Raw genomic sequence first — 48,054 nt, 5'->3', positions numbered from 1 at the left:
AATATCGATTCGTTTATATTTTCTAAAGGTGGATTTTGGCTTAAGAAATCTATATTATAAATTTCATATAAGTGTTATAAATTAACAAGAAATGAGTCAATAGAGTTTATATGTAGATATTAAAGAGAGACTGGATTGTTCCTAGTATCATAGATTATTAAGATAGGCTAATATTAATTCGAACTATAAAAATTAAACTGATTGATCTAAAAACGGTGAATAGGTAGAAGTAGTTAGATGCTAATGATGTATCTACTTCGAAATATTACATATTCAAAAAGGGGTAAATTATTAAAAGGAGGCCCATCATGAGTGAAGAAAAACATGTATCTGAACAATTGGACTTAAATGATCAAATGTTGGTACGCCGTGATAAGTTGGCACAGTATGAGGCTGATGGCATTTATCCGTTTGGACAACGATTTGTTGTGCAACATAAGGCACGTCAAATTCGAGAAGAGTTTCGAGATTTTGATGGTCAACCAGTAGTTTTAGCTGGTAGGCTAATGACTATTCGTTATCACGGTAAAACGGCATTTGCCAACTTGCGAGATTTGTCTGGTGATATTCAAGTATATTTCCGGCAAGATGCAATGGGTGCAAATGATTATAAGTATGTGAGAATGCTTGATATGGGGGATATTGTTGGCATTGAAGGGCATGTATTTAAAACTCAAAAAGGAGAAGTTACAGTAAAAGTAGAAAAGTTAACATTACTTTCTAAATCTCTTCGCCCACTTCCTGAGAAATGGCATGGTTTAAAAGATACAGAGCTTCGTTATCGTCAACGCTATGTAGACTTAATTGTAAATCCATGTGTACGAGAGACCTTTGCAAAGCGTACACAAATTGTTGCAAAAATTAGGGAATATTTGAATCGTAATCAGTTCATGGAAGTAGAAACTCCTATGATGCATGCTATCCCTGGTGGTGCAGCAGCACGTCCTTTCATTACCCATCATAATGCATTGGACATCGATATCTATATGCGTATTTCTCCAGAGTTATATTTAAAACGTTTGATCGTAGGCGGCTTAGAACGTGTATACGAAATCAACCGTTCTTTCCGTAATGAAGGTGTATCTATCCGTCATAATCCAGAATTTACTATGATGGAATCCTACCAAGCCTATGGCAACTTTGAAGATGCTATTGCCTTAACAGAAGGTATCGTATCCTACTGTGCGAAAGAAGTACTAGGTACGACAAAAATTAATTACCAAGGTATGGATATTGATTTAACTCCTCCTTGGAATCGTATCACAATGCAAGAAGGTATAAAAAAATATACTGGTGAAGACTTTGATGCAGTGGAAACATTGAGCGAAGCTCGTGCGATTGCAGATCGTCTAAATGTTGAATATGGTGATGCAGATGGTATTGGTAAAATCATGAACCTTTGCTTTGAAGAATATGTAGAAGAAAACTTGATGCAACCAACAGTTGTATATGGCCATCCAGTTGAGATTTCTCCATTAGCAAAACAAAATCGTGAGAAACCATTAACAACAGAACGTTTTGAAATCTTCATTTATGGTCGTGAAGTAGCTAATGGCTACTCCGAGTTAAATGACCCAATTGATCAAAAACAACGTTTTGAGTCTCAATTAAAAGAACGTGAAGCTGGTGATGATGAAGCGCATCGTATGGATGAAGACTTTGTCACAGCTTTAGAATATGGTTTACCACCAACAGCTGGTTTGGGTATTGGTATTGACCGTCTGGTTATGTTTTTAACTGATTCTGCATCTATCCGTGATGTATTATTGTTCCCATTAATGAAACCAGAACCGGTGAAGTTAGAATCAGAGGAAATTGAAAAATAGTAGAACTAGAGAAGGTTCTTCTAAATCATAATATTAAGTCCTTTCTATATCAGATAACGGATGTATATATGAAATTAAAAGCACTAGCTATTGATTAGCTAGTGCTTTTTTGTGTAATAGAAGGTACAAATATTAAAATAACTTAACTAAGAAGTAAGTAGGCTAAAAATTTATGTAGAAGTGAAAACTACGATATTTATAGATGCAAAAAAGTACTTATGAATATATATACACCTATCATTATAACAATTTTGCATAATGAAAATGTTTTTTTGTAATTTTTATTGACGTATAGCTAATTTTACGATATAACTAAATTAAATAGTATTAGTACTCATGATAATCAAGTGAGAACTTATAAAAATGTAAGAGATATATTTGATGAGTTTCAAATTATTTACTCTTTAAGGTTATTATTGGTTTATCAATAATATATTTTTATTTGTTTCGCTATAAAAGCCGGGCTTTTATAGTAAAAATGAAACAATGTAACTTATTTTTATTATTGGGAGGAAAACAGAATGAAGGTACTTAAGATTCTCTCTAGCAAAGAGGCAATGCGCCATTTTGATGTGTTATCTACTCGAAAACGTGAGGTACTTGAAGAGGTAATTCGGTCTTTTGAAGTTGACCTTACAGCTACAGGAGTAGTGGTAGTAACAGAAAATGAGTTGGAGGCATTAAATCCAATTATGGATTCTTTGCTAGGGATTCCTATCTTTGTTATCCGTACGTCGCCAGAAAAAGAGATTCCAGTTAATTTATTAGCCGCTGGTGTGCGAGTAATGGATGTAAACGAGTTTGATCGGGAATTGTTTAGTCGCCAAATTGAAGATGCGGCAACTAAATATGAAAAAGAGATGGTACCACCTTTCTTTGGAAATTTAATTGATTATGTTGACTCTGGTTATACAACTTTATCTACTCCAGGTCATCATGGTGGACAATTTTTTAGGAAGCATCCAGCAGGACGTGTAATGTATGATTGGTTTGGAGAAAATATTTTCCGATCTGATATGAGTTGTTCTGATGTATTCATGGGAGACTTACTTCTTCATGAGGGTGCTCCATATGATGCAGAAAAACATGCTTCGGAAGTATTTAATGCTGATTATACCTATTTTGTATTGAATGGTACATCATCTGCGAATAAAGTAGTTACTAATGCTTTATTACATCCAGGTGACGTAATTCTTTTTGATAGAAATAACCATAAATCGCTTCATCATGGCGCTTTAATTCAAAGTGGTGCCACTCCAATTTATTTGGAAACTGGGCGGAATCCATATGGATTTATTGGGGGCATTGATGATAAATGTTTTGATGAAGAATATTTAAGAAGAAGATTGAAAGAAGTAGCACCTCACAAAGCTGATGCTAAAAGACCTTTCCGTGTAGCACTAATTCAGTTAGGTACCTATGATGGGTCTATTTACAATGCACGTCAGGTAGTTGATCGTATTGGACATCTTTGTGAATATATTTTATTTGACTCTGCATGGGTTGGATATGAACAATTTATTCCAATGTTAAAAGATTGTAGCCCACTTCTTTTAGAGTTAGGGCCTGAAGATCCAGGTATTCTTGTAACTCAGTCTGTTCATAAACAGCTTGCGGGTTTTTCTCAAGCATCTCAAATCCATAAAAAAGATAGCCATATTAAAGATAAACCATATTATTGTAATGATGATGTATTTAATAATGCGTTTATGTTACATGCCTCGACATCACCATTCTATCCAATCTTTGCATCACTAGATGTTAATGCTAAGATTCATGAGGGGCCGGCTGGTAGAAAACTATGGGCGGACACAGTAAAGCTAGGCATTGAAATACGTAAATCTATACTTGAAAACTGTAAATATCTAAAACCATTTATTCCTAGAGAAATTGATGGAAAGCCTTGGGAAAGTTATTCAACTGAAGAAATTGCAACAAACAATAAATTTTTCAGTATTCAACCAGGAGCAGGATGGCACCAATTTAAGGATTATGCAGAAAATCAATACTTACTAGATCCATGTAAAATAACTATTTCTACACCTGGGATTGATATCAAAACAGGTGAATATGAAGATTTTGGTATTCCGGCAGGACTGTTGTGTAACTTTATTAGGGAACATGGTTTAACTCCTGAAAAATCTGACTTGAATTCAATATTATTTTTGCTAACACCAGCAGAAAGTAAAACTAGAATGCAAAACTTGGTATCTTTATTAGTTCGATTTGAACAACTAATTGAAGAAGATGCACCAATGCAAGATGTATTGCCAAAAATTTATGCAAATAATATTGAAAAATATAGAGGATATACGATTCGTCAATTATGTCAAGAAATGCATGATTTCTATAAACAACGTAATGTAAATGAGCTGCAACGAAGATTATTTAGAGAAGAATATCTTCCAAAAGTTGCAATGAACCCAATGCATGCTAATCATGAGTTTATTGCTGGTAACTATGAGAAAGTAACTTTAGATAAGGTTTTAGGTCGTGTAGCATTGGAAGGTGCACTTCCTTATCCTCCAGGAATTATTGTTATTGATCCGGGTGAAAGATGGTCTGAAACTGTTAAAGAATACTTCCAAGCTCTTGAAGACACAATTAATTACTTACCAGGATTTGCTGGTGAAATTCAAGGGGTGCATTTTGAAGAAATTGATGGAAAGACCCGTGCTGTTGCATATGTATTGAAAGATGAATCTGTAATTGAAAAGTACAACAAATAGGAAAATTTTAAAACTAGAATTTTAAGATTATTTTTCACTCAAATGATGTGTTACATGGGGGTATTCCCCCATGTGCATATCGATATTTCTGAGAGGATGTGAATGTTGTGAGTGAAGGTTCCAAAAAAATGGGAGTAGTGCAGTTAACTATTATTACTGCAGTTAATATGATGGGGTCTGGTATTATTATGTTACCAGCAAAATTAGCATCTGTTGGTACAATATCGGTTTTATCCTGGTTGGTAACCGCATTAGGTTCAATGTGTTTGGCGTATTGTTTTGCTCAATGTGGTATGTATAGTCGTTTAAAAGGCGGAATGGGTGGATATTGCCAAAATACATTTGGAGTTGGCGGGAATTTTATGTGTAATTACACATATGCATTCTCTTTAATAGTAGCCAATGTTGCGATTGGGCTTTCAGCGGTAGGCTATGGAGCAGTATTTTTAGATGTTAATTTAAATGGTTTTATGACCGGTTTAGCAACAATTGGATTGTTGTGGATTACTAGCGTAGCAAACTTTGGAGGACCAAAAATAACAGGGCGAATTGGATCTGTTACTGTATGGGGTGTAATTATTCCTGTAGTATCTATTTCGATATTAGGTTGGATATGGTTTAGTCCGTCATTATATGTAAGCCAATGGAATGTTAATAATCTTCCATTTGGAGAGGCGGTAACAAGTTCTATTACATTAACCTTATGGTCATTCTTAGGTTTAGAGTCTGCATGTGCTAATACTGATGCGGTAGAAAATCCAGAAAAAAATGTTCCAATTGCTGTATTAGGAGGAACATTAGGTGCAGCAGTGATATATATCGCGTCTACAAATGTTATGGCGGGGATAATTCCAGCGTTTGAAATCGCAAACTCAAATGCGCCTTTTGGATTAGTTTTTGCTAGATGTTTCGCCCCTTGGGTGGGTAAAGCTGTTGAAGGATTGATGGCATTAGCTTGTATTGGTTCCTTGTTAGGATGGCAGTTTACTACTGCACAAGTATTGAAAGCATCTGCGGATGTTGGATACTTTCCAAAAGTATTTTCAAAGGTTACATCTACAGATGCCCCTATTATCGGTATGATTATTATGACATGTATAGAAACGGTTATTTCTTTTGCAACCATGAGTGATCAGCTGATGGAACAATTCGAAGCAATTACAAACCTTGCAGTTATAACTAATTTAGTTCCATATATCTTATGTATGGCGGCATTACCATTCATTATTTCTGGAGTGAAGATGTCTGGGAATAAGAGATTTTGGATTACGGTGGTAAATTTAATCGCTACAGCATATAGCTTCTATGCATGTTACGGATCAGGGCTAGAAGCGATGGCGTATGGCAGCTTAGTAACATTCTTTGGTTGGACTATTTATGGATATGTTGCTTATAAATTTGAAAAAGCACCAGAGGCAGCTTAATGATATAAGTTGGTTATATGAGATTAGTAGTCTACTCTAATTATATTAATACAAGACGCTAAAAATTTAAATCCTCAACAGAAAATAATATAAAGCGTCAGTATTTACTTTTTAAATATATTTAGGGGGAGATCAAATAGCGACTCCCCTTAAATATATTTTTTTATGAATAACAGAAATATAGCAATACATAACATTAAAAATTAAGCTCGTTTTTTGGTGAGATGTTGATATTGTTTTGTATTCCTTTCTTTTCACTAGTATGGAACTCTTCTACATGTTACAATAGATATAATCATTAAGTAATTAATAAAGTGATTTAGGAATGTTTGTGAAAGATGGATGCTTTCGCAAGGATGATACGCACATGAGACATGTGGGAGGTACTATGTTAAAGGTCATGACTATATTTGGGACTCGTCCTGAAGCGATTAAAATGGCACCTGTTGTTAAGGCCTTAGAGGCTGCTGATGATATGGAGTCTATTGTTACGGTAACGGCACAGCATAGAGAGATGTTAGATCAAGTGTTGCATTTGTTTTCCATAACACCTGATTATGATTTAAATATTATGAGTCAAGGGCAAACGTTATATGATGTGACATGCAAGGCCTTGCTTGGGTTACAAGGGGTATTGAAAGAAGCTAAACCTGATGTGGTATTAGTGCATGGAGATACGACGACAACCTTTGTAGGAGCGCTAGCTGCTTTTTATGAAGGGATACCAGTAGGTCATGTGGAAGCAGGTCTTAGAACGGGAAATATCTATTCTCCATTCCCAGAAGAGATGAATCGTAAATTGACGGGAGCTATAGGAAGCTATCATTTTGCACCAACTAGTACTTCGGAATCTAACTTGCTGAAAGAAAATATTAACCCAGCCCACTTGTATGTGACTGGAAATACAGTCATTGATGCACTGCAAACAACAGTGCAAACAGACTATACTTTCAAAGAAGAGCTATTGAATCAAATTGATTATATAAACAACAAAGTCATTCTTGTGACGACTCATAGACGTGAAAATTTGGGCGATCCTATGCGCAATGTATACGAAGCGATTCGTGATATTATCAATGAGCAGGCAGATGTAGAAGTGATTTTCCCTATGCATCGGAATCCAAAGGTGCGCAGCATTGTGCAAGAGGTGTTAGGTGACATGCCACGAGTGCACTTAATAGAACCTTTAGAGTACGAGCCATTCGCTAATTTGATGGCCCGTATGTATTTAATCATGACGGACTCTGGTGGTATTCAAGAAGAGGCGCCATCCCTAGGCAAACCTGTACTCGTATTACGAGATACTACGGAACGTCCTGAAGCAGTTGAGGCAGGTACCGTAAAGTTAGTGGGAACCGATAAAGAGAGTGTGTATCGTACGGCTACGGAGTTACTCGTGAATGAAACAGCCTATTTAGCTATGTCCAATGCAGTGAATCCTTATGGCGATGGACTTGCTTCGGACCGAATCGTGCAAGCCTTACGTCATGAATTTTTCGAAGGCCAAGATAAACCAATAACTTTCGGAAAAAGTTATTAGAAGAATGCGTTAAAGTCATAATATAGTTGATATCTACTTTCAATGGGGAATAAAAGGCTTAAAAGAATTAATTTACAATTCATTTAAAGGTTTAGAACTCCCATGTATTAAATTTATGAATTATAAAAATACAACTATCAATGGTATAATTTACCATGTTAGATGAGGTGAATGTATGGAGCAAAAGCGATCAGAACTATGGACGGCAGTGTCAAAAGCGTCGACAATAGGGGTAAGTCTATTTTGCTCCATTGGTCTGTGCGTAGGAATTGGATATACCTTAGATGTATATAGTGGTACAAGGCCATGGGGAATTCTTGTAGGTGGTCTATTGGGAGGCTTTTTGGGCCTGTATAGTGCCATTCGTCAATTGTTATAAGGAGTATTCATGAAAGAATATAGGGGCTATGTAAAAAATCATTGCCTGTGGATTCTGTTAGTAGCTATACTAGGTAGTATAGGATTATGGCTACTCGATTGGTCTAGTCACATTACTGGTTGGTTATGGGGGATGATGACTCACGGTGTATACTTTCTTTTTTTAGCATTTCAGACGCGTAAGATACAGCAAGAGTCATTGGAAACAGTGAAACGTAGAGTTCGCATAGCTGCCATGAGCCGGTTTAGTCTTATTGTAGTGTTAGTGGCAATAGGAACACAGATTCCATCTCTATCAATGAAAGGTGTATTAGGGGGAGTTGCTATCTTTACTCCTCTTCAATATATTGAGTATGCATTGTATGCTCGTAAACAATAGTTATTAATTTTATAGGAAAGGAGGTGTGTGTATGGAGTTACATGCAGGGCATCATCATGTAGTCCAATGGATGGGCTTGTCCTTTAATATGGATACCTTATATATGACGTGGCTAGTCATGGGATTTATTATTATAGTCACATTATTAGCCACACGAGGACGATCAATGGTGCCTAAAGGAGTCCAAAATGTGGTGGAAAGCCTATTGGAAACCTTAACGGGTCAGTTGCAACCGAGCTTAGGGAAACATTGGGGGTTAGTGAGTTCCGTATTATTCACGTATTTCTTATTCATTTTAATTAGCAATGAATTGGGATTACTTCCAAGTCCGCATATTTTAGCATCTCCAACGAACGATATCAATACGACATTGGGGTTAGCCTTGGCAAGCTCTATCATTGTTTGGTTTGTGGGGGTAAAAGTTAAGGGCCCTGGCTATTTTAAACATTATTTAAAACCATTTGCTCCATTTATTGTAATTAATATAATGGAGGAAGTGGCGAAACCAGTTACCTTAGCATTTCGTTTGTTTGGTAATATTTTAGCAGGGGAGATATTGCTAGAATTATTATATAATTTAGCCCCATATGGTGTACCATTAATTTGGTTAGGTTTTAGTTTAGTTGTTGGCATTATTCAAGCCTTTATATTTGCTACATTGGTAACATCTTATTTAGGAATGACTGTAGCAGAAGAACATTAATCTAGGAGGATTTTATTATGGAATTATTAATGGCAAAAGCGTACGTATTAGTAGCATCTGTAATTGCGGCAGGTTTAGCAATTGGTTTGGCAGCGATTGGCGCTAGTTTGAGTGATGGTATGGTATCTTCAAAAGCATTAGAAGGTATGACTCGTCAACCAGAACAATCTGGTAAATTATTAACTAATATGTTGATCTCTGTTGGTTTGATCGAATCTATTCCTATCATTGCAGCAGTTATCGCTATTGTATTAGTCTTTGCAAACCCATTGGTAGATCTACTTAAATAATCACATTAGCCAAGAGGAGGTATGACCGTTGGTAGAAGTAAACGGCACACTCATAGCTCAGATTTTAAACTTTTTTGTGCTGGTGTTGATTTTAGCTAAGTTTGCCTATAAGCCTTTAGTACAAATCATGGAAGAGCGGAAACAACGCATTGAAAATGACTTGTTACAAGCGCAACGTGCAAAAGAAGAAGCAGAAACATTACAAGCTGACTATGCAGCACAATTGCAATTAGCTCGCAAAGAAGCACAAGCGATTGTGGAAGCTGCTCAAAAACAAGCAGAAGCAGAGTCACAAGCACAAATCAAAGAGTTACGAGCTCAATTAGTCAAAGAAAAAGAAGTGGCCCGTCAAGAAATTGAACGGGAACGTGAAAAAGCAATGCAACAAATCCGTGCAGAAGTGATTACCTTATCTGTACAAGTAGCAGAAAAATTAGTGAAAAAAGATTTCTCTAGTGCTGATAATGTAGCGTTTGTAGAGGATACCATTGCAAAACTTGATAGTACAACGTTAAGGTCGTGATACGATGAGTGTAGAAAAAATTGCAGATACATATAGCTCTGCTATATTTGAATTAGGACAAGAATCAGGTTTGTTAGATCAATTCGATACAGACCTTTCCTATGTGCAAGATATATTTTCCACTCACGAAGAGTTACGTCAAATCTTAATCAATCCTATGTTAGAGGTATGTGGTAAAAAGAAGATTTTAGAACAAATCTTCAGTAGTGAATTACATCCTCTCATTATGAACTTTCTCTATGTTATGGTAGAACGTCTCCGTAGTGCATATATTATGGAAACGGCTCGCGCATATATTAAGAAATCTCGTGAAAGTCGAGGTATTCTAGAAGCGATCGTGACCGTAGTAGAGCCGCTTTCAGAGGCAACACGTCAACAAGTATTGGACAAATTAAAAGCCATTACTGGTAAATACTGCGTTATTGAAGAGCGAGTAGATGCATCTATCTTAGGTGGTATGATTATCCAGGTAGGGGATACTCGGATTGATGGAAGTATGACTAGACGATTAGAAGAGTTGAAAAAATCATTGCTCATAGCAAGTACCAATAAGATTGGGGTGAATGGTTAATTATGAAAATGACGCCTGAAGAAATTACTGCCATTATTAAACAGCAGATTCAGGACTATAATGTGGAATTAAACGTAGATGACGTAGGGACTGTTCTCGAAGTAGGGGATGGCATTGCGCATATCTACGGTCTTGAAAAAGCCATGGCTGGCGAATTATTAGAGTTACCTCATGGCGTATATGGTATGGTGCTCAACTTAGAACAAGATAATGTAGGGGCCGTGCTATTAGGTAATGACTTCTTAATTAAAGAAGGCGATGAAGTGCGCCGTACAGGTCGTATCATGCAGGTTCCTGTAGGACAAGGCTTGATTGGGCGTGTTGTGAATGCCCTTGGCCAACCAATTGATGGAAAAGGCGAAATCGTGGCAGAAACACATCGACCTGTTGAATATCCAGCACCGGGGATTGCAGATCGTAAATCTGTATTTGAACCAATGCAAACTGGTTTGAAAGCCATTGATGCGATGGTGCCAATCGGTCGTGGTCAACGGGAGTTGATCATCGGTGACCGTGGTACTGGTAAAACAGCGATTGCTATCGATACCATTTTGAACCAAAAAGGGCAAGATGTAATTTGTATTTACGTAGCCATCGGTCAAAAAGAATCTACAGTAGCTCGTGTAGTGCAAAAATTAGAAGAAGCAGGAGCTATGGAATACACAATCGTCGTATCTGCGGGTGCTTCTGAAGGGGCTCCTATGCAGTACTTAGCACCATATTCTGGGGTTGCTATGGGCGAGCATTTTATGTACCAAGGTAAACATGTACTTTGCGTATATGATGATTTAACGAAACAAGCCGCTGCATACCGTGCTATGAGTTTGTTATTGCGTCGCCCTCCAGGACGTGAAGCATATCCTGGTGACGTGTTCTACTTACATTCTCGTTTATTGGAACGTTCTGCGAAAGTATCGGATGAATTAGGTGGTGGTTCTATTACGGCCTTACCAATCATTGAAACACAAGCAGGTGACGTATCCGCATACATCCCAACGAACGTAATCTCCATCACAGATGGACAAATTTTCTTGGGTACAGATATGTTCTACTCTGGCGTGCGTCCAGCAGTTGATGTAGGTTTATCCGTATCTCGTGTAGGTGGTAGCGCACAAATTAAGGCTATGAAGCAAGTAGCCGGCAAATTGCGTTTAGAATTGGCACAATATCGTGAATTAGCGGCCTTTGCGCAATTTGGTTCCGATTTAGATGCATCTACAAAGGCACAATTGGATCGTGGTGAACGTTTAACAGAAATGTTGAAACAACCACAATATTCTCCATTGAAAGTAGAAGAACAAGTGGTATGTTTATATGCAGGTATCAATGGCTACTTTAAACGCTTGGCTGTGCATGATGTAACAGCATTCCAAGATGCCTTATTACAATATGTACATGGAAATTATGCCAATATATTAGCATCTATTAGAGACACTAAGAAATTAGAAGAAGATACAGAACAAACATTGAAAACAGCGATTTTAGAATGTATCGATCTCTTTGGTGCTACTCACGATTTATTACCAGAGGAGGCGTAATCTATGAGTAGTGCACAAGACTTACGGAAGCGTATAAAAAGTGTCACTAATACGCAACAAATTACAAAAGCTATGAAAATGGTAGCGTCTGCTCGTCTACGTCGTGCACAACAAAAAGCTAAAGGTACAGAACCTTATACAGAACGCCTTCGTCATATGCTCGATCAGAGTATCACCTCCTTGCAAGAGTTAGGGGGGATGCCATTATTGGAGGTTCGTCCTGTCAATAAGGTAGCCTATGTAGTGGTAGGTGCCGATAAAGGCCTAGCTGGTGCGTATACTAGTAATATCATTAAATATGTACAAACTCTGGTACAAGATCAGTCATCGGAATCCTATGGTCTATTCACGGTAGGTCGAAAACCAACGGAATATTTCACAGGCCATGAGTATCCAATCTTGTCTCATATGCAAGGTTTTTCTGATAAGCCAGGCTTTCACCATGCTCAAGAGATTGTAGAACAGGCACAAGCAATGTTCTTGTCTGGAGAGGTGGACGAAGTGGTATTGGTATACACTAAGTTTGTGAACTCCTTATTGCAAGAAGTGACTCATGAGCGATTGTTGCCTCTTTCACTAGCATCAAATACAGAAGAGCCGAGTGAAAGCTTGTTCTACCCAGATCAAGCATCTGTGTTAGAACAGCTATTGCCAGCCTATGTGGAAAGTACTGTGTATACGGCATTGCTACATGGTGCTGCTAGTGAGTTAGGTGCTCGTATGACGGCCATGACATCTGCAACAGATAATGCAGGTGAACTGATTGGTACCTTGCACTTAGAATACAATAAGTTGCGTCAAGCAAGTATTACTAATGAAATTTCTGAGATCGTAGGCGGTGCAAATGCATTGCAATAATAGATAAAGGAGTATCTCGTATATGAGTACAAATACAGGTAAAGTAGTTCAGGTTATTGGACCGGTGGTAGACGTTGTCTTTCCCAAAGGTGAATTGCCTGCTATTTACAATGCAATTAGTATAAACAAAAGCGACGACCAAGAAGCATCAAAGATTGTTGTAGAAGTCATGCAACATTTAGGTGATGATACTGTTCGTTGCGTAGCCATGAGTTCTACAGATGGCTTAACTCGTGGCATGGAAGCTGTGGACACGGGTGCTGCTATTTCCGTTCCTGTTGGCGATGGTGTATTAGGTCGTATTTTTAACGTCCTTGGTGAAACAGTAGACCATGATCCAGCAGAGGTGAAAGCCACAGAACATTGGCCAATTCACCGTCCAGCTCCTAAATTTGATGAATTAGCACCAGAAACTAATATTTTAGAAACTGGTATTAAAGTTGTAGACTTAATTGCACCATACGTAAAAGGTGGTAAAATTGGTCTATTTGGTGGTGCCGGTGTAGGCAAAACCGTTTTGATCATGGAATTGATTCATAACATTGCTACAGAACATGGCGGTTACTCCGTATTCGCAGGTGTTGGTGAACGTACCCGTGAAGGTAATGACCTTTGGAATGAAATGAAAGAGTCTGGAGTATTGTCTAAAACAGCGCTTGTGTATGGACAGATGAATGAGCCGCCTGGAGCACGTATGCGCGTAGCTTTAACAGGTTTGACAATGGCGGAATATTTCCGTGATGTGCAGCAACAAGACGTGTTGCTATTCGTAGATAATATTTTCCGTTTCATCCAAGCTGGTTCCGAAGTATCTGCCTTGTTAGGTCGTATGCCATCTGCCGTTGGTTACCAACCGACTTTAGCGAATGACGTAGGGGCGTTACAAGAACGTATTACATCTACAAAAGAAGGTTCCATTACGTCTGTACAAGCCGTCTATGTACCAGCCGATGACTTGACTGACCCAGCACCAGCGGCGACATTTGCTCACTTGGATGCTACTACAGTATTGTCTCGTTCCATTGCAGAACTTGGTATTTACCCAGCTGTAGATCCATTGGATTCTACTAGCCGTATCTTGGACCCATTAGTATTAGGGGAAGAACATTATTCCGTAGCTCGTGGCGTACAAGAAGTGCTTCAAAAATACAAAGATTTACAAGATATCATTGCTATCTTAGGTATGGAAGAATTGTCTGAAGCGGATAAATTAACTGTAGCTCGTGCTCGTAAGATTCAACGTTTCTTGAGTCAACCATTCTTCGTAGCTGAAGTATTTACAGGCAGTCCTGGTAAATATGTACCATTGCAAGAAACATTGCGTGGTTTCCGTGAAATTCTAGAAGGTAAACATGATGATTTACCGGAAAGTGCTTTCTACATGGTGGGAACTATCGATGAAGCTGTTGCTAAAGGAAGGGACATGTTAGGGAAAGGAGAATAATCTATGAGTACCATGCATGTAACAATTATTACTCCTGATACGACTGCTTTTTCTGGAGAAGCGACGATGGTAGTGGGCCGTGCTCTTGATGGAGAGTTTGGTATCCTGCCGCACCATGCACCGCTAGTGAGTGCTTTAGCTTCTGGAACCATTCGCATTAATCACAATGGTACCAGTGAAGAGTTTGTGCTTCCAGGGGGATTCCTAGAAGTAGAACATAATTCTGTGTATATTACGACCACATCCTGTGAACGTATAGAATAGAATATTGGAGATATATTAAAAGGGTTGTACCGAACTGCCGTAGAGGCAGTGTTGGTACAACCCTTTTATATTTGTATATTTGCGTATAAGCCGATTCATACAAAACTAGAGGTAACTGAGTTGTATATTGGCAATATGATAAACAGTATAGGAGTTATATTAGTAGCTTATATAGTATGTTATTTTTGTAAATCGGTTAAGAAAATCTTGATTCTCTGTAATGCCTCTTGGATGGTTTCTTTAGAAGATGCATAGGAGCAACGGATGCGGTTAGCACCGCAAGTGCCGAAAGCAGAGCCCGGTACAACGGCCACATGTTGTTGCTCTAGTAATTGTTCGCAGAAGCTTTCATCAGAGAGACCAGTTTGAGAAATGTCGGGGAACACATAGAAAGCACCTTCTGGAACGGCGATAGGTAAGCCCATGTCTTGGAATCCTTTGACAATCATGTCGCGACGTTCTAAATAGTCTTGGCGCATGGCTACAACAGAGTCATCACATTCATTGAGCGCTACGATGGCAGCCTGTTGCACTGGTGTAGCAGGTGCGACGATGCTGTATTGATGTAGTTTAATGCAAGCTGTAATGAATGGAGCCGGAGCGCAGAGGAACCCAATGCGAAGACCTGTCATGGCATAGGACTTGGAGAAACCGTTTAAGATGATAGTGCGTTCTTTCATGCCTGGCAAGGATGCCATAGATATATGGTCTTTGTGGTAAGTGAGTTCCGAATAAATTTCATCAGAGATGATGATCAGGTCATGGGCTTTGGCAAATTCTGCGATAGGCAATAGATCTTCATAGGTCATGATGGCACCCGTAGGATTGCTTGGGTAGCACATTAATATTGCTTTCGTTTTGTGTGTCACTAGTTTCTCTAATTCTTCTACACGAAGTTTAAAACCATCTTCTAAATGTGTCGGTACAGGTACTGCTTTGCCACCGCACATGTGGACTTCTGCTTGGTGTGCTACATAGGATGGATTCGGGATTAAGACTTCATCTCCTTCGTTGATCAAGGCCCTAAGGGATAAGTCGATGGCTTCACTAGCGCCGATGGTGAGTATAATTTCATCGGTACCATAGGATACGTGGTAACGACGGTTATACCAATCACTGATAGCCTCTCGTAATGGTAGGATACCTGCATTAGGGGAGTAGTTTGTTTCTCCTCGCTGTACGCTGGCTATTAGTGCATCTAGAACAGGTTGAGGGGGAATGTAATCTGGCTCGCCTACGCAAAGAGAAATCACATCGTCCATAGCCATTGCTTTTTCCCAAAATTTACGAATCCCTGAAGGGGGAAGTGTTTGTGTCATATTTGAAAGATAAGTATTCCAGTTCATAGATAATCCTTTCTGATACATGATGCATGTGTCTCTATGTCAAATGTCAGGATGTTGTGTCAACTGATATGGATAGCCACTCAGAAGTGTGCATACAGATGGTAACAACACCTAATAGAATGATAGTGTTAATAATAGTAACAGTGTACCATATTATAAGAAAAGAACCTAGTCAATGAGAGGTTCTTTTTTATTGCATATAGTGTATAATTGTAGGTATGGCATAGCATTTCATAAGAACTTATGTCATACTATAAGAGTAGAGAAACTTCATATTAGATTTTTCAAGGCTTGTCGCAATATAATCGATTGTGACAAACTTTTATATAAGCAATCACAAAATATAATATATTCAGCTATAATGAAGGGAAAGGAGTTACTGATGGAAACGTTTTCTGTGACCTATGCGTTGTATGTGCCTACCTATGAAGAGGCAAAGCAAGTGGCTTGGTCCATACAGGTGGAACAAACGATTGAATTTCCTTACGAATTGTTAGGTGAAAGTGACCCTCGCCGTCATATGGTGGGACAATTACTTTCGTTAATAGAAAAAGAAGATTGTTTTTTGGCGAAAATTGCCTATCCAGTGGACACATCAGGGTTTGAAGCGACACAGTTTTTAAATGTAGTCTTTGGTAACTCTTCGTTGCAACCGCATATTTGGGTCGTAGATATTGAGTTCAGTCCTAGTTTGTTAGATGTGTTTAAGGGTCCCAAATTCGGTATGTCCGGACTTAGACAATTATGTCATACACCACATCGCCCTATGATTCAAGCCGTGGTGAAGCCGATGGGAACGCCGAATGAGGAGTTAGCTCGTATGTGCTATGCCTATACGATGGGGGGAGCTGATGTCATTAAAGATGACCATGGATTGACGAATCAACCCTTTTCCCCCTTTAAAGATCGTGTATCCCGTTGTGCCCATGCAGTGCAAGAAGCAAACGCCAAGAGTGGGCATCATACACTGTATGCAGCTAATGTATCAGGGGATGGCACTGATGTACTAGAGCGAGCGCACTATGCAAAGGAAGCAGGCGCTACAGCACTGATGGTGGCACCTGCATTGATTGGCTTTGGATGGCTGCATCGATTGGCTACCGAGGATTCTTTGAATTTGCCATTAATTGTTCATCCTGCTATGATGGGGGGCTTCGTATTGCCAGGGACGTCTGGTATTTCACCAACATTGTGGATGGGACTATTGCCACGAGTATTCGGCGGTGATATGAATATTTTCGTATCCTATGGGGGACGATTTACCTTTGAACCAGATGTGTGCCGTCATATTTGTGAAGTGAATCGACGACCTTTAGGAAATATACTGCCGTCTTGTCCGTCACCAGGCGGTGGAGTGACAGAAGCACGGTTACCAGAATTAATCGATCTATATGGAAAGGATACGATGTTCCTCGTAGGAGGAGATATGTTCCGCCGTGGACCTAATTTAATAGATAATATGAAAGCATTTATTGATGTATTGGAAAGAAACTAGGAGAAGTATGAGCTTGGACCAAGAATCATTAGAAGTGCATGCTGTTGCTAGTGGAAGTAAAGGAAACTGCACGATTATACGAAGTGCTAAGAGCGCTTTCATTATCGATGCAGGTATTAGTTGTCGCAGAATTACAAAAGCATTGCAAGCCTTAGACATTCCCATGCATATGGTAGAAGGCATTGTGGTGACTCATGAACATTCTGATCATATTGCGGGTATACCACAGATGATTAAGCAATGGGGATTACCAATTTTTACAAAAGCAGATACGGCGAGACGAATAGGGGATAAACAAAATTTGCCCATGTCTTGTTTTACCTGCTTGGATGGGGGAGAAATCTCATTAGGAGATATAATGGTACAGCCATTTTCTACTAGTCATGATGCGGTAGACCCCATCGGAATCACCTGTTACTCAGGACGTACAAAGGCGGCTTTGATGACAGATACGGGGATGGTTAGTGAGACGATGCATGAGCATCTACAGGACTCTAATTTGCTAGTCTTAGAGGCAAACTATGATGAGCAAATGTTGAAATATGGCCCGTACCCATTTGATTTGAAACGCCGTGTCGGCGGTCGTCAAGGCCATTTATGTAATGAAGAGGCTATGAAAACTTTGGAATCCTTGCGACGACCGAAGGGGATGAAAGTTATTTTTGCCCATCGTTCTGAAAATAATAACGCTCTGCCTATTGTGGATTTAATGGCTACACAGATGTTAGAGCGATTAGAGTCTAGAGGAGAAGAAGGCTTTTCCATCTTTCATGGAGATCCGAAAGAGATTGTATCCATATAATACAGAGTAGGAGTAGTATCGTGAAATTTTCTATCTATTGTATTGGAAAATTAAAAGAAGCCTATTTACGGGGAGGGGTAGCAGAATTTGTGAAACGCACACAACCCTATGGCGGTGTGACGATTACGGAGCTACCTGAGAGTAAATTAGGGGACAAGCCGAGTCAGTCGGATAAACAAAAAGCGCTCTATGAAGAAGGGCAACGATTGTTAAAATACTGCACACCGCAGTCATTTGTTGTTCTCTTAGATGTATATGGTAAACAAATGAGTTCAGAAGACTTAGCAAAGCGTATCAGTGAATTAGAAGTACAAGGTCATAGTGAAATGGTATTTTTCATAGGCGGTGCCTTTGGGGTGTCAGAAGAACTACGCCAACGAGCGCAATGGAAGTTGTCGATCAGTCCAATGACTTTCACCCACCAGATGGTACGCTTGGTACTAGTGGAACAATTATATAGAGCATGTAAAATCAATCGAAATGAACCATATCATTGGTAAGGAAGGAGACGTATATGAAAGGCGCTATTGAAAAAGGAATTACATATGTATCAGTAGATGCACAAGAGTTACCTTTGGAGGGAGTCCAATTTATATCTCAATATAAAGAAGAATTAGTAGACGGAAAGCAAGACATCTTGGCGATTCGTTCTGAAATAGAAGAACAAATACAAGGATATGAAGCATTGCTTGTCGAAGTTAAAGATAAGGGGTTGTTGCCAAATATAGAAGAGCGACAAACCTTAGTGCATGAAGCTTTGAAAGAATATGGTAATGTGACTCATACTGTTTGCAGTGTACTGGATACATATATTGATATGGCCAATATGGTAAAGCAAATTGAAAGTGCCGGTGGTTCTGAGGCGTATGTATGGCATCGTAAACATGAATTGTTAGAGCAAAATGCTGAGTTGAATCGTATTTTTGATCATGTAGATTATTATATTTCTACCATTGTAGATATGTTGGCTCAAGAAATTGCTTATACGAAGCAAGTGCTAGCGGGAACTGCACATACTGATGAAGCAGATACAGTGCAACTGTTATTTTTCCATCAGACCGTACTGAGCAAATGCGTAGAAATTAATAAACTGTTGCTAGAACGATTGCAGTTGATGGTACCTCGTTTAGATGGATTGCGCGAAGATGTAATGAAAGTACAAGTCCATTCTGTAGCGAACGATGTGGAAGAGCGTAGACAGCGGTTGCAAGAACTTCGTCAACAAGCGAAAGTTGAGGATGTAATGGATTATGCTGACTTAGAAGGCCAATACCGACATACCTATGATGAAGAAGGCAACCATGTAGGCATGGAAGAAGGCGGCGATGGAGGTAATCGAAAAAGCTTGACAGCTATATTAGTAGTGACTGTACTAGTGATAATTATATTTGCCGCATATGTATATATGAAATAGGAGGGATATACTATGATATTACAAGAAATTATGAACAAATACCCAATTACCGTTGGCAAAGAGGAACAATTGACAGAAGTTGCTAAATTGATGGTGAAACATAATTTAACAGCCATTTCCGTAGTAGATGATAACAACAAGTTAATCGGTATTATTTCTGAAGGTGATTTATTATATAAAAAAGTACGCCCTCATGCACCGCACTACATTAACATTTTAGGGGCTAATATCTATTACGGTGGTATTGGTGAATATGATGCACAATTTAAAAAATTAGTGGCTACGAAAGTAGAAGAAATTATGACTACGGAAGTCATCACAGCCTATGCAGATGCAGAAGTAGAAGTGACGGTAGGTGCTATGGTAGAGAAGCATTTGAAAAATTTACCAGTCGTCGATGATGCCTATCATTTAGTAGGTATGGTAAGTCGTCATGATATCATGAAACTTATCGCTGAAGAACAAGGTAAATAGTGTAAATAATTGCACTATTGCTTACTTTGTGATAATATTAAAAATGCAATATTAAAACTTATAATTTGGGTATCATTTGCCCTAAGGAGGAAATATTTTCATGAAAGCAACAGTAAATCCTGTAGATCAACACAAAGTATCTATTACTATCGAAATTCCAGCGGAAGAAGTAAATAAAGGCTTCACGCAAGCAGTGAAACGCATTGCTGGCCAAGTAAATATTCCAGGTTTCCGTAAAGGGAAAGCACCTCGCAAAATTTTAGAAATGAACTATGGCAAAGAAGCAATTGCTGAAGAAGCATTCGAAATTTTAGCAGGTCGTGCTTACACACAAGCGCTTCGTGAGAACGAAATCATTCCTGTAAGCGAACCAGAAATCGAACGCGAACAATTCGAAGAAGGTAAAGATTTGATCTTCAAAGCTACATTGGTAAAACAACCAGAAGTAACTTTGGGTGAGTACAAAGGTTTAGAAGTAGAAAAACAAGATGCTACTATTACTGATGAACAAGTAGAAGAGCAATTAAACAATATCCGTAACCAACAAGCTAAAATGGTAGCAGCTCCAGAAGGCGCTACTGTACAAAATGATGATTTTGCAACAATCGACTTCAAAGGTTTCGTTGATGGCGAAGCATTTGATGGTGGCGAAGGTAAATCCTACCCATTACAAATCGGTTCTGGCAGCTTCATCCCTGGATTTGAAGAACAATTAACTGGTCACAAAGCTGGTGAAGATGTAACTGTAACAGTATCTTTCCCAGAAGATTATTTCGTTGCAGAATTAGCTGGCAAAGAAGCAAAATTCGAATGCCACATCCACGATATTAAACGTAAAGAATTGCCAGAAATTACTGATGAATTCGTACGTTCCGTATCTGTAGGTCAAGGCAAAACTGAACCTGCGTACAACACAGCAGAAGAATTTGTTGCAGATCTTCGTAAACGTATGGAAGATGACGCAGCTCGTCGTGCTATCGATGCTTACAATGCAGCATTAGTAGAATTGGCAGTTAAAAATGCAACAGTAGATATTCCAGAAGTTATGATTGAAGATCGCGCTGAACAAATGGTTCAAGAATTAGCTATGAACCTTGAAGGTCGTGGATTGAAATTAGAAGATTACTTAAAATTCTCTAATAAAACAATCGAAGAATTGCGCGAAGAAAATAAAGCAGCAGCAGTTGAAAATGTACGTGCTGATTTAGTATTAGACGAAATTGCAAAAGCAGAAGAAGTTCAAGTAACTCCAGAAGACATGAACTACGAAATCTTTGCTATGTCCCAACAATTTGGTGCTGATCCTAAAGAAGTATACGATATCATTGTAAAAGAAGGTCGTGTATCTATGTTAGCAAGTTCCGTAGCTCGTAAAAAAGCAGCTCGTTTGATTATCGAGAATGCTAAAGGTGCTGAAAAAGCGGAATAATCGCTAATAGAGGTGCATGTATAAGAGGTGTAATATGTCTATGTATGTGCCAATCGTAGTGGAACAAACCGGTCGTGGTGAGCGATCCTACGATATATATTCTCGTTTATTAAAAGATAGGATCATTTTATTAAGTGGTCCTATCGATGATACCGTTGCCAATAGTATTGTAGCGCAATTACTATTCTTGGAGTCTGAAGATCCAGATAAAGATATCCATTTATACATTAATAGTCCAGGTGGTGTTGTGACAGCAGGTATGGCTATTTATGATACGATGCAGTACATCAAGCCTGATGTATCTACTATTTGTGTAGGTTCAGCAGCTAGTATGGGATCTTTATTGCTCACAGCAGGCGCTGCAGGCAAACGATATGCATTACCACATTCTCGTATTATGATTCACCAACCATTGGGTGGTGTTCAAGGACAAGCTTCTGAAATTGAAATTCACGCACGTGAAATATTGCGTTTGCGAGAAGAATTGAATGGCGTGTTGGCTCATCATACAGGTCAACCTATTGAGGTAATTGCCCAAGATACAGACAGAGATAACTTTATGTCTGCACAGGATGCAAAACACTATGGGTTGATTGATGAAGTGTTGACTCGACCAGCCCAAGCAAGCAAATAAGGAGGCACGAGTTTGAGTAAAGATGATAAAGAAAGACGTTGTAATTTTTGTGGTAGAACAGAAAATGAAGTAGATAAATTGGTAGCAGGCCCTAATGTATTCATCTGCAATGAATGTATTGATGTATGTCAACATATTGTCAATGAAGACAAAGTGGAAGAGTTACCAGATACATTTGATCTACAAGATATACCAACGCCTAAAGAAATCAAAGCCCATTTAGATCAATACGTCATTGGTCAAGATGATGCTAAAATTTCCTTAGCTGTTGCAGTGTATAACCACTACAAACGATTGCAACATGATAATGTTGTGGACGATGTAGAACTGCAAAAATCCAATGTCTTATTTATTGGGCCCACAGGTAGTGGTAAAACATTACTGGCTCAAACATTGGCTAAAATGTTACAAGTACCATTTGCCATGGCGGATGCTACTAGTTTGACAGAAGCTGGTTATGTAGGGGAAGATGTAGAAAATATTCTCTTGAAACTTATCCAATCTGCAGACTATGATTTGGAATTGGCGCAGCGCGGTATTATCTATATTGATGAAATTGATAAAATCGCTCGTAAGTCAGAAAATCCGTCCATCACTCGTGATGTATCTGGTGAAGGTGTACAACAAGCCTTGTTAAAAATCCTTGAAGGTACAGTAGCATCTGTTCCTCCACAAGGTGGCAGAAAACATCCTAACCAAGAGATGTTACATTTAGATACAACGAATATTTTATTTATTTGTGGTGGTGCGTTTGATGGTATGGATAAAGTCATCACAAAACGAACAGCTACAAAAACATTAGGTTTTGGTGCAGATATTCAAAAAAAAGAAGAGAAGAATATTGCTTCGATTCTGAAAGAAGTTGTGCCAGAAGATTTACAAAAATTCGGGTTAATTCCTGAATTTATTGGACGATTGCCAGTGATGGTTACGCTCAGCCCACTTGATGAAGAGGCATTAATTAAAATTTTGACAGAACCTAGAAATGCATTGACGAAACAATACGAAAAAATGCTATCTTTGGATGATGTAAAATTAGTCTTTGAATCTGCTGCCCTCCATGAAATTGCGAAGGAAGCTTTAGAACGCAATACAGGAGCACGTGGTTTGCGGGCCATTATCGAAAAAGTTATGAAACGTGTGATGTACGAAGTGCCGTCTATGAAAGATGTAAAAGAGTGCATCGTAACAGATAAAGCGGTTCGTGGCGAAGAAGAGCCAATACTCAATAAATGAGTCCACCTGACGCAATCAGATAGTAAAGGCAAAGAAACTCATTTCAAAGGGGAATGAGTTTCTTTTTATAATATAGTACTGGGAGGTTCAATGGAAACTAAACCTATGACATTACCGATGGTTCCCCTTCGTGGAATGGTCGTATTTCCCAAAGTAGTTACACAGTTGGATATTGGACGTACAGCTTCTGTACAAGCTGTGAAAGCGGCTATGGATGGCGATCAATATTTAGCAGTAGCTACCCAAAAAGATGAAAATATCGAAACTCCTACCTTGTCTGAATTAGGACAAGTGGGAACAATAGTTAAAATAAATCAAATGCTTCGCTTACCAGGCGGTGTGGTACGTATTTTAGTAGAAGGCGTCACTCGTATTCAGTTAGATGCCATTACATCTACGGACCCATATTATGTGGCGGAGGTAACGCCTCTGAATGCTGTACAAGATGAGCCAATGGAAGAAGAAGCATACCGTCGTATTTTACAATCTAAATTTGCCCAATGGGTAGAGGTTGTAAAGCCTACGAATGATGAAGGCATCGACCAAGTAATGAATAGTGAAGATGCTAGTGAATTAGCTGACCAAATTGCTTTTGTATTGCCAATCAATACAAAAGTACGCCAAAGTATTCTAGATGAGCTTTCAGTCAGTCGTCGATTGAATATGGTCGTAGGCATTTTAAATACAGAATTACAAATTAATGATATAGAGAACTCTATTAATAACCAAGTTCGTCAACAAATGGAAAAAGCACAGAAAGAATATTTCTTGCGTGAAAAAATCCGTATTATCCATGATGAACTAGGTGATAAGATGGATCCAGACCAAGAGGCGAATGAGCTGCGTGAGCAATTGGAAGCCCTTGGATTGCCAGAAGAGATTCACACTCGTATCGACAAGGAAATTACGCGCTATAGTCGCATGCCACAAATGATGCCGGAGTCCAATATTCTTCGCAATTATATCGATTGGTTGTTACAATTGCCATGGACAACTTTATCTGATGATCGCTTAGAATTGAAAGAAGCTAGCGATGTGTTAGATGGGGATCATTATGGATTGGAAAAAATTAAAAAGCGTATTCTCGAATTTTTAGCAGTTCGTAAGTTATCTGGTAAACAGAGTGGTTCTATCTTATGTTTAGTGGGACCACCAGGGGTTGGTAAAACATCCTTGGCAAGCTCTATAGCGAAAGCGATGAATCGTAAATTTATCCGTGCCTCCTTAGGTGGGGTTCGTGACGAAGCAGAGATTCGTGGTCATCGTCGTACCTATGTTGGTGCTTTACCAGGTCGCATGATTCAAGGATTAAAAAATGCGGGTACTCGTAATCCTGTGTTCTTGTTGGATGAAATTGATAAGCTAGCCTCTGATTATAAAGGGGATCCATCCTCAGCGTTATTGGAAGTACTTGATCCTGAACAAAATAGTACATTCAGCGATCACTACATTGAAATTCCCTTTGACTTCTCTGATGTATTCTGGATTACTACAGCGAATGTAGCGAGCCATATTCCTGGACCTTTACTAGATCGTATGGAAATTATCGAGCTTAGCAGCTATACAGAAGAAGAAAAATTAGAAATTGCGAAACGATATTTAGTGCCTAAGCAAATTGAAAAAAATGGCCTAGGAGACCATGATGTAGTACTTTCAGATGAGGTATTACAACGAGTGATTTCCGAGTATACCAAAGAGGCGGGCGTACGAACATTAGAAAAGACAATTGCTAAAATCTGTCGTAAATTAGCCTATGCAGTAGTAACAGAAGGTGAAACAGTTCCGACTGTAACGATAGACAATATAGAGGACTATTTGGGCACCCCTCGTTTCGTAGAAGAAGAACGAGAAGAAACTGCGCAAGTAGGTTTCGTATATGGTTTGGCATGGACCTCTGTTGGCGGTGTTGTATTGCCGTGTGAAGCAACAACGATGAAGGGCACAGGTAAATTGAATTTGACAGGCAGTTTGGGTAAAGTGATGCAAGAATCTGGTCAAGCAGCGATGTCCTACATCCGCCATAACCAAGAAGCATTAGAATTACCGGAGAACTTCCACAAAGAGTTAGATATCCATGTACACTTGCCAGAAGGAGCGACGCCTAAGGATGGCCCATCGGCGGGCATTACGATGACATTGGCTATGGTGTCTGCCTTAACAGGTAAACAAGTTCGATCTGATATTGCCATGACAGGTGAGATCACATTGCGTGGACGTGTCTTGCCAATTGGTGGATTGAAAGAAAAATTATTAGCAGCTCTTCGCTATGGTGTGAAAGAAGTCTTGATTCCAGAAGGTAATAAAAAGGATATTCAAGAATTGCCAGATATTGTGAAAGAAGGCTTACTCATTACGCCAGTCAAAACGATGGAAGAAGTATTAGAAAAGGCGCTTGTATGAAAAAGAAAGCAGTAGCTCATCGGCATCCAAAGCCGGTATATACAAGAAAAGAAGTATTTACAGGTCCTCGTATTATTGCGGCATCCTATACAGCATCTGCAGTAAAACCTGACCAATATCCTGAAGGAGATACCATTGAGATTGCTTTTCTAGGTCGTTCTAATGTAGGTAAATCTTCGTTGATTAACTCCTTGTGTAATCATCGAGGTTTAGCGTTAGTTAGTGGAACTCCGGGCAAAACTAAAACCATCAATTTCTTTACGATTGAATCTAAAGAAGACTTGCCAGATGATATGGAACGTCGTTTTGATTGGTTCTTGGTGGATTTACCAGGTTATGGCTATGCGAAGACAGGGGGATCGAATACAAATATTTGGTCCTCTTTCATAGCGAACTATATTTTGCAAAGCGAACGAATGATGCTATTGTGCTTGTTGATTGATGGTCGTCATCCAGAACTTCCCATCGATAAAGAAGCCTTTGATTGGCTACAGTCTCATGGAGTGCCTTTGCAAATTGTAGTCACAAAAGCTGACAAGTTAAAGATGAACGAACGTCAAAAGCAATTACGCCTGATAGAAGAGCGATACCCTACGGGATATCCACCGATTCTGTATAGCTCTTTAAAACATACAGGTCGAGATCGTTTATTAACTCGTATTAATGCAGTATTATTGGGGGAAGAGGCATGAGTATTCTCACAGATGCACAAATGAAATTACGCGTTTCTAAAGACCTAGAAGGGGTCGAGGAATATTTGCGTAGTGCTTTACAAACCGGTGCGGAAGATTTTAATGCACTCATACGCCCTCTGTCTGCAGGGGGTGGCAAACGCTTGCGTGCCCAACTATGCTTGTTGATCGCTCTTACGGGAGATTCTCGCAAAGAAGATCGAATCCGCATAGCCGCAGCAGTTGAAATGTTGCACTTAGCAACTTTAATTCATGATGATGTCCTCGATCAAGCAGAAGTGCGACGAGGTGTTACTTCTATCCATTGTACAAAGGGTAATAAAGTGGCCATTCTAAGTGGTGACTACTTATTTGCTAAAGCCTTTGGTATTGTTGCTGAAATCGGTTCTATTCCTTGCTTAACTATTTTTTCTGATATTATTTCTGCCTTGGTAGAAGGCGAATTTATGCAAATGGAAGATGTGTACCGATTAGATCAAGGCACGGATCGCTACTTGTTGAAAACACAAAAGAAAACAGCAGACTTCATAGAAGGTTGTTTAGCACTTGGTGGTATTCTAGGTGGTTGGTCAGAGGAGCATATTCAATTATTGCGCACCTATGGTCATGGCCTTGGGATGGCTTTCCAAATTACAGATGATGTCATGGATTATCGTGAACAAACAGCAACGACAGGTAAACCAGTAGGTAAGGATGTAAAAGAAGGCATCTTGACATACCCTCTATTATCCATTGTGAGTGAGGAGAATAGAACTCACTTAGAAGGTATGATTCAAGAAATCCGAGACGGTGCTGATACAAAAGCGTTGTTAGAATATGTACTAGCTGAAGGCGGTGTCGATCGTGCATTGCAGCTAGAGGCTGCATATCGAAAACAATCAGAAGCAGCTTTGGAACAATTACCGTCATTTAAGGGTAAAGATATTTTACAAAAAATTCTTGATAAATTAGCCACACGTAAGGTATAACTATGAAAGCATTTCAAGTAAAAGACTTCGAGATGACGGCGAAACGACCATCCTTAAATAGTGTGATTGCACAAAAGAAGCGTCTTGCTCAACAACAGAAAGAGCAAGACGCCTTGTTGCAAGAGGACACCTATACTGAGACAGAACAAAAGTTAATGGATGAGGTAGGATCTATGTCGCTCATTGATCATTTAGGGGAGCTTCGTGGGCGCATTATCGTAGCCTTAGTAGCGATGATCATAGGGACTGTCGTATCGTACTATTATGTAGATGATATTATACAAATACTCATCGCCCCTGCAGGAAAATTGTATTATACAAAACCAACGGAAGCCTTTTTTACATACATGAAGATTTCCATTATCTCTGGATTAATTGTATCGAGTCCAGTTTGGTTCTATCAGATTTGGGCTTTTATTATTCCCGCCTTGTCAAAAGGTGAAAAAAAGGTAACCTTCCTTATTGTACCTTCGGCGATTTCTCTATTCATCATCGGGGTTCTATTTTCATACTACCTAGTGTTGCCTACAGCCATAGAATTCTTCATCGGCTTTGGAACAGATGGGTTGCAACCATTATTCTCGATTGGACAGTATATTGATTTCGTTGTGGGATTCATCATTCCTTTTGGGATTACTTTTGAATTGCCCCTGATTATTGTTGCATTAGGTGCATTAGGGATTCTGTCGTCACAGCGAGTGAGGAAGTTTCGTAAAATATTTATTTTATTGGCCTTTATCGTTGGGGGTGCTATTTCACCGACCCCAGATATGTTATCGCAGACGATGATCGCAGGACCAATGGTACTGCTTTATGAAATTAGTCATGGAATTTTACGGTATATTCTGAAAGTATAGTCTACATTCATAAAACTTTCATAATTGTAGTGTATACTATAACTAAATTATTAGATATATCTGTATATAAAGAGATAAAGGAAATCAATATGACGCGTAAACAAATCATAGGTATCCTGTGTATTTGTGCCCTAGGATGTATGGGCGTTGGCTCGTGGTATTGGTGTAGTGCGACGAAAGATTCTATGACTACATCTACAAATGTGGTTTCTACAGATAATGGGCCAGTAACGATTAAGAAAGTTCCTGTACCAGAGATGAAGATAGTACCTACAGAAGGTGATACAACTGAAAATACAGGAGATCCACTTCTGGTAGATATGAAAGGTGCTGTAAATCTGTATAAGCAACAATATCCAACAGCACAAATTAGAGGGATTACATTTGACGAACAAAATGGGCGGAAAAGCTATGAAGTAGCAGGTGTTTCATCAGAAGCCGGCCATAGTGTTATGATTGATGCTATGACAGGACAAGTGATTAGTTCAGCGGTGGAGCAAAAGACTGAGACGTCGGCCGAGTCTGCTAGCATTGATTTAGGGGATATTATTACTCCTGATGAAGCGAGGAGAGTGGCTATGGCGATGTTAGGGGACGGCGCACAGTTATTGCGGTGGAGCCTAGAAACACAAGGCTATGTTGCTCGGTATCATCTAGCCTTAGATGTGCATGGTGAAACGATGCTAGTTACGATTGATGCTAATTCTAGCCAAGTCATTGAAGTCATCAAAGAAGAATAAAAGCTATTCATTCCAAATAGGAATGAATAGCTTTTTTGCTGTAATGAATTTGATAGCAATATATTGCTAGTTACTAGATGCTCCATGCAATAGGGGATCTTCTACACCGTTAGCAAGAAATGCTTGCTCCCGGTCGCGGCAGGTGCCACAGGTATGACATGGTTCATGACCACCTTCATAGCAGGACCAGGTAAGATGATAGGGAACTTGTAAACGTAATCCTTCTTGTACCACTTCTGTTTTATTCATTGTGTTCAGAGGTGCTACTAGATGAACTTTATTGTAAGACCCGATGTAAATAGCTTCATTCATGTGGTGATTAAAGTCAGGTCTACAATCAGGGTACGCATTACCTGTTGCATCATCAGCATGAGCTCCGATGTAAATGGCTACTTCATCGTCTGGATACAAGCTAAGAGCCATACTGGCAGCCATAGATAAAATCAGGCCGTTGCGGAAGGGGACATAGGTGGATACGGAACCACTCTCTGCAATTTGTTCCCCATACGAACGATGGTCGATACTTTTACTAGAGGAAGATAGTAGAGAAGAGTTGGAATAGGACATAACTTGCGTTAGGTCTAACTCGTAATGAGGAACTTTGTAATAGTCGGCAATGGCCTTTGCAGAATCCAACTCTTTTTTGTGTTTTTGGCCGTACCAAATGGATAGGGCACTCACGTTTTCATGACCTAGAGAATCGATGGCCATAGCAAGGCAGGTGGTAGAATCAACACCGCCGCTAGAGAGTACTAATGCTTTCATAGAAATATACCTTTTCTGATTGAAAAAATTTACAAGAGAGTACTGACATGGAGCACATGTTGTACTATAATAGTAAAGATAAGATTGTTTACAAAGGAGACATTATGCGTTTACGTAGGAAACCGTGGATTGATGAAGCGATTCTAGAATATGATAAGTATACTGTACTAGAGAATCACGAAGTTTTCAAGGGAAAATGGCGTGAAAGTTTTGAAGACCCTACAAAACCTTTATATATGGAACTGGGAACGGGAAAAGGAAAGTTTATTTCCGGTATGTGTGAAGCCCATCCAGAAGCAAATTTTGTAGGATTTGAAGTACAAATTGGCGTGCTCTATTATGCGGCACAAAAGTTATATGAACAAAAAGCTACGAATGGAAAGGTGAGCTTATTCGATATTGCAGGTATTGAAGAGGTAGTGGCACCAGGAGAAGTAGATCGATTCTATATTAACTTCTGTGATCCATGGCCGAAAGCAAAACATGCGAAACGTAGATTGACCTATCATACATTTTTAGATCGCTATGCTCGATTGTTGAAAGAAAATGGAGAAATCCATTTTAAAACAGATAATGAAGGCTTATTCATGTTCTCATTAGAAGAATTTGAAAATTCTGGTTGGACATTAAAAAATGTAAGTTATGATTTACATAGTACAGATACTCCCAATGTACGTACTGAATATGAAGAAAAATTCAGCGCCAAAGGGCAACCAATTTTCCGCTTAGAGGCGATTAAGCCAGCTAAAGGAAGTGACATAACTGATGCAGGAGACAAATAATAGTACATCCCCATTGTTATACAGATTACAGCAAATTAGTGCTTTTCTAAAGACTCTCTTTAAGCATGATGCACAAGGATTGCTTTTTCCAGTGGTGCTGATTGTCATCATTGGCTTTGTCAATGGATACAGTGCCACCTATACCAGTACACTACATGGTGGAGACTGGGGACCCTTTGTGAAATCATTAGGAAAGCAAATTGCCTTTTTGGCGGTAGGTGCCATATTTGGTATTATCTTTTATCGGATTGATTATAGAAAATGGTTGCGGTGGAAGGTGCAAAAATGGCTGTTTATTGGGATTTGTATCCTCATGATAGCCATCTTCATACCAGGCATTGGACATGGTGCCAATGGGGCACAGCGGTGGATTGGTTTGCCAGGAGGATTAACATTACAGCCCTCAGAGTTTGCTAAGTTAGGGGCTATCATTTGGGCCGCCTATACATTGGACAGGCATGTGAAAAAACATGATACCATTCACTTGTATGAATACTACAATTGGGGACAATCTGGACGACTCCAAGGAGTTAGACAATGGTGGGGACGCATGGTGGATAGAATCAATGCACTCTACCAAGGTGTGACGGGAAAACCTGGCACTTGGCAAGTAGATCTTTTATTACCAGCGTTTACAGTGGTTCCTTTTATCTATGTAGTATTGACCATGCTGCAACCAGATATGGGTACATCTATATTGATTATAGGCTTTCCCGTTATTATGGCAGCTTGTGTAGGATTTTATAAAAAGCATTATAAGTATCTATGGGGAATCGGAGCCTTAGGAATTGTTCTTTTCATTGTGGGCTCGGTGTTTAAAGAATACCGGCTGAAACGATTGACTGCCTATATCGACCCATGGTCAGACTCAACCGCTACGGGTTATCAAGTGACGCAGAGTATATTGAGTGTGTCTTTAGGGGGACTGTTTGGGGAAGGAATTACCAAAGGGATTTCTAAGTATAACTATCTACCAGAAGCCCATACAGACTTTGCATTTTCCATATGGGCCCAAGAGACAGGATTGCTAGGCGTAGTTTTCGTCATTTTCCTATTCTTACTCTTTGCTCGCTATGGACTCTCTATAGCTCGCCATTCGAGAGATTTCTTTGGACAAGTATTGGCAACAGGATTAACATTTTTTATTATTTTACAAGCATTTTTTAATATCGCCATGGTCGCAGGTGTGACGCCGGTTACAGGGGTACCATTGCCATTTATCAGTTATGGTGGATCTTCGCTGGTGACGAACTTTGCTGCTGTGGGAATATTATTAAATATTGCGCGCCGTAATGAGTATGCTCGCAAAAAAATTGGAACGACGCAACCATTACCATCTATTGGTGAAGAAACAAGGCATCGATTCCAACCTCGGTCGTAGTAGTTAACGTGCGATTCGCACAGAAAGAGATGAACAATGAAAGATTTTATTGATGTTCACGAACGCCCTTCGTTGGCTAAGTTATTACCACTTAGTTTCCAACATTTATTTGCTATGTTTGGGGCCACTGTACTCGTACCATTTTTGTTGAAAGTAGATCCAGCTACTTCTTTATTTATGAATGGTATCGGTACGATTTTATACGTATTGATTTGCCAAGGAAAGATTCCTTCCTACTTAGGATCTAGCTTTGCCTTTATTGGCCCTGTGAGCGCTGTCGTAGCCTCTGGCATGAGCTATGGCGCTGCACAAGGTGGTTTCATTGCATTTGGTATCTCCTTTATGCTGTTGGCATTATTGGTGAAATTCATCGGTATCAAATGGATTGATGTATTGTTCCCGCCAGCAGCGATGGGTGCTATTGTAGCGGTTATTGGTTTAGAAGTAGCACCAGTAGCTATGGGCATGGCAGGTATCATCGGGGATCAATGGCAAACCTTTGGTATGACTCATGAACAAGCATTATTCTTATCATTGTTCTCCTTAAGTGTGACAATCTTGGGTACCGTATTATTCCGTGGATTCTTTGCAGTCATCCCTGTATTAATTGGTGTTGTTTCTGGTTATGTAGCAGCAGCTATTATGGGGGTGGTAGATTTCAGTGGTGTAGAAAATGCAGCATGGTTTGCCTTCCCACATTTTTATGAGCCAGAATTTAATATCAATGCAATCTTGATGATTATGCCTGCTTTATTCGTTGTTTTTGCAGAGCACGTTGGTCATATTGTGGTAACAAGTAATATCATTGGTCGTGATTTGATGAAAGAACCAGGCTTGAGTCGTTCTCTATTTGCTGATGGTATATCCAATGTTTTATCGGGTCTATTTGGGGCTACACCGAATACAACATATGGTGAAAACATTGGTGTTATGGCAATCACTCGTGTATACAGTACCTATGTTATCGCTGGTGCAGCAGTGCTTGCAATCTTGTTCTCCTTCATTGGTAAAGTGGCAGCATTGATTCATGCTATTCCAGTACCAGTTATGGGTGGCGTAAGTATCTTGTTATTCGGCATTATTGCGGCATCTGGATTGCGTATGCTTGTAGAACGTAAAGTTGATTATACAAAATCTACTAACTTAATTTTATCCTCTATCGTATTAGTAGTAGGTCTTAGCAATGCTAAATTAGCAATTGGCCCAGTAGTATTACAAGGTATGGGATTGGCAACAGTAACAGCGATTGTATTGAGTGTTATCTTTGCTATCTTCCGTAAAACAGGACTTGGGAATCAAGGTCTTAAAGACTAATCTTGCTCCGCTATGTAGCCTGTGGCATTCTTAACTGGATAGGGCAAAAGGAAGAGCACGGTATCCCCCTCACAAACGGTATTTCATAATGTTTGTTCGGGGCACACCGTGCTCTTCTCGTATTTGTGTCATGTAGATAGTAAGGGATGCCACGAGGCTACTACGCACAACTACGATTCTACGGGGGAAAGAGAGCGACATACTCCTCCACAAACTGATACTAGCGTTAGGTTTGCTTCGGAGTATATCGCTCTCTTTACTATAGATGATACTTGGTAGTGAAAGAATGTGACAAAGAGAAGAGGTAGGTTTGTGCTGTTCTTTCGGGAGGGTGCTCAGTGGGGATCACACCGTGCTCTTCTCGTATTTGTGTAATGTAGATAATAAGGAACGCCGCGAGGCTGCTACGTATAACTGCGATTCTATGGGGGAAAGTAAAAAGCTGCTACCCAATGGGTAACAGCGTATTGTGGCGGAGAGGGTGGGATTCGAACCCACGGCCCCTTGCGGAGTCACTGGTTTTCAAGACCAGCTCCTTAAACCACTCGGACACCTCTCCAAATATAAAAACTAGTAATAGTCTATCATTGAAGTAGAGTGTTTGTCAATTACAATGTGATATATATTTAATGTAAAATCATGTCACATATGTTATAATCGTATGCATATTACAGAATATGATTTGAAGTACGCCATAGGAGGTATGGTATGAAGAAAGGATTTACTCTTACACAAACGGGGATATTGCTCACGTTGTGGTTAACTTTTTTATTAAGTTTTGTGATGCGCTTGTCATGGTCATCTTTGATGCCTATTGTAAATGAAGCGTTGCAATTTACGGCGCAGCAAGGTACGTCGTATTTGACAGCTTTCTACTTTGGATATGCCTTGACAGTATTGCCTGGTGGATTATTAGCGGATCGATTTGGATATCGCAAGTCAATTTTAGGTAGTTTAGTGGCGATGGCGATTGTAACGGGGCTCATGAGTACCGTACAAAGCTATGAATATGGCTTAATATTGCGGTTTCTTTTAGGAATTGTATCAGGGCCAGTGCAATCTGCTTGTTTGAAAGCTATAGGAGAGCACTTTAGTGCAGAACAACGTGGTACAGCTGTTGGTATTTTTATGAGCTGTACATCCTTTGGAATTACCGTAGTCAACGGATATGCACCGTATGTAGCGGTTAATTACGGTTGGCAAATGGCATTTTTAATTACTGCTTTATTACCTTTGGTAGTGTTTTTCTTGGCGTTATTTACGGTGAAAGAAGTGCAAGCTTTCAGAAAGAACAGCACAGCAGAAACAGAGGGAACAGAGCAGCAGTCCATGTCGTTAGCACAAAGTTTACGTTTTGTAGGAACGAATCGCAACATTTTATTGTTAGCAGTGATGGGATTTTTCGCAACAGGTACCACTTGGGGTGTGACCACTTGGGCTAACTTGTATTTAGTGAAACAATTGCATGTCACACCAATCTTTGCGGGAGCGATCATGAGTCTCTATGGCATCGCTGCAGTGATTGCAAAACCAACCATCGGATTTATTTCTGACAGAATATCTTTGCCGAGAAACTATTTAGCGGCTATCGTTATGTTCTTATTCTCCCCAGCATTGTTGATATTTGCCAATACAAGCAATCCAGATATGTTGTATATTACGGCGCCTCTATTAGGTATGGGAGCGTTCATGTATAGCCCTCTTACAAATGCGATCATTATCCAAGCCGCACCGCCAGAACTACGAGGCACTACGGCAGGATTCGTGAACTTGTTTAACCAAATAGGAGCCTTTACAGCACCGATCATATTATCCACAGTATTAACAGCTACAGGCAATTACCAAACAGCACTAATGGCATTGTCCATCTCCCCAATCATTGGAGCTATTTTATTGTCGTTAATTCGACTAAAATAAGGTTATACGCTTTTATGAGTTATTCCTTATAACGTTGAGGAAAATAATGTAAACGTGGCATACCTTGGAGCAAACCTAACGGAGTATCAGTTTGTGGAGAGGTGTGCCACGGTCTTCCCTTTGCTAGCTAGCAGATAAAGAACACCATAAAGATATCATCCTACTGCAAGTTTCATTTGCGAAGATTAGAATTTTGTGAGACAATAAGAGTGCAGAAAAGGAATTTTCAAGACTATGTCGAATATACATGATATAGGGATATTACATAGTAATGTATGAATATATGGAGGAGGTCTTACTATGGTGGAATATAAAAAAATAATTGTTCCTGCAGATGGATCGGAAAATGGTAAAAGAGCGTTAGAGCATGCGTTGGCAATCGTGAAACGTAATGATGCAGAATTGATTTTAGTGCATGTAGCAAATATTGTATCCGCAATTTCTAACTTTGACCAAACTCCAATTAGTGGTGGCTATGTGTCTGAGCAAATTGCAGAAGATATGGAAGAAACTGGCAAAAAAATCTTGGGCGAAGTGGCAGCAGATGTGCCAGCAGATATGAAAGTAAAATGTGTCTTTGAAGTAGGTTCTCCTGGACCTGCTGTATTAGCGGTAGCTAAAAAATATGATGCAGATTTAATTGTTATGGGGAGCCGTGGATTGGGGCCATTGAAAGGCTTGTTTATGGGTAGCGTAAGTAGTTATGTAACCAGTCATTCCACATGTCCGGTATTGATTGTTAAATAATAGGATATAAGGCTTTGTTCTAGGAGCAAAGCCTTTTTCTATGGAGAGGCTTATGAATGTAAAACATATACGTTGGCTTCATGAGGAACTAGCACAGTGGAAAGCAGATGGACTTATTACAGAGGAACAAAGTCAACAGTTGCAACTCAAGTATGGGTATATTCCAAAAGAAGGACCGTCTTGGACGCGACTCATCACTGTACTAGGCGGAGCCATGCTCATTGTATTGGGTATTATCCTCTTGTTTGCGGGATATTGGTATGGATTTTCCCCTAATGGACGTTTTGATTGGTCGTTAGCGATGTTACTTCTGTCTATGGTGGTAGCAGCTTTTGGTGTATGGAAAGCAAAGCCTGCTAGTGTAGCAGCAGAAGTGATTACGCTCATTTATATGGGAGTATTGACGACGGCTACTTTTCTAGTGGCAGACACATATTACACAGGAGAACATATCGGACTCTATGTGCTGATTATCTTATGTTGCTCGTTGCCGATCATCTACATCCTGAACTCAGGTGTAGGTATGATTTTTTATCTCATCGGTGTATTGGGGTGGAGTTTCTCGAACCATGCCTTAAATGCTTGGGTAGGGCCCTTAGCAGTAGGTGGTTTATTGGTGCTTGCAGTACCCTACTTCCTACGAAGGTTTGAGCAAAATCAAACGAATACAGATCCATTGTTGATGTGGGTGGCTTGGGCTTTTATTGGAGCTATCTTTGGAGAGACCTTTTTCATCCTTTCTACCTATGAACCACAGATGAACCTGTTCTTTATTAGTGTATTAGCGGCCGTTACGTATGCTCTAGGTACATTGGAAAAACGAATTGCTTTATTGGCGCTTCCTTGCAAAGGTGTTGGTGCCATTGCGATGCTCTATACGATTGTAGAGGGCACGTATATTGGAACATGGATTCGTATCGCAGACAGTACCATGGCATGGTGGATTTGGGTGCTCATGGTGTGCAGTTTATTTTTTGCAGGAACACTGTTACGCCGACTACTAGTAGGGCGACGCATTGAGGCCTGTATTGGGTTTATACCGTTTACAGTATTTGGTGGATATATCCTAGCTGTATCAGGAGCCACACCTATTGTTACATCGATCTTGTTTAATGCTTATATTTTAATCGCAGCCTTGGGAACCTTTATCAGAGGGACCATGGTTAAAAAGATGAGCTTATTAAATGGTGCGGTAGTGACATTAATTGCTATGTTTGGGGCACGTTTTTTTGACCCTAGCTTTACGTTTATTGAAAGAGGCGTGTCATTCTTGGTACTAGGCCTGGTTGTCTTGGGCATCAATGCGGTATATTTATGGCGAAAAGGCCAACAACGATCCGTAGCAAATCAACGGATTCGTCAAGTACAACACCAAGTAGAGGCATTGTCTACATCTGATATGGATGCAGCGTATTCAGCAGAAACGTCTACTTCCGCTACAGATACAGAGGAAGTCACAAGGAAGGAGGATCTATGAAAGGAATGAAAAAGTGGATCTTCTTTGGACTTGCTGTGATTGCGGCGGTCTTGAGTCAGTTTTATATTCAGCAACGATATACTACTTTATTTCAAGGTGGGGCCGAGTATCAGTGGCCTGTCAAAGTAAGCCGACATCTGGGATGGGTTCCATCGGATTATTTAGATGTAGAGTTCTTAGGGTCTTATGCGAATTGGCAAGGGAAGGATATTCCTGAAGAAGGTCATGAAGTATATGTACTGGTTACGCCAAAACCTACAGGTATATTGCAAGTTGTGGGGGCTACTGATGTGAAGCCTACAGAGCAAGAGTATATTCGGGCCAGAGTCAAGCATTTTGACCATGGGGTGGTGGAATTTGCTATACCTTTCAATCGTGTGAAAGTAGATCTCACAAAAGTAGATAGCAAATTTTATACGAATTATAAAGGAACCTTGATTGGGACACTTAAAATTAAAGATGGATATGGTGTTATGACAGGGGTGTATGCCAAAGGTGTACCTTTAGAATTAGCCGTTCCTGAAAGTGTAGTGGATCAAGAAAAGGATTCTCGAGTATTATTAGAAAAAATTGGCGATACAGAACCGAAAAAAGATGATATAATAGAAACATCAAATGGTAAGGAATAGTGTCGTATAATTGTTATGATAGCGAGGTTAAGATGGAAACAAATCAACAAGAGTTGGAAACACAATTGTTAGCTGAACTATTTAAGGTCCTAGGTGATCCAACGCGCTTGCGTATTGTTAGACATCTGCTTCAGAAAGAAATGTGTGTCACTGAAATTGCAGATGCGATGGATATGGGCCAATCGGCTATATCTCATCAGTTGCGTGTATTGCGTCAAGCAAGACTCGTAACCTTTAGAAAAGAAGGTAAAACGGCTTGGTATCGTTTGAATGATGACCACGTTATCGTTTTGATTCGCCAGGGCTTAGAACATGTAGGCCATCAATAAAATAATACGATGTGAAAGGGCTGCAATAGCAGCCCTTTTTGCATGTAAAAAAACTATCCTATACTGTATTGACACAGTATGGGATAGTTTTTTCTAAATATCTAACGTCATTCATTGCATGTATCTGTATGAGTTTGTCTATATATAGCAAGTGAATGAATGTATAAGGTTGTTAGTTATAAGGGGAATACGTAGTATGCCAACAAAATAGCCAGTGGCATTGTAAAAGAAGACAACACCGTGGTGGCTAATACAATTTGAGTAGCCAGTTCAGGGTGGTTATTCATTTCTACTGCCATGAGGGCTGTATTGACCGCTGATGGTACGGCGTAGGCAATGATAATACTTTGCGCTGCAATGGCTTGTAGTGGCATGTAATACATAGTAATGGGTAATACTACAGCGAGAGCTACGATAGGGCCTACAATTAATCGTAATGCAGATGTGATGAGCACATCTTTTTTTAGAAAGTTCCAAGGTGTACGATTGAGTTGTACCCCTAAGGTTAGCATAGCAGCCCCTACAAAGCAGCGGCCAAATATGTCGAGAGGGCCCCATATGATGGTTTGTGTAAGGTCGATAGGGCTATAGTAATGCGCTAATATAGATAAAGGCACACAGTAAATGATGGGAATATGCAATATAGTGCGAATTGAATCGCGTGTAGTGAGTTTTCCTTTACCAGCCTGGTAGAAGCCAAGAGAATTGCAGAAAATAGTTTGGATAATAAAGGTAGCAATAATAGCAATGACACCATCATGTAAATAGGGAGTGGCTCCGTCGATGATGTACGGATCGTTGGCAAAGACAAAGGTACCAAGAGCAACACCAAGGTTACCAATGTTAGAAAACATAGTAGCGTTGCGCACAATTTCTGTTTTTCCCATACCATAGCCTTGCCATTTGGCTACGATGCCAGCGAGTAAACTATTAGCAAATAAGATAATAAGAGCGCAGGCGAATATTTCGAAGCTTTCACTGTTTAAATCCGTGACATAAAATGATTTCAAAATATAGGCGGGTAAGAATAGATAAAAATTAAGTTTACTCAATGTTCGCAAATCGAGGTGGAACCATCGATCTAATAGAACGCCCATGAGGGTGAGTAATAAGATGGGGACAATACTTGTCAGTATGATGTGAAAAAATAATTCCATAAAACACTCCTTAGGTAATCTAGTTGTCATATTTATTGTATCATATGTAAGCAAAGTCATTTCATTATTGTGACACATGAAGTATAATAAAATTATGTAGTAAGCTTCTATTATATATTTTTAAAGGGAGGATATCATGATGAAGCGAAATTGGTTAGTAGGTTTAATGATGGCAGGCATGTTGGCATTAGCAGGTTGCGGTGGACAAGGGGATACATCGTCTACAGCACCATCCACAACAGAAACGATTACTGTATCTGCAGCAGCTAGTATGCAAGGGGCGTTGGAAGAGTTAAAAGCAGACTATGTGAAAAAGCATAACTTAAAACCTGAACAAGTAAATATTGTCTATGCAGGTTCTGGCACATTACGTCAACAAATCGAAGAAGGTGCACCATCCAGTATCTTTATTTCTGCGAACAAAAAGAATATGGATCAATTAAATGAAAAAGGTTTAATGGATAATATTCGCCCATTCGTAGCAAACACATTGGTAATGATCGTGCCAAAAGGTAAAGAGGCTGTGACATTAGACAATGTTGCGAATGCAAAACGCGTAGCTATCGGTACGGTAGAAACAGTACCAGCTGGTAAATATGCAAAAGAATCTTTAACAAAAGCGAATCTTTGGGATACAGTAGAACCTAACATCGTATTTGCGAAAGACGTAAAAGCAGTCGGTGCGTACATTGCGGAAGGTGCAGCTGATGTAGGGTTTGTATATAAAACAGATGCGTTGGCATTGAAAGACAAAGTAGATATTTCTGCTACTGTAGATGCGAAATTACATGCACCTATTGAATATCCAATTGGTATCGTGAAAAAGAACCAAAATAAATTAACAGAAGATTTCTATGCGTACCTAACAAGCAAAGAGGCTAGCGAAGTATTAGCTAAATGGGGCTTCGCTGAACCGGCTCAACAATGATAGCTTTACAGTTATCTATCGAAGTCGCATTTTTAGCGCTTCTCATCAATGTGGTGGTGGGACTCAGTCTTACCTATGTAATGAAGCGATATTCATTCCCAGGAAAATCCCTGATTGATTCCTTCTTTACATTGCCCTTAGTATTGCCTCCGGTGGTATTGGGCTTCGTATTGCTTATCATATTTTCTCCTGGCAATGCCTTTGGAGCTTGGCTAGAGGCTCACGGTATTCGAGTGGTATTCTCTAAGTTAGGGGCAATCATTGCATCGGCAGTGGTCAGCTTTCCCCTCTTCTATCAGTCGGTGCGAACAGCGCTGGCTGCTATCGATCGAGACATGGAAGATGTAGCTCGCACTTTGGGGACCTCGGAATTTCGTGTGTTTTGGACAATTTCACTGCCTTTGGCATGGAAGGGAATCCTTAGCGGGTCCATCTTGTGTTTTGCCCGTGGCTTAGGAGAATTTGGTGCTACCATATTGATTGCTGGAAATATTCCAGGTGTGACGAGAACAATGCCATTAGCTATTTATTCTCTCGTAGAATTTGGTGATTACAGTGGGGCCTTTGAACTTGTAGTTTATATTTGTATCTTAACATTGGGGCTTGTGTGGGCCATTCAAGGTCTAACCAAAGGTTCCCTCTTCTCAAATCGGTAAGGAGGTACTATGATTTTCTTTGATATTGTTATAGAACGAGGAACCTTTAAGGTGAAAGCCCAAGGGACCTTGCGAGAAGGGATAACCACATTAATGGGACCCTCTGGGAGTGGAAAATCTACCTTTTTGAAAGCTCTGTGTGGACTGTTGACACCGAAAGAAGGTAAGATTATAGCCAATGATGTAGTATGGTTCAAAAAGGGAAAGGTCACGCCTACCCAAGAACGACACATTGGCTATATGCCGCAGGGTAATATTGTGTTTCCTCATATGACTGTAGAGGAAAATATCCGGTACAGCAAACAAGGGTCTCCAGAGTTATTCGATCATATTGTGGAACGATTGCGATTGACACCACATCTCAAGAAGAAAGCCAAAGGCTTGTCTGGTGGGGAGCAACAAAGGGTGGCATTAGGACGAGCACTGTACTCCAAACCAGTGTTACTTATCTTAGATGAACCGCTTACGGCATTAGATGTGAATTTACGGGCACAGTTGCAACAAGACTTAGTGGCTATCATCTCTGAGTGGAGCATTCCTTGTTTATGGGTCACTCATAGTGAGGAAGAAGCAGCAGCAGTAGGGAATCATCGACTGTTGTGTCGTAATGGAATGATTACAGAAGAGACGTAAGGGGAAGGCGGGTTCATAAGACGAATTAGGGAGTTCAGATCTTATGCAATAGGACTGCCATAGATGAACCCATAGTACAACAGATGCAATACGACTGCGGCGATGAACACATGCACAACTAGATTAATAGCATAATGGTGGAATAGAGGAATGTTGACACACTCAGGTCAGCGTTCCTCTATATTAGTTTTGTGCTAGTTGTGAGGGACATTTATGCATCATTATAGTATGACAAAATTATATTGCCTTACATAAATTCCTTTATTTCTTTACAGTAACGGCTCATATGAAGTATAATACTACTGATTATGACTTTTTTTAAAAGAGAAAGCATAATCAACAGAACTGTCGAAACACATGCAAAGGAGGAACCAAATTCGTACAGGCGAATAGCGCAAGCGCTGGAAAGAGACAGCTTTCACAGCGGACGAGGTAGAGGAGTATCGAAATTCAGCGGATGCCTCTCGGCGAGCTTCCGTCGTAGAAGTAGAGCAAAACACCAAGGTAACTAGGTGCACAAAGGCTACTTTCAGAAGCAATAGAAATGAATTAATCAAGGAGGAATATACCATGTGTGGTATCGTAGGATATATTGGATTTGAAAATGCAGCAGATTTTATGCTGGAAGGTTTGGAGAAATTAGAGTACCGCGGATATGATTCTGCAGGGATTGCCGTAGTGGGCGAAAATAATGTGATTAAAGTACAAAAGAAAATGGGCCGTTTGGCGAATTTGGAAGCTGTGGTAAAAGCTGATCCTAACCAAGGTCATATTGGTATCGGTCATACCCGTTGGGCTACCCATGGTCGTCCAAGCGATATGAATGCGCACCCGCACACAAGCACAGATGGCAAATTTGCCGTAGTTCACAATGGTATCATTGAAAATTATATGCCATTGAAAGAAGAATTATTGGCTAAAGGTGTTGAATTTACATCTGAAACAGATACAGAAGTAGTAGCTCACTTATTGAGCGATATGTACGATGGCAATTTTGAAAGTACTGTTCGTCGCATGTTAGAACGCATTGAAGGGTCTTATTCTTTGGTAATGGTTTGCGCTGATGAACCAAATAAAATCATTGCTACCAAAAAAGATAACCCATTGGTAGTAGGCTTGGGTAAAGGTGAAAATTTCATCGCTTCCGACATCCCAGCTATTATTCAACGCACTCGTGAAACATATATCATTAACGACAACGAAGTTGTTATTGTTACACCAGATAGCGTATCCATCACTGACCGCGCTGGCCAACCAGTAGAAAAAGACATTTACCATGTCACATGGAATGCAGAAGCGGCTGAAAAAGGTGGCTACGAACATTTCATGTTGAAAGAAATTTACGAACAACCAAAAGCGATTCGTGATACTCTATGTGGCCGTATTAATAAAGAAGCTACAGAAGTTGTGTATGATGAGTTAAACTGGACGCCAGACATGGTAAAAGGCATCAAACGCATCTTGATTACAGCGTGTGGTACGGCGTATCATGCAGGGTTAGTAGCGAAATACTACATTGAGCAATTAGCTCGTATTCCAGTAGAAGTAGATATCGCTTCTGAATACCGTTACCGTACACCATTAACGGATGAAGATACCTTATGCATCGTTATCAGCCAATCTGGTGAAACTAGCGATACATTATCTGCTTTAAAAGAGGCAAAACGCTTAGGTGCTAAATCGTTAGGTATTACTAACGTAGTAGGTTCTGCTGTATCTCGTGAAGCGGATCAAGTTATCTATACATGGGCAGGCCCTGAAATCGCCGTAGCTTCCACAAAAGCGTACACCACACAATTAGTAGCTTTATTGTTATTGGCTGTGTACTTAGGTCAATTGAATGGTCGCATCGATGAAGCGGTAAAACATGAGATTTTAACAAATTTACAAGAATTGCCTACATTGACTCATGAAATCTTTGAAAATGTAGACGAAATCAAAGCCTTTGCCAACCACTACGGTTACAAAGAAGATGCGTTCTTCTTAGGTCGTTTAATCGACTATGCTGTAGCGATGGAAGGATCTTTGAAATTGAAAGAAATTTCTTACATCCATGCAGAAGCCTATGCAGGTGGTGAACTGAAACACGGTACCTTAGCCTTGATCGAAGAAGGCATTCCTGTTATCGCCTTGGCAACACAAGAATCTGTACGTGAAAAAATGATGAGCAACATCAAAGAAGTAAAAGCTCGTGATGCTATCGTAATCGGCGTAGGTATGAAAGGTGACGAAGAATTGGCGAAATATGTTGACCATACTATCTTCGTGCCAAAAACTGACGCTTTCACAGTGCCTATCTTAGCCGTTGTGCCATTGCAATTGTTGTCCTATTATGCAGCTATCACTCGCGGTGCTGATGTAGATAAACCAAGAAACTTGGCGAAATCTGTAACCGTAGAATAGGAGATACTATGTCTGTTATATTTTCCGGAATACAACCTAGCGGTGAGTTGACCATTGGTAATTACCTTGGAGCTCTTCGTAACTTCTTAACATTCCAAGATGACCATGAATGTTTTTACTGTATCGTAAACCAACATGCGATTACAGTACCACAAGATCCAAAGGACTTAATCCATAACACTCGAAGCCTTGCTGCTTTATATTTGGCAGTGGGCTTAGACCCGAACAAAGTGACTTTGTTTGTACAATCTGAAGTGCCTGCCCATGCACAGTTAGGATGGATTTTAACAACATTGAGCTCCATCGGTGAGCTAGAGCGTATGACCCAGTACAAAGATAAATCGGCGAAACAAGGGGAAACCATCCCGGCTGGTTTGTTGACATATCCACCATTGATGGCGGCAGATATTTTACTGTACCAAACCAACTATGTGCCGGTAGGGGATGACCAACGTCAACATATCGAGTTAACTCGTGACTTGGCGCAACGTTTCAATTTCAAATACGGCGAAGTCTTCGCTATGCCGGAAATTAAAACTACTGTAGGTGGTGCTCGTGTTATGTCCTTGCAAGATCCAACGAAAAAAATGAGCAAGTCCGATGATAACAATTGGGCGACAATCCGATTGTTGGATACGCCAGATGTGGTGGTGAAGAAGATTAAAAAAGCTGCCACTGACTCTGAAGGGGTCGTGCGCTACGATAAAGAAAAACAGCCTGGTATTTCCAATTTGATGAGTATTTATAATGCCTTAACAGGAGATTCCTTTGAGGCTATTGAAAGCATGTATGCTGGCAAAAATTATGGAACGTTCAAAGGTGACATTGCAGATCTATTGGTAGGAGCAATGACACCGATCCATGAACGGTATGCAGAATTAATCAACAGTCCTGAGTTAGATACAATTTTGACACAAGGTGCTGAAAAAGCCGCTGCTGTAGCGAATGTAACATTAGCTCGTGTAGAAGAAGCGATGGGCTTACGACGTAAGTAATACTAAGATGTAATGAAATGCACGAGCTGTGTTTCATTACATCTTTTTTAGTAGGAGTAATGAGTATAGTAACCATAGGTATGTACAGTGTTTACGAGGAGGAACTCTATTATGAAAAAGATACTACTGTTGGTAATGGTATTGGTAGGTTTGTTGAGTACAGTTAGTGCCAAGGAATTTAATGAGGCTCGGTGGCAGTGGTTTTATTCCAATGCAAACTATACGGGAAAAATAGATTTGAATACGATATCGTATGATCCTGCTAGTGATACAGCAGATGTTTGGGCTGTGTGGATACATCCTGCAGAGAGACAACAGCGATTACAAAACTATACAATAAACTTTAAAAATAATGTTATTATCTTAAAGAAACTATACGTGTATAGAACAGGTTCAGATGAGACGCTGTATAACAAGGTATTTTATAATACATCATTGACTCCAGCACCAAGTAGTGGAGATGAAGCACTTTTGTTAGCTGTCAAAGGTCTTGTAAGTCGTGATGCTAAATTAGCTACTTTGAAAAAAGAAAGAGAAGAGGAAGCACAAAGAAGATTAGAGGAGCAACGTGTGGAAGAGCAAAAACGTTTAGAAGAGCAAAAAGCATTTGAGGAAAAACAAAAAGCAGCACAAAAAGAAGCTGAAAAACGTAATCGTGTGGCAACCATTGGTGGTATTTTAGGCTCTCTATTTGGCATATAAAGGAACAGTTGGGAAATGGTAGGATGCTATTTCCCAACCGTTTGTTGTTGAGAAAATATAAGAGCAGACTTCATGTATATAATACAGATACTCATTGCCGATATGGAAATTGTATGAAGGAGAGCGTATGAAACAACTAGTGATATTAGGGATGGTACTATGGTTAGGGCTTCTCCATACAGTACATGGGAAAGACTTTAATGAGCCACGTTGGCAGTCGCTATATTCTGACACAACTGAAACTTTAAAACTTGATGTGAATACAGTTTCCTATGATGCAGAATGGGATACAGCGGATGCTTGGGTAGCTAAAATCAATATAAACAAACCTCGGCAGGAGGTTGTACATTATAAAGTGTACTTTGGGTCTACTGATGTGAAAGTTGTAGACGCATTACTGTATACACCTGGTTCTAATGTGGTGGTGGGCAGAAGAAACTATGATTATTTCATGGATACAGAGGGAAGTGAAGTGGCCAAATCACTTTTGAACACAGTAAAACAGTTAACAGATCGTGATACTAAAAAAGCTGTATATGATAAGAAAATGAAGGAAGAATATGAACAGGCAGAGCAAGAATGGAAGAATAGGCCGCTTCTAAGAATTAATCGTACTGTAGAATCGGAATGACATATTGTTGTGTAAATGCATACGAACATGTTGGGAAATAGTAGTGACTATTTCCCAATCTGTATATTGGGAGAAAGTATGAAACGAGAAGACGTAGAAGAGATGTTTCCCTGTGGGACTATCCAAGAAGAGCTACATAACTCTACAGTTATGATATGGGGCTTTCAGTTGCTATATGCGGGGATAGCTGTGTGGGGGATTTATCATGGATTTGTGTTGTATCGAGAAGTAGGGTATGGTTGGCATACGATGATTATATTAAGTGCCTTCGTGGCAGTCTATGCGCTGCTTCGCATGTACCAACAAGATGATATAGAAGTGTACATTGCCACAGAAGGAATTATTGTCAAACGAACTCCTATACTAGTGAAAGAACGGATTCACCGATTTTTTGCACCGAATCTATACTTGACCTTTGTTCATTATCGAGGAATTATGGGATTAGGAGAAGATTGGAAAACATTATATGTCCAAACAGATACAGGTGGCATTTATGTAGTTCCTATTAGTTTGCAGTTTTTGAGCTATCAAGATAAGGGGAAAGTGTTGGCTGCATTACAGGGATATAAAAATACTTGAATAGGACTACAAAAATTATCTGAAAAGTATTCACTGTTAGGAAATTTTCTAGGGAAATCTACTTTCATAGAGAAGTGTATTTATATGAGGCTAGATATATCTACCGACCTGCCTTGTAATTGTGGTATACTTTTAGTAAGAATGAAAGAGAGGCATTGCATGCGTATTAAATCATTCGATGAATTGACTATTCAAGACAATTTTATCTTTCAGAAGGTTATGTTAAAGAAACCGATTTGTAAAGCTGTACTGGAACGTTTATTAGACATTTCTATTAAGGATATCGTCTACATCCAGGAGGAGAAAACTCTGGATGTGAGCTTGGAAACGAAAAGTATCCGCTTAGATGTGTATGTGAATGATGATAAGGGAACTGTGCTCAATATCGAAATGCAAACTAGCAAAGATATGGAAGAGTTGGTGAAGCGCACACGTTTTTATCAAAGTATTTTAGATATGTATCACTTGCAAAAAGGTCAGAAGTATATGAGCTTAAATGATTCGTATATTATTTTTATTTGTACGTTCCCTGTTTTTAGTGGTAATCGGCATAAGTATACTTTTAAAAATATTTGTATGGAAGATCATGATATCCTCTTAAATGATGGGGCGACGAAGTTGTTTTTAAGTACGAAAGGCACCAAAGATGACATTTCAAAACCGTTACAACGGTTCCTAGATTATGTGGATGGTCAAACTGCATCAGATGAGTTACTACGAGATATTGAAAGTGCCGTAGATGAAGCAAAACATTGTGAGGCTTGGAGGGAGGAATATTCAATGCTATCAATGGATCATTATGCATATTGGAAAGAAGGTATAGCTGAGGGTCGGGCAGAAGGTGTAGTCGAAGGTAAAACTGAAGTTGTCATTCAGATGTTACGTAAGCAATTATCTTTAGAAATGATTGCAGAAGTTACTAACTTTACAACAGAAGAAGTAACGGCTATTGCAAAAGAGCATGGATTGATGTAAAAATATATGTAAAGAGAAAATGAGGCTCTATAATATATCTTGGGGGGACAGCAAAAGCCATCCCCCCAAGGTATATTTTTTTATGCAAAAAAGTAGGCAT

Annotated in this window: 47 protein-coding genes and 1 tRNA gene; 44 read left to right on the top strand and 4 right to left on the bottom strand. The window is 39.7% G+C overall.

Features of this window, described 5'->3' with window-relative positions; all coding sequences use genetic code 11:
- The first annotated feature begins 308 nt into the window (after nucleotides 1-308).
- The 14 genes from lysS (at nucleotide 309) to atpC (ending at nucleotide 14,467) form a co-directional block, all read left to right on the top strand.
- Nucleotides 309-1,826 (top strand): lysine--tRNA ligase, encoded by a 1,518-nt coding sequence (gene lysS / locus EO122_RS06865; protein WP_127009934.1) that lies wholly within the window; start codon nucleotides 309-311, stop codon nucleotides 1,824-1,826.
- Between the two features lie 521 nt (nucleotides 1,827-2,347).
- Nucleotides 2,348-4,555 (top strand): ornithine decarboxylase, encoded by a 2,208-nt coding sequence (speC, locus tag EO122_RS06860; protein WP_127009933.1) that lies wholly within the window; start codon nucleotides 2,348-2,350, stop codon nucleotides 4,553-4,555.
- Nucleotides 4,556-4,662: 107 nt separating this feature from the next.
- The gene (potE, locus tag EO122_RS06855; RefSeq protein WP_206168518.1) at nucleotides 4,663-5,979 is read left to right on the top strand and encodes a putrescine-ornithine antiporter; all 1,317 of its coding nucleotides are present in this window, start codon (nucleotides 4,663-4,665) and stop codon (nucleotides 5,977-5,979) included.
- Nucleotides 5,980-6,367: 388 nt separating this feature from the next.
- The gene (wecB, locus tag EO122_RS06850) at nucleotides 6,368-7,519 is read left to right on the top strand and encodes a non-hydrolyzing UDP-N-acetylglucosamine 2-epimerase (RefSeq protein ID WP_127009932.1); all 1,152 of its coding nucleotides are present in this window, start codon (nucleotides 6,368-6,370) and stop codon (nucleotides 7,517-7,519) included.
- Between the two features lie 175 nt (nucleotides 7,520-7,694).
- Nucleotides 7,695-7,898, top strand: coding sequence for an AtpZ/AtpI family protein (locus EO122_RS06845; protein ID WP_127009931.1), 204 nt, complete (start codon nucleotides 7,695-7,697; stop codon nucleotides 7,896-7,898).
- Between the two features lie 9 nt (nucleotides 7,899-7,907).
- On the top strand, nucleotides 7,908-8,276 hold the full coding sequence (locus tag EO122_RS06840) for a hypothetical protein (protein ID WP_127009930.1): 369 nt from the start codon (nucleotides 7,908-7,910) through the stop codon (nucleotides 8,274-8,276).
- A 31-nt stretch (nucleotides 8,277-8,307) separates the two neighbouring features.
- Nucleotides 8,308-8,979 carry a F0F1 ATP synthase subunit A gene (gene atpB / locus EO122_RS06835; RefSeq protein WP_127009929.1) on the top strand — a complete coding sequence of 224 codons (672 nt, stop codon included), beginning with the start codon at nucleotides 8,308-8,310 and terminating at the stop codon, nucleotides 8,977-8,979.
- Between the two features lie 29 nt (nucleotides 8,980-9,008).
- Nucleotides 9,009-9,269 carry a F0F1 ATP synthase subunit C gene (atpE, locus tag EO122_RS06830; RefSeq protein ID WP_127009938.1) on the top strand — a complete coding sequence of 87 codons (261 nt, stop codon included), beginning with the start codon at nucleotides 9,009-9,011 and terminating at the stop codon, nucleotides 9,267-9,269.
- Nucleotides 9,270-9,297: 28 nt separating this feature from the next.
- Nucleotides 9,298-9,792 carry a F0F1 ATP synthase subunit B gene (gene atpF, locus EO122_RS06825; protein ID WP_127009928.1) on the top strand — a complete coding sequence of 165 codons (495 nt, stop codon included), beginning with the start codon at nucleotides 9,298-9,300 and terminating at the stop codon, nucleotides 9,790-9,792.
- A 4-nt stretch (nucleotides 9,793-9,796) separates the two neighbouring features.
- Nucleotides 9,797-10,363 (top strand): ATP synthase F1 subunit delta, encoded by a 567-nt coding sequence (gene atpH, locus EO122_RS06820; protein WP_127009927.1) that lies wholly within the window; start codon nucleotides 9,797-9,799, stop codon nucleotides 10,361-10,363.
- A 2-nt stretch (nucleotides 10,364-10,365) separates the two neighbouring features.
- A complete protein-coding gene (gene atpA / locus EO122_RS06815) occupies nucleotides 10,366-11,901 on the top strand; it encodes a F0F1 ATP synthase subunit alpha (RefSeq protein WP_127009926.1) in 1,536 nt (511 codons plus the stop codon).
- A 3-nt stretch (nucleotides 11,902-11,904) separates the two neighbouring features.
- The gene (gene atpG, locus EO122_RS06810) at nucleotides 11,905-12,759 is read left to right on the top strand and encodes an ATP synthase F1 subunit gamma (RefSeq protein WP_127009925.1); all 855 of its coding nucleotides are present in this window, start codon (nucleotides 11,905-11,907) and stop codon (nucleotides 12,757-12,759) included.
- Between the two features lie 22 nt (nucleotides 12,760-12,781).
- Entirely contained in the window at nucleotides 12,782-14,203 is a 1,422-nt protein-coding gene (gene atpD / locus EO122_RS06805) for a F0F1 ATP synthase subunit beta (protein WP_127009924.1), read from the top strand.
- Nucleotides 14,204-14,206: 3 nt separating this feature from the next.
- Nucleotides 14,207-14,467: an ATP synthase F1 subunit epsilon gene (gene atpC / locus EO122_RS06800; protein ID WP_127009923.1), complete on the top strand. Its 261-nt coding sequence runs from the start codon at nucleotides 14,207-14,209 to the stop codon at nucleotides 14,465-14,467.
- 179 nt (nucleotides 14,468-14,646) lie between these two features.
- Here the strand turns inward: atpC and EO122_RS06795 are convergent, their stop codons facing one another.
- Entirely contained in the window at nucleotides 14,647-15,834 is a 1,188-nt protein-coding gene (locus tag EO122_RS06795) for a pyridoxal phosphate-dependent aminotransferase (RefSeq protein WP_371413194.1), read from the bottom strand.
- A gap of 361 nt (nucleotides 15,835-16,195) precedes the next feature.
- On the opposite strand from EO122_RS06795, the gene EO122_RS06790 reads away from it, so the two are divergent.
- The 13 genes from EO122_RS06790 (at nucleotide 16,196) to EO122_RS06730 (ending at nucleotide 28,954) form a co-directional block, all read left to right on the top strand.
- The gene (locus tag EO122_RS06790) at nucleotides 16,196-17,308 is read left to right on the top strand and encodes a RuBisCO large subunit C-terminal-like domain-containing protein (protein WP_127009922.1); all 1,113 of its coding nucleotides are present in this window, start codon (nucleotides 16,196-16,198) and stop codon (nucleotides 17,306-17,308) included.
- 7 nt (nucleotides 17,309-17,315) lie between these two features.
- Complete coding sequence (locus EO122_RS06785) at nucleotides 17,316-18,110, top strand: MBL fold metallo-hydrolase (RefSeq protein ID WP_164725984.1); 795 nt, start codon at nucleotides 17,316-17,318, stop codon at nucleotides 18,108-18,110.
- A gap of 20 nt (nucleotides 18,111-18,130) precedes the next feature.
- Nucleotides 18,131-18,610, top strand: coding sequence for a 23S rRNA (pseudouridine(1915)-N(3))-methyltransferase RlmH (gene rlmH / locus EO122_RS06780; RefSeq protein WP_127009920.1), 480 nt, complete (start codon nucleotides 18,131-18,133; stop codon nucleotides 18,608-18,610).
- 14 nt (nucleotides 18,611-18,624) lie between these two features.
- Complete coding sequence (locus EO122_RS06775; RefSeq protein WP_127009919.1) at nucleotides 18,625-19,524, top strand: hypothetical protein; 900 nt, start codon at nucleotides 18,625-18,627, stop codon at nucleotides 19,522-19,524.
- 12 nt (nucleotides 19,525-19,536) lie between these two features.
- Nucleotides 19,537-19,998 (top strand): CBS domain-containing protein, encoded by a 462-nt coding sequence (locus EO122_RS06770; protein ID WP_127009918.1) that lies wholly within the window; start codon nucleotides 19,537-19,539, stop codon nucleotides 19,996-19,998.
- Nucleotides 19,999-20,098: 100 nt separating this feature from the next.
- On the top strand, nucleotides 20,099-21,427 hold the full coding sequence (tig, locus tag EO122_RS06765; protein WP_127009917.1) for a trigger factor: 1,329 nt from the start codon (nucleotides 20,099-20,101) through the stop codon (nucleotides 21,425-21,427).
- A 40-nt stretch (nucleotides 21,428-21,467) separates the two neighbouring features.
- Complete coding sequence (gene clpP, locus EO122_RS06760; protein ID WP_206168519.1) at nucleotides 21,468-22,061, top strand: ATP-dependent Clp endopeptidase proteolytic subunit ClpP; 594 nt, start codon at nucleotides 21,468-21,470, stop codon at nucleotides 22,059-22,061.
- A gap of 12 nt (nucleotides 22,062-22,073) precedes the next feature.
- Nucleotides 22,074-23,297, top strand: coding sequence for an ATP-dependent Clp protease ATP-binding subunit ClpX (clpX, locus tag EO122_RS06755; RefSeq protein ID WP_127009915.1), 1,224 nt, complete (start codon nucleotides 22,074-22,076; stop codon nucleotides 23,295-23,297).
- A gap of 90 nt (nucleotides 23,298-23,387) precedes the next feature.
- Complete coding sequence (gene lon, locus EO122_RS06750) at nucleotides 23,388-25,697, top strand: endopeptidase La (protein WP_127009914.1); 2,310 nt, start codon at nucleotides 23,388-23,390, stop codon at nucleotides 25,695-25,697.
- Nucleotides 25,694-26,389, top strand: coding sequence for a ribosome biogenesis GTP-binding protein YihA/YsxC (yihA, locus tag EO122_RS06745; RefSeq protein ID WP_127009913.1), 696 nt, complete (start codon nucleotides 25,694-25,696; stop codon nucleotides 26,387-26,389). Before lon ends, yihA begins: the two co-directional genes overlap by 4 nt.
- Complete coding sequence (locus tag EO122_RS06740; protein ID WP_127009912.1) at nucleotides 26,386-27,357, top strand: polyprenyl synthetase family protein; 972 nt, start codon at nucleotides 26,386-26,388, stop codon at nucleotides 27,355-27,357. The genes yihA and EO122_RS06740 overlap by 4 nt, the downstream gene beginning before the upstream one ends.
- Nucleotides 27,358-27,359: 2 nt before the next feature.
- Nucleotides 27,360-28,214 carry a twin-arginine translocase subunit TatC gene (gene tatC / locus EO122_RS06735; protein ID WP_127009911.1) on the top strand — a complete coding sequence of 285 codons (855 nt, stop codon included), beginning with the start codon at nucleotides 27,360-27,362 and terminating at the stop codon, nucleotides 28,212-28,214.
- Nucleotides 28,215-28,303: 89 nt separating this feature from the next.
- Nucleotides 28,304-28,954, top strand: a complete 651-nt coding sequence (locus tag EO122_RS06730; protein WP_127009910.1) for a PepSY domain-containing protein — start codon at nucleotides 28,304-28,306, stop codon at nucleotides 28,952-28,954.
- 66 nt (nucleotides 28,955-29,020) lie between these two features.
- On the opposite strand, the gene queC is transcribed toward EO122_RS06730, so the two are convergent.
- Nucleotides 29,021-29,719 carry a 7-cyano-7-deazaguanine synthase QueC gene (gene queC / locus EO122_RS06725; protein ID WP_127009909.1) on the bottom strand — a complete coding sequence of 233 codons (699 nt, stop codon included), beginning with the start codon at nucleotides 29,717-29,719 and terminating at the stop codon, nucleotides 29,021-29,023.
- Between the two features lie 104 nt (nucleotides 29,720-29,823).
- On the opposite strand from queC, the gene trmB reads away from it, so the two are divergent.
- The 3 genes from trmB to uraA are packed head-to-tail and all read left to right on the top strand — an operon-like array spanning nucleotide 29,824 to nucleotide 33,196.
- Nucleotides 29,824-30,501: a tRNA (guanosine(46)-N7)-methyltransferase TrmB gene (gene trmB, locus EO122_RS06720; RefSeq protein ID WP_127009908.1), complete on the top strand. Its 678-nt coding sequence runs from the start codon at nucleotides 29,824-29,826 to the stop codon at nucleotides 30,499-30,501.
- Entirely contained in the window at nucleotides 30,485-31,882 is a 1,398-nt protein-coding gene (locus EO122_RS06715; protein WP_127009907.1) for an FtsW/RodA/SpoVE family cell cycle protein, read from the top strand. Before trmB ends, EO122_RS06715 begins: the two co-directional genes overlap by 17 nt.
- A 36-nt stretch (nucleotides 31,883-31,918) precedes the next feature.
- Nucleotides 31,919-33,196, top strand: a complete 1,278-nt coding sequence (gene uraA, locus EO122_RS06710; RefSeq protein WP_127009906.1) for a uracil permease — start codon at nucleotides 31,919-31,921, stop codon at nucleotides 33,194-33,196.
- A 470-nt stretch (nucleotides 33,197-33,666) separates the two neighbouring features.
- Here uraA and EO122_RS06705 read toward each other — a convergent pair.
- A tRNA-Ser gene (locus EO122_RS06705) sits at nucleotides 33,667-33,755 on the bottom strand.
- A gap of 149 nt (nucleotides 33,756-33,904) precedes the next feature.
- Here EO122_RS06705 and EO122_RS06700 point away from each other — a divergent pair.
- The 5 genes from EO122_RS06700 to EO122_RS06680 all read left to right on the top strand — a co-directional run bounded on the left by EO122_RS06700 (nucleotide 33,905) and on the right by EO122_RS06680 (nucleotide 38,295).
- Complete coding sequence (locus EO122_RS06700) at nucleotides 33,905-35,113, top strand: MFS transporter (RefSeq protein WP_127009905.1); 1,209 nt, start codon at nucleotides 33,905-33,907, stop codon at nucleotides 35,111-35,113.
- A gap of 300 nt (nucleotides 35,114-35,413) precedes the next feature.
- A complete protein-coding gene (locus tag EO122_RS06695; protein WP_126937107.1) occupies nucleotides 35,414-35,860 on the top strand; it encodes a universal stress protein in 447 nt (148 codons plus the stop codon).
- A gap of 52 nt (nucleotides 35,861-35,912) precedes the next feature.
- Entirely contained in the window at nucleotides 35,913-37,337 is a 1,425-nt protein-coding gene (locus tag EO122_RS06690; RefSeq protein WP_164725983.1) for a DUF2157 domain-containing protein, read from the top strand.
- Nucleotides 37,334-37,966: a hypothetical protein gene (locus EO122_RS06685; RefSeq protein ID WP_240632674.1), complete on the top strand. Its 633-nt coding sequence runs from the start codon at nucleotides 37,334-37,336 to the stop codon at nucleotides 37,964-37,966. The genes EO122_RS06690 and EO122_RS06685 overlap by 4 nt, the downstream gene beginning before the upstream one ends.
- 32 nt (nucleotides 37,967-37,998) lie before the next feature.
- On the top strand, nucleotides 37,999-38,295 hold the full coding sequence (locus EO122_RS06680; protein ID WP_126937104.1) for a metalloregulator ArsR/SmtB family transcription factor: 297 nt from the start codon (nucleotides 37,999-38,001) through the stop codon (nucleotides 38,293-38,295).
- A gap of 176 nt (nucleotides 38,296-38,471) precedes the next feature.
- Here EO122_RS06680 and EO122_RS06675 read toward each other — a convergent pair whose 3' ends face one another.
- Nucleotides 38,472-39,452, bottom strand: coding sequence for an AEC family transporter (locus tag EO122_RS06675; RefSeq protein WP_127009903.1), 981 nt, complete (start codon nucleotides 39,450-39,452; stop codon nucleotides 38,472-38,474).
- A 139-nt stretch (nucleotides 39,453-39,591) separates the two neighbouring features.
- Here EO122_RS06675 and modA point away from each other — a divergent pair, with 139 nt between their 5' ends.
- From modA to EO122_RS06630, 9 genes are all read left to right on the top strand, one after another.
- Nucleotides 39,592-40,380: a molybdate ABC transporter substrate-binding protein gene (modA, locus tag EO122_RS06670; protein ID WP_127009935.1), complete on the top strand. Its 789-nt coding sequence runs from the start codon at nucleotides 39,592-39,594 to the stop codon at nucleotides 40,378-40,380.
- Complete coding sequence (gene modB / locus EO122_RS06665) at nucleotides 40,377-41,036, top strand: molybdate ABC transporter permease subunit (protein ID WP_127009902.1); 660 nt, start codon at nucleotides 40,377-40,379, stop codon at nucleotides 41,034-41,036. Before modA ends, modB begins: the two co-directional genes overlap by 4 nt.
- A gap of 9 nt (nucleotides 41,037-41,045) precedes the next feature.
- Nucleotides 41,046-41,669: an ATP-binding cassette domain-containing protein gene (locus EO122_RS06660; RefSeq protein WP_127009901.1), complete on the top strand. Its 624-nt coding sequence runs from the start codon at nucleotides 41,046-41,048 to the stop codon at nucleotides 41,667-41,669.
- Between the two features lie 570 nt (nucleotides 41,670-42,239).
- Nucleotides 42,240-44,072, top strand: coding sequence for a glutamine--fructose-6-phosphate transaminase (isomerizing) (glmS, locus tag EO122_RS06655; RefSeq protein WP_126937100.1), 1,833 nt, complete (start codon nucleotides 42,240-42,242; stop codon nucleotides 44,070-44,072).
- Between the two features lie 8 nt (nucleotides 44,073-44,080).
- Nucleotides 44,081-45,067, top strand: a complete 987-nt coding sequence (trpS, locus tag EO122_RS06650) for a tryptophan--tRNA ligase (RefSeq protein WP_127009900.1) — start codon at nucleotides 44,081-44,083, stop codon at nucleotides 45,065-45,067.
- Between the two features lie 111 nt (nucleotides 45,068-45,178).
- Nucleotides 45,179-45,769, top strand: coding sequence for a hypothetical protein (locus tag EO122_RS06645; RefSeq protein WP_127009899.1), 591 nt, complete (start codon nucleotides 45,179-45,181; stop codon nucleotides 45,767-45,769).
- Between the two features lie 127 nt (nucleotides 45,770-45,896).
- Nucleotides 45,897-46,400 carry a hypothetical protein gene (locus EO122_RS06640; protein WP_127009898.1) on the top strand — a complete coding sequence of 168 codons (504 nt, stop codon included), beginning with the start codon at nucleotides 45,897-45,899 and terminating at the stop codon, nucleotides 46,398-46,400.
- A gap of 78 nt (nucleotides 46,401-46,478) precedes the next feature.
- Nucleotides 46,479-46,979, top strand: coding sequence for a hypothetical protein (locus EO122_RS06635; RefSeq protein WP_127009897.1), 501 nt, complete (start codon nucleotides 46,479-46,481; stop codon nucleotides 46,977-46,979).
- A 159-nt stretch (nucleotides 46,980-47,138) separates the two neighbouring features.
- A complete protein-coding gene (locus EO122_RS06630) occupies nucleotides 47,139-47,954 on the top strand; it encodes an Rpn family recombination-promoting nuclease/putative transposase (protein WP_164725982.1) in 816 nt (271 codons plus the stop codon).
- Nucleotides 47,955-48,054: the final 100 nt, after the last annotated feature.

Source organism: Veillonella sp. CHU110, from assembly GCF_003992255.1.
Lineage (GTDB): Bacteria > Bacillota > Negativicutes > Veillonellales > Veillonellaceae > F0422.
This window is presented reverse-complemented; position numbering and strand designations above follow the sequence as displayed.

What these genes read in the sequence shown, in the direction of transcription:
- atpE (WP_127009938.1), top strand. Translation starts at nt 9,009, where the DNA reads ATGGCAAAAGCGTACGTATTAGTAGCATCTGTAATTGCGGCAGGTTTA.
- atpB (WP_127009929.1), top strand. Translation starts at nt 8,308, where the DNA reads ATGGAGTTACATGCAGGGCATCATCATGTAGTCCAATGGATGGGCTTG.
- EO122_RS06630 (WP_164725982.1), top strand. Translation starts at nt 47,139, where the DNA reads ATGCGTATTAAATCATTCGATGAATTGACTATTCAAGACAATTTTATC.
- atpC (WP_127009923.1), top strand. Translation starts at nt 14,207, where the DNA reads ATGAGTACCATGCATGTAACAATTATTACTCCTGATACGACTGCTTTT.
- atpG (WP_127009925.1), top strand. Translation starts at nt 11,905, where the DNA reads ATGAGTAGTGCACAAGACTTACGGAAGCGTATAAAAAGTGTCACTAAT.
- EO122_RS06785 (WP_164725984.1), top strand. Translation starts at nt 17,316, where the DNA reads ATGAGCTTGGACCAAGAATCATTAGAAGTGCATGCTGTTGCTAGTGGA.
- EO122_RS06645 (WP_127009899.1), top strand. Translation starts at nt 45,179, where the DNA reads ATGAAAAAGATACTACTGTTGGTAATGGTATTGGTAGGTTTGTTGAGT.
- EO122_RS06740 (WP_127009912.1), top strand. Translation starts at nt 26,386, where the DNA reads ATGAGTATTCTCACAGATGCACAAATGAAATTACGCGTTTCTAAAGAC.
- EO122_RS06845 (WP_127009931.1), top strand. Translation starts at nt 7,695, where the DNA reads ATGGAGCAAAAGCGATCAGAACTATGGACGGCAGTGTCAAAAGCGTCG.
- modA (WP_127009935.1), top strand. Translation starts at nt 39,592, where the DNA reads ATGAAGCGAAATTGGTTAGTAGGTTTAATGATGGCAGGCATGTTGGCA.
- EO122_RS06775 (WP_127009919.1), top strand. Translation starts at nt 18,625, where the DNA reads ATGAAAGGCGCTATTGAAAAAGGAATTACATATGTATCAGTAGATGCA.
- lon (WP_127009914.1), top strand. Translation starts at nt 23,388, where the DNA reads ATGGAAACTAAACCTATGACATTACCGATGGTTCCCCTTCGTGGAATG.
- EO122_RS06690 (WP_164725983.1), top strand. Translation starts at nt 35,913, where the DNA reads ATGAATGTAAAACATATACGTTGGCTTCATGAGGAACTAGCACAGTGG.
- yihA (WP_127009913.1), top strand. Translation starts at nt 25,694, where the DNA reads ATGAAAAAGAAAGCAGTAGCTCATCGGCATCCAAAGCCGGTATATACA.
- EO122_RS06660 (WP_127009901.1), top strand. Translation starts at nt 41,046, where the DNA reads ATGATTTTCTTTGATATTGTTATAGAACGAGGAACCTTTAAGGTGAAA.
- trpS (WP_127009900.1), top strand. Translation starts at nt 44,081, where the DNA reads ATGTCTGTTATATTTTCCGGAATACAACCTAGCGGTGAGTTGACCATT.
- speC (WP_127009933.1), top strand. Translation starts at nt 2,348, where the DNA reads ATGAAGGTACTTAAGATTCTCTCTAGCAAAGAGGCAATGCGCCATTTT.
- EO122_RS06640 (WP_127009898.1), top strand. Translation starts at nt 45,897, where the DNA reads ATGAAACAACTAGTGATATTAGGGATGGTACTATGGTTAGGGCTTCTC.
- EO122_RS06840 (WP_127009930.1), top strand. Translation starts at nt 7,908, where the DNA reads ATGAAAGAATATAGGGGCTATGTAAAAAATCATTGCCTGTGGATTCTG.
- EO122_RS06635 (WP_127009897.1), top strand. Translation starts at nt 46,479, where the DNA reads ATGAAACGAGAAGACGTAGAAGAGATGTTTCCCTGTGGGACTATCCAA.
- EO122_RS06680 (WP_126937104.1), top strand. Translation starts at nt 37,999, where the DNA reads ATGGAAACAAATCAACAAGAGTTGGAAACACAATTGTTAGCTGAACTA.
- EO122_RS06795 (WP_371413194.1), bottom strand. Translation starts at nt 15,834, where the DNA reads ATGTATCAGAAAGGATTATCTATGAACTGGAATACTTATCTTTCAAAT.
- atpH (WP_127009927.1), top strand. Translation starts at nt 9,797, where the DNA reads ATGAGTGTAGAAAAAATTGCAGATACATATAGCTCTGCTATATTTGAA.
- EO122_RS06770 (WP_127009918.1), top strand. Translation starts at nt 19,537, where the DNA reads ATGATATTACAAGAAATTATGAACAAATACCCAATTACCGTTGGCAAA.
- modB (WP_127009902.1), top strand. Translation starts at nt 40,377, where the DNA reads ATGATAGCTTTACAGTTATCTATCGAAGTCGCATTTTTAGCGCTTCTC.
- EO122_RS06685 (WP_240632674.1), top strand. Translation starts at nt 37,334, where the DNA reads ATGAAAGGAATGAAAAAGTGGATCTTCTTTGGACTTGCTGTGATTGCG.
- wecB (WP_127009932.1), top strand. Translation starts at nt 6,368, where the DNA reads ATGTTAAAGGTCATGACTATATTTGGGACTCGTCCTGAAGCGATTAAA.
- atpD (WP_127009924.1), top strand. Translation starts at nt 12,782, where the DNA reads ATGAGTACAAATACAGGTAAAGTAGTTCAGGTTATTGGACCGGTGGTA.
- tatC (WP_127009911.1), top strand. Translation starts at nt 27,360, where the DNA reads ATGAAAGCATTTCAAGTAAAAGACTTCGAGATGACGGCGAAACGACCA.
- glmS (WP_126937100.1), top strand. Translation starts at nt 42,240, where the DNA reads ATGTGTGGTATCGTAGGATATATTGGATTTGAAAATGCAGCAGATTTT.
- trmB (WP_127009908.1), top strand. Translation starts at nt 29,824, where the DNA reads ATGCGTTTACGTAGGAAACCGTGGATTGATGAAGCGATTCTAGAATAT.
- EO122_RS06730 (WP_127009910.1), top strand. Translation starts at nt 28,304, where the DNA reads ATGACGCGTAAACAAATCATAGGTATCCTGTGTATTTGTGCCCTAGGA.
- clpP (WP_206168519.1), top strand. Translation starts at nt 21,468, where the DNA reads ATGTATGTGCCAATCGTAGTGGAACAAACCGGTCGTGGTGAGCGATCC.
- atpA (WP_127009926.1), top strand. Translation starts at nt 10,366, where the DNA reads ATGAAAATGACGCCTGAAGAAATTACTGCCATTATTAAACAGCAGATT.
- EO122_RS06715 (WP_127009907.1), top strand. Translation starts at nt 30,485, where the DNA reads ATGCAGGAGACAAATAATAGTACATCCCCATTGTTATACAGATTACAG.
- uraA (WP_127009906.1), top strand. Translation starts at nt 31,919, where the DNA reads ATGAAAGATTTTATTGATGTTCACGAACGCCCTTCGTTGGCTAAGTTA.
- EO122_RS06700 (WP_127009905.1), top strand. Translation starts at nt 33,905, where the DNA reads ATGAAGAAAGGATTTACTCTTACACAAACGGGGATATTGCTCACGTTG.
- queC (WP_127009909.1), bottom strand. Translation starts at nt 29,719, where the DNA reads ATGAAAGCATTAGTACTCTCTAGCGGCGGTGTTGATTCTACCACCTGC.
- EO122_RS06675 (WP_127009903.1), bottom strand. Translation starts at nt 39,452, where the DNA reads ATGGAATTATTTTTTCACATCATACTGACAAGTATTGTCCCCATCTTA.
- lysS (WP_127009934.1), top strand. Translation starts at nt 309, where the DNA reads ATGAGTGAAGAAAAACATGTATCTGAACAATTGGACTTAAATGATCAA.
- EO122_RS06695 (WP_126937107.1), top strand. Translation starts at nt 35,414, where the DNA reads ATGGTGGAATATAAAAAAATAATTGTTCCTGCAGATGGATCGGAAAAT.
- tig (WP_127009917.1), top strand. Translation starts at nt 20,099, where the DNA reads ATGAAAGCAACAGTAAATCCTGTAGATCAACACAAAGTATCTATTACT.
- EO122_RS06790 (WP_127009922.1), top strand. Translation starts at nt 16,196, where the DNA reads ATGGAAACGTTTTCTGTGACCTATGCGTTGTATGTGCCTACCTATGAA.